At 70.3% G+C, this 55771-nt stretch carries 51 protein-coding genes, 5 pseudogenes and 4 riboswitches (1 of these 60 cut by a window edge); of the genes and pseudogenes, 9 read left to right on the top strand and 47 right to left on the bottom strand.

Annotated elements, in window-relative coordinates; all coding sequences use genetic code 11:
• Positions 1–102: 102 nt before the first annotated feature.
• The 9 genes and pseudogenes from ACIQ1J_RS32515 to ACIQ1J_RS32555 form a co-directional block, all read right to left on the bottom strand.
• Positions 103–323: pseudogene (locus ACIQ1J_RS32515) on the bottom strand (hypothetical protein); the annotation flags it as partial.
• A 121-nt stretch (positions 324–444) separates the two neighbouring features.
• Entirely contained in the window at positions 445–1230 is a 786-nt protein-coding gene (locus ACIQ1J_RS32520) for an ABC transporter ATP-binding protein (RefSeq protein ID WP_403562534.1), read from the bottom strand.
• Positions 1227–2342, bottom strand: a complete 1116-nt coding sequence (locus tag ACIQ1J_RS32525; RefSeq protein ID WP_403562536.1) for a FecCD family ABC transporter permease — start codon at positions 2340–2342, stop codon at positions 1227–1229. The genes ACIQ1J_RS32520 and ACIQ1J_RS32525 overlap by 4 nt, the downstream gene beginning before the upstream one ends.
• Positions 2339–3364, bottom strand: a complete 1026-nt coding sequence (locus ACIQ1J_RS32530) for an ABC transporter substrate-binding protein (protein WP_403562538.1) — start codon at positions 3362–3364, stop codon at positions 2339–2341. Before ACIQ1J_RS32530 ends, ACIQ1J_RS32525 begins: the two co-directional genes overlap by 4 nt.
• Positions 3365–3412: 48 nt before the next feature.
• Positions 3413–3534: riboswitch (cobalamin riboswitch) on the bottom strand.
• A 90-nt stretch (positions 3535–3624) separates the two neighbouring features.
• The gene (locus tag ACIQ1J_RS32535; RefSeq protein ID WP_403562540.1) at positions 3625–4374 is read right to left on the bottom strand and encodes a class I SAM-dependent methyltransferase; all 750 of its coding nucleotides are present in this window, start codon (positions 4372–4374) and stop codon (positions 3625–3627) included.
• Entirely contained in the window at positions 4343–5611 is a 1269-nt protein-coding gene (locus ACIQ1J_RS32540; protein WP_403562542.1) for an MDR family MFS transporter, read from the bottom strand. Before ACIQ1J_RS32540 ends, ACIQ1J_RS32535 begins: the two co-directional genes overlap by 32 nt.
• Positions 5604–6857, bottom strand: a complete 1254-nt coding sequence (locus ACIQ1J_RS32545) for an ATP-grasp domain-containing protein (RefSeq protein ID WP_403562544.1) — start codon at positions 6855–6857, stop codon at positions 5604–5606. Before ACIQ1J_RS32545 ends, ACIQ1J_RS32540 begins: the two co-directional genes overlap by 8 nt.
• Positions 6854–7876: a cysteine synthase family protein gene (locus ACIQ1J_RS32550; RefSeq protein WP_403562546.1), complete on the bottom strand. Its 1023-nt coding sequence runs from the start codon at positions 7874–7876 to the stop codon at positions 6854–6856. Before ACIQ1J_RS32550 ends, ACIQ1J_RS32545 begins: the two co-directional genes overlap by 4 nt.
• Entirely contained in the window at positions 7873–8862 is a 990-nt protein-coding gene (locus ACIQ1J_RS32555; protein WP_403562548.1) for a hypothetical protein, read from the bottom strand. The genes ACIQ1J_RS32550 and ACIQ1J_RS32555 overlap by 4 nt, the downstream gene beginning before the upstream one ends.
• Positions 8863–8996: 134 nt before the next feature.
• Positions 8997–9166: riboswitch (cobalamin riboswitch) on the bottom strand.
• A gap of 254 nt (positions 9167–9420) precedes the next feature.
• On the opposite strand from ACIQ1J_RS32555, the gene ACIQ1J_RS32560 reads away from it, so the two are divergent.
• Together ACIQ1J_RS32560 and ACIQ1J_RS32565 are read left to right on the top strand one after the other, a co-directional pair.
• Entirely contained in the window at positions 9421–10407 is a 987-nt protein-coding gene (locus tag ACIQ1J_RS32560; protein ID WP_403562550.1) for a ferric reductase-like transmembrane domain-containing protein, read from the top strand.
• 42 nt (positions 10408–10449) lie between these two features.
• Positions 10450–10929: a (2Fe-2S)-binding protein gene (locus ACIQ1J_RS32565; RefSeq protein ID WP_403562552.1), complete on the top strand. Its 480-nt coding sequence runs from the start codon at positions 10450–10452 to the stop codon at positions 10927–10929.
• A gap of 58 nt (positions 10930–10987) precedes the next feature.
• Positions 10988–11140, bottom strand: a riboswitch (cobalamin riboswitch).
• A gap of 87 nt (positions 11141–11227) precedes the next feature.
• Here the strand turns inward: ACIQ1J_RS32565 and ACIQ1J_RS32570 are convergent.
• The 5 genes from ACIQ1J_RS32570 to ACIQ1J_RS32590 all read right to left on the bottom strand — a co-directional run bounded on the left by ACIQ1J_RS32570 (position 11228) and on the right by ACIQ1J_RS32590 (position 15802).
• Positions 11228–12088 carry an ABC transporter ATP-binding protein gene (locus ACIQ1J_RS32570; RefSeq protein ID WP_403562554.1) on the bottom strand — a complete coding sequence of 287 codons (861 nt, stop codon included), beginning with the start codon at positions 12086–12088 and terminating at the stop codon, positions 11228–11230.
• Positions 12085–13095, bottom strand: a complete 1011-nt coding sequence (locus ACIQ1J_RS32575) for a FecCD family ABC transporter permease (protein WP_403562682.1) — start codon at positions 13093–13095, stop codon at positions 12085–12087. Before ACIQ1J_RS32575 ends, ACIQ1J_RS32570 begins: the two co-directional genes overlap by 4 nt.
• Positions 13096–13145: 50 nt before the next feature.
• Entirely contained in the window at positions 13146–14180 is a 1035-nt protein-coding gene (locus ACIQ1J_RS32580) for an ABC transporter substrate-binding protein (protein WP_403562556.1), read from the bottom strand.
• Between the two features lie 42 nt (positions 14181–14222).
• Positions 14223–14411: riboswitch (cobalamin riboswitch) on the bottom strand.
• Between the two features lie 305 nt (positions 14412–14716).
• Positions 14717–15274 carry a dihydrofolate reductase family protein gene (locus tag ACIQ1J_RS32585; protein ID WP_403562558.1) on the bottom strand — a complete coding sequence of 186 codons (558 nt, stop codon included), beginning with the start codon at positions 15272–15274 and terminating at the stop codon, positions 14717–14719.
• Between the two features lie 9 nt (positions 15275–15283).
• Complete coding sequence (locus ACIQ1J_RS32590; protein ID WP_403562560.1) at positions 15284–15802, bottom strand: pyridoxamine 5'-phosphate oxidase family protein; 519 nt, start codon at positions 15800–15802, stop codon at positions 15284–15286.
• A gap of 223 nt (positions 15803–16025) precedes the next feature.
• Here ACIQ1J_RS32590 and ACIQ1J_RS32595 point away from each other — a divergent pair, with 223 nt between their 5' ends.
• Complete coding sequence (locus ACIQ1J_RS32595) at positions 16026–16727, top strand: class I SAM-dependent methyltransferase (protein WP_403562562.1); 702 nt, start codon at positions 16026–16028, stop codon at positions 16725–16727.
• Positions 16728–16742: 15 nt separating this feature from the next.
• Here the strand turns inward: ACIQ1J_RS32595 and ACIQ1J_RS32600 are convergent.
• The 12 genes and pseudogenes from ACIQ1J_RS32600 to ACIQ1J_RS32655 all read right to left on the bottom strand — a co-directional run bounded on the left by ACIQ1J_RS32600 (position 16743) and on the right by ACIQ1J_RS32655 (position 27930).
• Positions 16743–17986 (bottom strand): annotated as a pseudogene (locus ACIQ1J_RS32600) (IS256 family transposase).
• Positions 17987–18123: 137 nt separating this feature from the next.
• Positions 18124–18774: a CoA transferase subunit B gene (locus tag ACIQ1J_RS32605; RefSeq protein ID WP_403562564.1), complete on the bottom strand. Its 651-nt coding sequence runs from the start codon at positions 18772–18774 to the stop codon at positions 18124–18126.
• Positions 18771–19526, bottom strand: coding sequence for a CoA transferase subunit A (locus ACIQ1J_RS32610; RefSeq protein WP_403562566.1), 756 nt, complete (start codon positions 19524–19526; stop codon positions 18771–18773). The genes ACIQ1J_RS32605 and ACIQ1J_RS32610 overlap by 4 nt, the downstream gene beginning before the upstream one ends.
• Complete coding sequence (locus ACIQ1J_RS32615; RefSeq protein WP_403562567.1) at positions 19523–19885, bottom strand: SDR family NAD(P)-dependent oxidoreductase; 363 nt, start codon at positions 19883–19885, stop codon at positions 19523–19525. Before ACIQ1J_RS32615 ends, ACIQ1J_RS32610 begins: the two co-directional genes overlap by 4 nt.
• The gene (locus ACIQ1J_RS32620; RefSeq protein WP_403562569.1) at positions 19882–20634 is read right to left on the bottom strand and encodes an SDR family NAD(P)-dependent oxidoreductase; all 753 of its coding nucleotides are present in this window, start codon (positions 20632–20634) and stop codon (positions 19882–19884) included. The genes ACIQ1J_RS32615 and ACIQ1J_RS32620 overlap by 4 nt, the downstream gene beginning before the upstream one ends.
• Positions 20631–21602, bottom strand: coding sequence for a fumarylacetoacetate hydrolase family protein (locus ACIQ1J_RS32625; RefSeq protein WP_403562571.1), 972 nt, complete (start codon positions 21600–21602; stop codon positions 20631–20633). The genes ACIQ1J_RS32620 and ACIQ1J_RS32625 overlap by 4 nt, the downstream gene beginning before the upstream one ends.
• Positions 21603–21625: 23 nt before the next feature.
• Entirely contained in the window at positions 21626–22693 is a 1068-nt protein-coding gene (locus tag ACIQ1J_RS32630; RefSeq protein WP_403562573.1) for an MBL fold metallo-hydrolase, read from the bottom strand.
• A 135-nt stretch (positions 22694–22828) separates the two neighbouring features.
• Complete coding sequence (locus tag ACIQ1J_RS32635; RefSeq protein WP_403562575.1) at positions 22829–23761, bottom strand: VOC family protein; 933 nt, start codon at positions 23759–23761, stop codon at positions 22829–22831.
• 5 nt (positions 23762–23766) lie between these two features.
• A complete protein-coding gene (locus ACIQ1J_RS32640) occupies positions 23767–24765 on the bottom strand; it encodes an amidohydrolase family protein (RefSeq protein WP_403562684.1) in 999 nt (332 codons plus the stop codon).
• 50 nt (positions 24766–24815) lie between these two features.
• The gene (locus tag ACIQ1J_RS32645) at positions 24816–25946 is read right to left on the bottom strand and encodes an FAD-dependent oxidoreductase (protein ID WP_403562577.1); all 1131 of its coding nucleotides are present in this window, start codon (positions 25944–25946) and stop codon (positions 24816–24818) included.
• 23 nt (positions 25947–25969) lie between these two features.
• Complete coding sequence (locus ACIQ1J_RS32650; RefSeq protein WP_403562579.1) at positions 25970–26932, bottom strand: cyclase family protein; 963 nt, start codon at positions 26930–26932, stop codon at positions 25970–25972.
• Positions 26929–27930 (bottom strand): fumarylacetoacetate hydrolase family protein, encoded by a 1002-nt coding sequence (locus tag ACIQ1J_RS32655; protein ID WP_403562686.1) that lies wholly within the window; start codon positions 27928–27930, stop codon positions 26929–26931. Before ACIQ1J_RS32655 ends, ACIQ1J_RS32650 begins: the two co-directional genes overlap by 4 nt.
• Positions 27931–28057: 127 nt before the next feature.
• Between ACIQ1J_RS32655 and ACIQ1J_RS32660 the strand changes: the two genes are divergently transcribed.
• The 3 genes and pseudogenes from ACIQ1J_RS32660 (at position 28058) to ACIQ1J_RS32670 (ending at position 30027) form a co-directional block, all read left to right on the top strand.
• Positions 28058–28993 carry a LysR family transcriptional regulator gene (locus ACIQ1J_RS32660; RefSeq protein WP_403562581.1) on the top strand — a complete coding sequence of 312 codons (936 nt, stop codon included), beginning with the start codon at positions 28058–28060 and terminating at the stop codon, positions 28991–28993.
• Positions 28994–29366: 373 nt separating this feature from the next.
• A pseudogene (locus ACIQ1J_RS32665) lies at positions 29367–29483 on the top strand (transposase); the annotation flags it as partial.
• A 52-nt stretch (positions 29484–29535) separates the two neighbouring features.
• A complete protein-coding gene (locus ACIQ1J_RS32670; protein WP_403562583.1) occupies positions 29536–30027 on the top strand; it encodes a transposase in 492 nt (163 codons plus the stop codon).
• 30 nt (positions 30028–30057) lie between these two features.
• Here the strand turns inward: ACIQ1J_RS32670 and ACIQ1J_RS32675 are convergent, their stop codons facing one another.
• The 8 genes from ACIQ1J_RS32675 to ACIQ1J_RS32710 form a co-directional block, all read right to left on the bottom strand.
• Positions 30058–31440 carry an MFS transporter gene (locus tag ACIQ1J_RS32675; RefSeq protein ID WP_403562585.1) on the bottom strand — a complete coding sequence of 461 codons (1383 nt, stop codon included), beginning with the start codon at positions 31438–31440 and terminating at the stop codon, positions 30058–30060.
• Between the two features lie 165 nt (positions 31441–31605).
• On the bottom strand, positions 31606–32421 hold the full coding sequence (locus ACIQ1J_RS32680) for an IclR family transcriptional regulator (protein ID WP_403562588.1): 816 nt from the start codon (positions 32419–32421) through the stop codon (positions 31606–31608).
• A 46-nt stretch (positions 32422–32467) separates the two neighbouring features.
• Positions 32468–32917, bottom strand: a complete 450-nt coding sequence (locus ACIQ1J_RS32685; protein WP_403562590.1) for a MarR family winged helix-turn-helix transcriptional regulator — start codon at positions 32915–32917, stop codon at positions 32468–32470.
• 97 nt (positions 32918–33014) lie between these two features.
• Positions 33015–33881, bottom strand: a complete 867-nt coding sequence (locus ACIQ1J_RS32690; protein WP_403562592.1) for a fumarylacetoacetate hydrolase family protein — start codon at positions 33879–33881, stop codon at positions 33015–33017.
• Between the two features lie 30 nt (positions 33882–33911).
• Positions 33912–34952 (bottom strand): cupin domain-containing protein, encoded by a 1041-nt coding sequence (locus ACIQ1J_RS32695; RefSeq protein WP_403562594.1) that lies wholly within the window; start codon positions 34950–34952, stop codon positions 33912–33914.
• A gap of 23 nt (positions 34953–34975) precedes the next feature.
• Positions 34976–36190 (bottom strand): FAD-dependent monooxygenase, encoded by a 1215-nt coding sequence (locus tag ACIQ1J_RS32700; RefSeq protein ID WP_403562596.1) that lies wholly within the window; start codon positions 36188–36190, stop codon positions 34976–34978.
• 550 nt (positions 36191–36740) lie between these two features.
• The gene (locus ACIQ1J_RS32705; protein ID WP_403562598.1) at positions 36741–37736 is read right to left on the bottom strand and encodes a LacI family DNA-binding transcriptional regulator; all 996 of its coding nucleotides are present in this window, start codon (positions 37734–37736) and stop codon (positions 36741–36743) included.
• A 117-nt stretch (positions 37737–37853) separates the two neighbouring features.
• On the bottom strand, positions 37854–38903 hold the full coding sequence (locus tag ACIQ1J_RS32710; protein ID WP_403562600.1) for a LacI family DNA-binding transcriptional regulator: 1050 nt from the start codon (positions 38901–38903) through the stop codon (positions 37854–37856).
• A gap of 260 nt (positions 38904–39163) precedes the next feature.
• Between ACIQ1J_RS32710 and ACIQ1J_RS32715 the strand changes: the two genes are divergently transcribed.
• The 3 genes and pseudogenes from ACIQ1J_RS32715 (at position 39164) to ACIQ1J_RS32725 (ending at position 40898) form a co-directional block, all read left to right on the top strand.
• Positions 39164–39481 carry a hypothetical protein gene (locus tag ACIQ1J_RS32715; RefSeq protein ID WP_403562602.1) on the top strand — a complete coding sequence of 106 codons (318 nt, stop codon included), beginning with the start codon at positions 39164–39166 and terminating at the stop codon, positions 39479–39481.
• A pseudogene (locus tag ACIQ1J_RS32720) lies at positions 39459–39614 on the top strand (transposase); the annotation flags it as partial. The gene ACIQ1J_RS32715 and the pseudogene ACIQ1J_RS32720, both read left to right, overlap by 23 nt.
• A 108-nt stretch (positions 39615–39722) precedes the next feature.
• Positions 39723–40898 (top strand): transposase, encoded by a 1176-nt coding sequence (locus ACIQ1J_RS32725; protein ID WP_403562604.1) that lies wholly within the window; start codon positions 39723–39725, stop codon positions 40896–40898.
• Here the strand turns inward: ACIQ1J_RS32725 and ACIQ1J_RS32730 are convergent.
• From ACIQ1J_RS32730 to ACIQ1J_RS32790, 13 genes and pseudogenes are all read right to left on the bottom strand, one after another.
• Positions 40886–42241 carry an alpha/beta hydrolase family protein gene (locus tag ACIQ1J_RS32730; protein ID WP_403562606.1) on the bottom strand — a complete coding sequence of 452 codons (1356 nt, stop codon included), beginning with the start codon at positions 42239–42241 and terminating at the stop codon, positions 40886–40888. The genes ACIQ1J_RS32725 and ACIQ1J_RS32730 overlap by 13 nt on opposite strands.
• 109 nt (positions 42242–42350) lie before the next feature.
• The gene (locus tag ACIQ1J_RS32735) at positions 42351–42653 is read right to left on the bottom strand and encodes a DUF6351 family protein (protein WP_403562608.1); all 303 of its coding nucleotides are present in this window, start codon (positions 42651–42653) and stop codon (positions 42351–42353) included.
• 336 nt (positions 42654–42989) lie between these two features.
• Positions 42990–43946 carry an alpha/beta hydrolase fold domain-containing protein gene (locus tag ACIQ1J_RS32740; protein WP_403562610.1) on the bottom strand — a complete coding sequence of 319 codons (957 nt, stop codon included), beginning with the start codon at positions 43944–43946 and terminating at the stop codon, positions 42990–42992.
• A gap of 198 nt (positions 43947–44144) precedes the next feature.
• Complete coding sequence (locus ACIQ1J_RS32745; RefSeq protein ID WP_403562612.1) at positions 44145–44411, bottom strand: AMP-binding protein; 267 nt, start codon at positions 44409–44411, stop codon at positions 44145–44147.
• A gap of 53 nt (positions 44412–44464) precedes the next feature.
• Positions 44465–44743: pseudogene (locus tag ACIQ1J_RS32750) on the bottom strand (AMP-binding protein); the annotation flags it as partial.
• Positions 44744–45189: 446 nt separating this feature from the next.
• Positions 45190–46344: a tannase/feruloyl esterase family alpha/beta hydrolase gene (locus ACIQ1J_RS32755; RefSeq protein WP_403562614.1), complete on the bottom strand. Its 1155-nt coding sequence runs from the start codon at positions 46342–46344 to the stop codon at positions 45190–45192.
• 398 nt (positions 46345–46742) lie between these two features.
• On the bottom strand, positions 46743–47846 hold the full coding sequence (locus ACIQ1J_RS32760) for an alpha/beta hydrolase family esterase (protein WP_403562616.1): 1104 nt from the start codon (positions 47844–47846) through the stop codon (positions 46743–46745).
• 214 nt (positions 47847–48060) lie between these two features.
• On the bottom strand, positions 48061–49206 hold the full coding sequence (locus tag ACIQ1J_RS32765) for a serine hydrolase domain-containing protein (protein ID WP_403562688.1): 1146 nt from the start codon (positions 49204–49206) through the stop codon (positions 48061–48063).
• A gap of 113 nt (positions 49207–49319) precedes the next feature.
• On the bottom strand, positions 49320–50423 hold the full coding sequence (locus ACIQ1J_RS32770; protein ID WP_403562618.1) for a Gfo/Idh/MocA family protein: 1104 nt from the start codon (positions 50421–50423) through the stop codon (positions 49320–49322).
• A complete protein-coding gene (locus ACIQ1J_RS32775; RefSeq protein ID WP_403562620.1) occupies positions 50420–51229 on the bottom strand; it encodes a sugar phosphate isomerase/epimerase family protein in 810 nt (269 codons plus the stop codon). Before ACIQ1J_RS32775 ends, ACIQ1J_RS32770 begins: the two co-directional genes overlap by 4 nt.
• A gap of 35 nt (positions 51230–51264) precedes the next feature.
• Positions 51265–53763, bottom strand: coding sequence for a family 78 glycoside hydrolase catalytic domain (locus ACIQ1J_RS32780; protein WP_403562622.1), 2499 nt, complete (start codon positions 53761–53763; stop codon positions 51265–51267).
• Positions 53764–53961: 198 nt separating this feature from the next.
• On the bottom strand, positions 53962–55518 hold the full coding sequence (locus ACIQ1J_RS32785; protein ID WP_403562624.1) for an ABC transporter substrate-binding protein: 1557 nt from the start codon (positions 55516–55518) through the stop codon (positions 53962–53964).
• Positions 55519–55595: 77 nt separating this feature from the next.
• A protein-coding gene (locus ACIQ1J_RS32790) for an ATP-binding cassette domain-containing protein (RefSeq protein WP_403562626.1) crosses the window boundary here: on the bottom strand, positions 55596–55771 show its 3' end. Its footprint extends 673 nt past the window's final position; the window shows 176 of its 849 coding nt (coding positions 674–849); the start codon falls outside the window, past its right edge; it ends in the stop codon at positions 55596–55598.

Below are 55771 nucleotides of genomic sequence, written 5' to 3' on the forward strand. Positions count from 1 at the left end.
ATCGACCGGACCACCTACAAAGCCACCATCAACATCAACATGCTCACGAGCACCCCTTGACGCCTCCAGCCCCGCCCTAACTGAACGGCGTTGGGTCTAGAGCGGCAGACCGTGCTCGGCCGGCCTGGACTTGGCGATCTTCTTGGTCTCCCGGCGCTCGGGCAGGGGAACGTCCTGGGCCGGCCGCCTTCGTACCCCGGGTCGCGGGAGTCGGAGCCGTCGGCATTGAAGTCGCGGATCACCTCCCGGGCCCGGTCCGCGCCGGAGAACGTCACCTCGGTGATCTCCGCCACGGGCAGGCTCTGCGCGGACAGCAGCACCATCTGCGCCCGCCGCCAGGTCACCACCGAACCGCTGCCCCGGCGGATGATCCGCGGCCGTACCGGGCGAACGTTGCTTGGTACGGCACTAGGTCGCGCGGATGGGCATGGGCAGTCGGGGCCTTCAGCTGCGTGGCTCTTCGGGGAGGAACGTCACCTGCGGGGCGCCCGTGCGCGGATGGGTGGAGACTTCCGCCGCCACTCCGTAGACCTCGGCCAGAAGCCGCGGGGTGAGGACCTCGGCGGGCGGTCCGGAGGCGGTGACCTCACCGTCGTTGAGGACGTAGAGGCGGTCGCAGTAGTAGGCGGCCAGGTTGAGGTCGTGCAGGGCGAGCAGCACGGTGGCGGGCAGGCGGTGCAAGGCGCCGAGCACGGACAGCTGGTGGCGGATGTCGAGGTGGTTGGTGGGTTCGTCGAGGACGAGGAGGGTGGGCTGCTGGGCGAGGGCGCGCGCGATGAGGACGCGCTGACGCTCGCCGCCGGAGAGCCGGTCGAAAGAGCGGCCGGCCAGGTGGACGGCGTCGACCGCCAGGAGTGCGGAGTCGATGATCTCGGCGTCCTGGGGAGTGTCACCGGCGAGGAGCCGTTTGTGCGGGGTGCGGCCCATGGCGACGACCTCGCGCACGGCGAGATCGAAGTCGGCTGCCGAGTCCTGGACCACCGCCGCCACGGTACGGGCCAGTTGCCGCACCGGCAGCGACCAGGCGTCGCCGCCGTCGACGCGGACCTGACCGGTGTCGGGGCGCAGGACCCGGTAGACGGTGCGCAGGAGGCTGGACTTCCCGCTGCCGTTGGGGCCCACGAGCCCGATGGTCTCGCCCGGGCGGGCGGTCAGGGAGACGTCGCGCACCAGGTGGCGGGCCCCGGCGGTGAGCGTGACGCCGTCGACGTCCAGTGCGGTCGCAGTCATGCCACTCCTCGGTCGGTGCCGCGCCGGGCATCGCGGCGCATCAGCCACAGGAAGAACGGCCCGCCGCACAGCGCCGTGAGGACACCGACGGGTATCTCCATCGGTGCGGCGATCGTCCGTGCGGCGATGTCGGCCCAGACGAGGAAGACCGCTCCGCCGAGTGCCGCCGTCGGCAGGACCCGGCGGTGGTCGCCGCCGACGAACAGGCGCACGATGTGGGGCATCATCAGGCCGACGAAGCCGATCGGTCCGGCCGCCGCGACCAGCACTCCAGTGACGAGGGAGAGCACGACGAACAGCCGGGCGCGGAAGCGGGCCACGTCCAGCCCCATGGTGGTCGCCGCTTCCTCGCCTGCCAGCAGCAGGTTCAGGTTGCGGGCCTGCGCCATGAGGACGCCGACACCGAGCAGCAGGGCCGTGCTCGGCAGCCACAGCGTGCCCCAGTTGACCCCGCCCAGGCCGCCGAGGGTCCAGGCGAGGACCGCGCGGGCCTCGTTGCCCCGGTCGGTGGTGAGCAGCAGCAGATCGAGGACCGCCGTGAGCACCGCCGCGATCGCCACCCCGGACAGCACCAGCCGCGACGAGGTGATGCGCCCGCCGGTGCGGGCGGTGGCGTACACGAGCAGGAGCGCGCACAGGGCGCCCACGAAGGCCGCCACCGACAGGGAGAGAGGCCCGAAGACGGTGACGCCGAACACGATCACCGAGACGGCGCCGAGCGACGCCCCGGAGGAGACGCCGAGCAGGTAAGGCTCCGCGAGAGGGTTCCGCACCAGGGCCTGCAGCGCGGTGCCGATCACCGCCAGGCCGGCGCCGGTGACCACACCGAGCAGCACCCGCGGCGCCCGCACGTCCACCACGATGGTTTCCCGGGCCCTTGACCAGTCCGGATCCTGCCAGCCGGCGCCCAGCGCGTGCGTCACGATGCCCCACACCTGACCCGGCGGCACATGCACGGAGCCGATCGCGAGGCCCGCCGTGGCGGAGACGACGAGCAACCCGGTGAGCACCAGCAGCGTGACGGCCAGCCGCGTACGGCCCGTTCCCGAGCCGGTGGCCTTCGGCCGTCGCACCGTCTGTTCGGCGGGCCCGCCGGTGGTGGCCTGGGTCACCGGAAGCTCTCCGGGTGCAGCCCGCGGGCCAGGTCCTCGACCGCGTAGGCCGAGCGGATGCCGACCAGGGTGGCGGTCAGCGGCAGGACGACGAAACGCTTGTTCCTGACGGCGGGTACGTCGGAGAGCGCGGGCTGGGAGAGCAGGAACTCCTTCTTCTCCTCGACGCTTCCGGCACCGGCGTAGTCGTAGATGGCGATGACTTCCGGCTTGCGGTCGACGACCTGCTCCCAGGAGACGTCACCGAAGACGTCGTCGAGGTCGGTGAAGACGTTGTCGCCGCCGGCCAGCCGGAGCAGTTCGGTGCCCAGGCTCTTGCCGCCCGCGGTGAAGGCGCTCTTGTCGCCGCTGTCGTAGACGAAGACTGGCACCTCGGGCTCGCCCTCGACCTTGCCGGCGGCCTTGCCGGCGCGGCCTTCGAGGTCGGCGACCAGTTCGTCGGCCCGGTCCGGGACACCGAAGAGCGTGCCGATGGTGCGGATCTCGTCGTAGGTGTCCTTCATCGTCACCCGCTTCTCGCCGCAGTACTCGCGGTTGAGGTGGGTGTCGATGCCGGCGTCGGCGAACGCCTTGCGGGAGCGGCCCTCCTTCTCGTCGAAGGCGCTGCCGTAGCCGCCGTAGACGAGGTCGGGTTCGGCGTCCAGGACGGTCTCGAAGGACGGCTCTCTTTCCGCCAGTTCGGGGACGGACTCGTAGTCCTTCTTCAGCTCGGGCAGGACGGCGGAGTCGGGGAAGGCCGTTCCGACCAGGCGGTCCTTCAGGCCGAGGGCGAGCATGAGCTCGGCCGGGTGCTGGTGGATGGTGACCACCCGTGACGGCGGCCTGTCGTACGTCGTCCGCACACCGCAGTTGTCGATGGTGACCGGGAAGCCCGCGGGCACGGACGCGCCGGTCTTCGCGTCCCCACCGCTCTCGTCGGACGAACCGCAGCCGGCGGTCAGCAGTACTGATGTGAGAGACACGGCAGCGGCCGTGGCACGAAGGAACCCGCGCGTGCGGGCAGGGGTGAACAGCTGGGACACGTGAAGCCTCCTGGAGTCCGCGCTCCTTGGGACGGGCCCGCGACGGACCAGTGTCCTGACTCCCGGATCGACGTTCCCTCCGCCTTCCCGCGCCGTGCGCAGTGGCATGTCGGAGGGGTGCTCCCCGGTCACAGTGGCGGGACCGTGCCGGATTCGCACCGGCTTCCTGTCTCCCGTCGCGGCGATGACCAGGTGATCCTACGTTCCTCCGAACCGGCGGCGAAAGGGCGTGCGGACCCGGCCGCACGCCCGCGTCTTCGTCACGCTTCGCGGACCGCTCGCAGCACGAGCCGCTCGGCGTTCTCGTCGTAGGGGCGTCCGTCGAACCCGCCGAAGACCTCCACGCGGGCGAAGCCCGCCTCCTCGGCCATCCGCCGCAGCTCCACCGCGCTGTAGACGAACCACGTCAAGGTGGCACGCGTCACCCGATCACCCCGGACCAGTACCCACTCGCTGCGCAGCCGCGCCCACTCGTCCAGCACGGAGTCGGTCTGCACCATCAGGTCGCCGCCCCGCCGCACCACTTTTGGCGGGGTGACCCTGCGGGCCAGAAGCTCCTTTCCGGCGAGGTCCAGGACGAGCGTGCCGCCGGGGGCCAGGCAGGTGTGCATGGTGCGCAGTACGCGCGCGTTGTCGGCGGGGTCCTCGAAGTACCCGAAGGAGGTGAACATGTTGAGGACGACGTCGAAGCCGCCCGGTGCCTCGTACTCGCGTGCGTCGGCCCGGACGTACGTCACGTCGGCACCGGCGTCGGCCGTCCGCTTGCGTGCCCGGTCCAGCATGGCCGGGCTCAGGTCGACTCCGGTCACACGGTGCCCGCGGCGGGCGAGGGGCACGGTGAAGACGCCCGGCCCGCAGCACAGGTCCAGCACGCGTGATCCGTCGGGGAGGGCGAGCAGGGGAGAGGTGCCGAGCAGCTCCTCGGCCTGCTCGTAGCGCTGCTCGGAGAAGAGGAAGTCGTGGAACTCGGTCCAGAAGTCATCGTCCTGGAATCCGCCCGTCCGTGTCATCGCGCGTCAGTGCTCCTTCATGGTCGCCGTCGGGGAGAGGGCGCCGCGCCGTGCGGCGGCGCAGCGTGAGCAGCAGCGGAGGAAGCAGCAGACACTGGGCGGCTGCCAGCAGCCAGAACCAGCCGGTGTGTCCGGCCCGTTCGCCGAGGCCGTACACCTGTCCGCCCAGCACGCCGCTCGCGCAGGCGCCCAGGCCCGCGGCGAGCCGCTGCTGGCCGAAGACCACGGCGTCGGAGCGGGGGCTGCGGCGCAGTGCCTCCAGGTCGTTCTTGAGGAACAGCACGATGTCGCCGAGGGTGATCAGCGCGCCGCCCGCCAGCAGTGCCGTCCGGGTGCCGGCCGCCAGCACGGCCAGTCCCGCCGCCAGGCCCGTGAACCCGACCGTGAGGGCGAGGGCGTACGGCATGCGCCGGATCAGGCCGGACGCGAGCGGCTGTACGACGATGACCAGCGTGAAGCAGAGCAGCAGCACCACGCTGTAGAACGCGCTGGAGGCGCGCTCGACGGCGTACACCGCCAGGAAGTGCTGGAAGTGGAAGTAGAGGTAGAAGGCCAGCGCGTTGGCGGCGAACGGCAGGAGTGCGACGCCGGCGAGAAGACCCGTGCGGGCCGTTTCCTCCGATGTGGTGGGGTGCGTCCGGTCGGTTCCGGGCAGCCGTGCATGTCCCGCTGTGACCGCGAGGAACAGCGCCGTGACGGCCGCGAACAGCCAGCCGGGCGAGGACAGGACGAACGGTCCGGCGATGAGCGGGCCGACCGCCATCCCGGCGTTGAGTGCCGCGTTGCCCGCCGACAGGAACGCCGGACGGCGCTCGTCGTCGACGTCGTGCACGAGGTACGCCTTGTTGGCGGGCAGGTAGAGCGCGGCACCGCAGCACGTCAGGACCAGCGCCCAGACCGCGAGGGGCGGCCAGCGCAGGGCCAGCAGGAGGCCGGCGAAACCGGCGGTGCGTACGACGAGCGCCCACAGCATCGTGCGGCGCAGCCCGATCCGGTCCGCGAGGGCACCGCCGACGATGCCGCCGGAGAACTGCACGAGCGATGCCACCGCCAGGACGACGCCGACCGTGCCGAGCCCCATCCCGAGCCGTTCGTGGAGGAACACCGACATGAACGGCAGCACCATGAAGCTGCCGAGCGGGATGAGGAACGAGGTGAGCAGGAGGAACCGCAGCGGGCCGGTGAGCGGGAACAGTGAGGACCGCGGGCCCGGTCCCCGAGTGGTGCGCTCACCCACCGGGCGCCTCCCGGCCGGTCGGCTCGGGGAACGGACCAGTCAGTACACGCAGGGCGCCTGCTGCGGCCACCGCGCGGTGGGTGGCGAGTTCGGCGGTCTCGGCCTCGGCGTACACGATGCCCGCGTAGCCACGGCTGTCACCCAGGTGCTCGATGGGCTCGCCGACCCGCTTGACCGGGTACCAGGCGGGTGTTCCCGGCATGTCGGTGAGCCGGTCGAGCCCCTTGACGCCGGTGAACACCCCGGGGGCGGCAGGGTAGCCGAGAACGAAGGCGACGGCCGGACCGCCGGGACAGTCCGCGTCCATGAGACCGGGGCGGCGACCGAGCGCGGCCTCGATCATCGCCTCGTACACGTTGACGCCGAGGGCCCGGCACAACCCCTCCCCGACCAGCGCGCCCCCGATGCGCGGATTGACCTCCACCACTTCCGGACCGTCGGCGGTCAGTACGAACTCCACGTGAGCGAACCGGTCGGTGTAGCCGATGGCGGCGAGCACCCGGTCGAGCCACGACTCGAGTGATGTCCGCTCCTGGCTCGGGAACGCCACGGGAAAGGCGGTGATCTCCTCCCGGAAGTGCGGCTCCGGTGACATGAGCCGGCTGGAGACGCCCAGCAGTGTTGTGCGACCGTCCCAGGTGAGCGTCTCAGCGCTGTACACCGGGCCGCTGAAATAGGGCTCGGCGAACAACCGCCCCTTCAGGTCCCGGCCGGACGACTCCGCCAGCGCCGCGTCGAGTTCGCCCTCGTCCCGGACCAGCCACACGTTCTGGCTCCCGGTGCCCGCCGTGTCCTTGAGCACGAGCGGCAGCCCCGCCTCCTTCAGCAGCAGCCCGCGCGCCTCGCGGTCCGGGTCGGCGCCTTCTACGGCCCGTGCGCGAGTGAGACCCGCGGCGTGCAGCCTGTTGCGTACCGCGGCCTTGTCCCGGGTCAGCCGCAGGGCGGCTGGATCGAGCCCCGGCAGGCCGAGGCGTTCGGCGAGGGCGGCGCCGGTCAGAGTCCAGGTGTCGGTGGAACTGATCAGACCGCGCAGCCCCGGGGTGCGTCGGAGCAGAGCGGCGACCCGCTCCACGTCGAAGGTGTCGGTCACGACGACGTCGAGGGCGTCGCTGGGCAGCAGGTCCAGTTCGTAGGCGTAGTAGGCGGGGTCCCGGGTGAGGAGCAGCAGGCGCTCGCCGAGCCGGTCGGCGGCGCGGACCAAGTGGCCGAGGCCGAAGGTCAGTGACTCCAGGCAGGCCACGGTCATGCGGCACTCTCCTTCCGGGCTTCCGGGAGGGGAGTGCGCTGCCACTTCATCCTCGACCAGGGCATGGTCATCTCCTCCGGACTGCGGGCCTCGTGGGGCTTGAGCGCGGCCGGATCCAGGGCCTCGGCGTGCCGGGCGAACACGCGCTCCACGTAGCGGTGTCCGGTGTCGGCCCCTATCACCAGGTGCAGTCGGTCGGGGTGGCGGCGGGCCTCGTACGTCGCCGTCAGGTAGCCGGCACCGGTGGACAGTCCGGCGAAGACCGCGTGCTCGCGCAGCAGGGCGACGGCGCCGGACATGGCGTGGGTGAAGTCCAGCCAGTGCACGGTGTCGTAGAGATGGTGGCGGACGTTGTCGAAGACGATCGAGGAGCCGATGCCGGCGATGATCGCTTCGGGATCGTGATGGTCCTGGCTGCCGAAGGTGACGCTGCCGAAGGGCTGGACGCCGGCCAGACGCACCGAGGGGTCCGTCCTGCGCAGGCGTTCCACGATGCCGCCGGTCGAGGCTCCGGAACCCACGCCGCCGACGACGGTCAGCGGTGCGGCCGGAAACTCCGCCGCGATCCGGTCGGCGACCTCTTGGTAGCCGAGGTAGTGGACGTCGTCGTGGTACTGGCGCATCCAGTGGTGGCCGGGGCGCTCGGCGAGGATCTCGCGCACCCGCCGCACCCGGAGTTCCTGGTCGAGTTTGAGGTTCCGCGACGGTCTGACCTGTTCCACGGTGGCGCCGAGGATCTCCAGTTGGGCGAGGGTGGTGGCGTCGACGGTGGTGGACGCGACGATGTGGCACCGCATGCCGTACCGGTGGCAGGCCAGTGCGAGGGCGTAGGCGTAGATGCCGCTGGAGCTGTCGATCAGGGTCTGCCCCGGACGGACGGTGCCCCGCTCCAGCAGATGGCGGACCGCGGCCAGGGCCGAGTAGATCTTCATCGACTCGAACCTCAGCAGGACCAGCCCGTCGGTGAGCCGGACGAGGTCCGGGACTTTCAGGGCGTCGGCGATGTGGGGGTGGATCACCCGTAGCCTCCTTGGGCGAAGGTGCACTGGTGGCCGATCGAGTGGAAGAACGCGGAGAGTTCGGACTTGACCCCGGCCTGTGGGCGCGAGGCGAAGAGATAGCCGGCCAGGCAGCCGGTGTGCGCGACGAAGACGCCGTCGGCCCCGAACCGCTCACGATGGGCCTGCAGACTGCCGAAGGTCGCCTTGGGCAAAACCTCCTGGGACAGGGCGGCACTGACCGTCGCGGCACGGGCGACGGCGGCCGGGTCACCCGAGTCGAAACCCTTCACCAGATCGGTCAGGCACCGCTGGTACTCGTCGCCGCGCCGCCGGTAGTGGTCCAGGAGCAGGGGAGTGACGGCGGCGGTGTCCACCGTGCCGGGTTCGATGACGAAGGCGGTGTGGAAGCCGATATCCGGGCCCAGCGGTCGCACCACCCGGTGCCGCCCGCTGAGGTACAGGGCGAACTCGTCGAGGAAGACACTGTCGGCGCGCTCGATGTCCGCCAGGACACCGAGGACCACGTCCACGTCGTACGGCAGGGAGAAAACGCGGAACAGACAGCGCAGCGTCGCCACGATGTCCGCCGTCGAACTGGCCATCCCCACGCCCACCGGCAGTTCGGAGTGGGTGCGCCACTCGCCCGGGGGCATGACGAGGCCGTAATGGTCCAGGAAGAGCCGGGCCGCTTCCCGTGATTTCTCCCCGAGCGGTGGCGTATGCGGTGGAGGACCGGCCGCTGTCCTCGGAGTGAAGTACACCCAGGAGTGACGGTCCACGGGAAAGGACACCACCGCGATCTCAGGCTCGGTGCCCGCCCGCAACGGGCCCTGGTACAGCTCGCCCAGAGTGCCGTGGCAGACACCGGACACGGTGCTGCGGGGCACGTCCCTCTCGTGCAGGACGCCCGTGACGGGTCCGAGGATCGTCTCTCGCGGCCCGTCGGACGACACGTCGACGACCCGGGGCCGGAAGGGCAGATCCGTAGCGGCTGGGTCCCGCACAACATCCTCCTTCGTACCGGGTCTTGAACACCGACAGGGAAGGAGGCGCGGCCACACGCACGACGTACGACCGCCCATACCGCCGACCCAGTCCACGAGGTCACGTGCACAGCCCGCGCGGGACGCGGGCGCAGTGGCAGGTCTTCGGACTCGCGGGCACGTCCGCCGAAAAGGGCGGACACCTACCGGCCGTCTCTTCCCCGGCCCTGACGCGGGCCCAGTGACATCGACGGCTTCCGTTCCCACTCACCGCTGCGGGACAGCCCCGGATTCGCACCGGGTTCCCTCTTGCGTCGCGCCACCAGGCGTCCGGGCGGACCGGAGGCACGAACCGACTGCGTGCCTCAGCGTAGGGGGGCTGGTACTCCTGCGACAGTGGGCCTTCGGCGGTTGTCTTGAATGTGAAGGGGAGGAAGAACCAGGTGTGCCCTCTGTGCAGTTGTCGTGACGGCTCTGGCTGAATATCACCTCTGAGGATCGCTGCCCCCTCAGCCAGACTTGTTGCCTCACGACACATGCGCACCGTTGCCGCGGTGCCCCGTGCCCGGGAGGCCCCTGATGACGTCAGAAGCGAGGCCGGACGAAGACGGGGCAGAAGCGCCGCCCGGGCGGATGCGGCCCCCCGGGGACCGCGTCGCTCTCCGCGGCGACCTGCGGTCCGCTCTGCCCGACGCCTCTGCGGCGGTGGTGGTCACGGCGCTCGTGTTCGCGTTCTTGTGGGCGCGCATGGAGTCGGGTTCTTCGGACACCGTCGCGGTCATGCCGTTCATGGACGATGCCGGCACCTACTGGATGTACCTGCTGAGTCAGGCGTTCGGGTGGTCGGGGCTGCTGTGGGCCTGGGGCACGGTCATGCTCGGGCTGCTGCTGTCGGGACCCCGGCCCGCCCGGCTGCCGGTCTCCCGGCAGGTACTGGAGCGCTGGCACCGCACCACGAGTCTGACGACGATGGCCCTGATGTTCGCGCACGCGCTGATGTTCGCGGCGGAACTCGTGCGATACGAGACGAAGGTGGACTGGGCCGAGCGGCTGTGGGTGGGCTTCGCCGACAGCTTCGTGCCCGGCTGGTACGACTCCGGTACCGGCCGGATCGCCATCCCGCTCGGTCAGGGTGCGCTGTACCTGGCGATCCCGCTGGGGCTGCTGTTCTACGTCCGGCACCGCATCGGAGCGAACACCTGGCGGCGGCTGCACCGTTTCGTGATCGTCGTCTACGTGCTGAGCGTGTGGCACACACTGCTGTACGGCACCAACGTCTGGTACGGGGAGTGGCCCCGCACCACACTGTGGCTGCTGCAAATGCCCGTCGCCGCACTGCTGTTGGCGCGCCTGCTGAGGCCGGCCCGGCGGGCTGAACGGCTGGGCCCGCCGAAGGGAGGCGTGGGCGCGGCCCGTCCGGCCTGGTGGGGGCGTGCGGTCGGACGCGTCGTCGCCGGAGCCGTCGTCGTGGGGCTGGTGATCGTGGTGGTGTCCGGACGTGACGGTGGGCGGGACCGTCCGTCCCATCCGCCCGCGACGGCCCCCCACTCACAAGAGACGGACTGACGGCCGGCACCGGACGGTCGGCACGGCGTCCGGGGTGGGACGATGGCCGGTGACAAGGCGACGGCGGACGAGGAAGCCGGTGTGAATCCGGCGCGGTCCCGGGACTGCAGCGGGCCGAAGACGGACCGGCCCTCCGGGTGCCCCGCCCGGGCAGTCTGGTACGCCGACCGGCTCGATGGCGGCCCTGTCCGCGTCCCGTACGAGCAGGTGACGGATCATCTGTCGGCACTGGCCGACGGACTGCGCGTCAAAGTCGCCCCGAGTCCGCTGGACGGCCATGCGGCGTCGGCGCTCGCCGGGGCGGCCCACGCCCTGCACGTCCGTCCCGCCGAACGCGTACCGCTCGCCGACCTCACCACCGCGCCGCTGAGCACCGGACGCCTGGCGGGCACCGGTGTACTCACCCGCTCCGACCCCGCGTTCCGCCGTCGGAGCTGCTGCCTCTACTATCGTCCGCCGACCGGCTCGAAGTGCGGTGACTGCGGGCTGGCCGGAGGTGTGCCGCGCCGAGGCCCGCGGTGAGGTACCCGCTGCCTGCGCCCGGCCGACGGGAGGCTGGGGCACAGGCCACACCTTGGGCAGGTCTTCGGACTCGCGAGCACGCCCTCCTTGCCGGAGGACACCTACTGGCCGTCGCTTCCCAGACCCGTACGTCGGACCCAGTGCGTATGACGGCGGTCGTTCCCGCTCACCGCTGCGGGGCGGTCCCGGATTCCCACCGGGTTCCCTCTTACGACGCATCCCGCCTGGCGGACGGGGCGAACCAGCTGCACGGGCCACCCTACCGGCCGGATCTCCGGTGTCGGCCTTGGGGCCGCCGTCAGTTCGCGGCCACCGTGCCCAGGAAGCGGATGTGGGGCCGGTCGCCGGGACCGGAGCGGGTGACCTCGGCGCGCACGCCGTACACGTCGGCCATCAGGGACTCGGTGAGCGTGTCGCCCGGGAGGCCGGCGGCGACCACCCGGCCGTCCCGCAGGACGACGACCTGGTCGCAGTACATGGCCGCCAGGTTCAGGTCGTGCAGGGCGACGATGCTGGTGACGGGGAGTTCGGCGATCAGGTTCAGCAGGTCGAGCTGATGCTGGATGTCGAGGTGGTTGGTGGGTTCGTCCAGGAGCAGCTCGCGGGGTTCCTGGGCCAGGGCGCGGGCGATCTGCACGCGCTGGCGCTCGCCGCCGGAGAGCGTGTGCCACGGCTGGTCCACGCGGTCGGTGAGGCCGGTGCGCTCCAGTGCCGTGCGTACGGCTTCCTCGTCCGCCTCGGTGGCGGGGGTCCAGGCGCGTCGGTGCGGGATGCGGCCGAGGCGTACGACGTCGAGAACGGTCAGCTCGACGAGGGTGTCGGCGTGCTGCTCGACGACGGCGACGCGGGCGGCCACGGCGCGGCGGCCCCAGTGACCGAGTGGACGCCCGTCGAGGGTGACGACGCCGGAGGCCGGCGAGAGGACGCCGGACAGCAGCCGCAGCAGTGTCGACTTCCCCGAGCCGTTGGGGCCCAGCAGGCCGGTCACGGAGCCGGGCCGGGGGGTGAGGCTGACGCCGTCGAGGATCAGCCGCCCGTCGAGGGTGCGGCTCACGCGGTCGGCGACGAGGGTGGGCGGGCCGGCGGGCGACTTCACGGCGGGACCTGGTACGGCGGGCCGCCGGGCATCTTGGTCCCGCCGCTGCGCGCGGGCCGTCATCGCATCCTCCTCGTGCGGTAGAGGACCAGGACGAACGCCGGGACACCTACGAGTGAGGTCACCACGCCCACCGGCACCTCCTGAGGATCGAGGACGGTACGGGCCAGCGTGTCGGCCCACACCAGGAACACCGCCCCGGCTAGCGCGGTGACCGGCAGCAGCCGCGCGTGCCCCGGGCCGACCAGGGCGCGGGCGGCGTGCGGCAGGACCAGGCCGACGAAGCCGATGGCACCGGCCGAGCTGACCAGTGCGGCGGTCAGCAGCGCGGTGACGCACAGCAGCACCAGCCGGGTCCGGGCGACCGAGACCCCGAGCGAGGCCGCGGCGTCCTGACCGAAGGCGAAGGCGTCCAGGGTGCGCGCGTAGCCCAGGCACAGCACGAGGGCGAGCGCCAGGACAGCCGCGCAGAGCCCCACCTCGGTCCAGTCCGCCCCGCTGAGCGACCCGAGCAGCCAGAACAGCACGCTCCGGGTGGTCTCCGCGTCGGACGCCGTCGTCACCACGAACGAGGTCAGGGCGGAGAACAACTGCATCGCGGCCACTCCGGACAGGACCACCCGGTCCGTCGTCCCGCCAAGTGTGTGGCTGAGCAGCAGCACCAGCGCGAACGAGCCGACCGCGCCCACGAACGCGCCACCGGAGACGGACAGGACACCGCCCCCGGCGCCGAGCACGATCACGGCGACGGCGCCGGTCGACGCCCCGGAGGAGACGCCCAGGACGAAGGGGTCGGCGAGGGGGTTGCGCAGCAGGGACTGCATCACCGCGCCGCACACCGCCAGGCCGGCCCCGCACACCGCGGCGAGCAGGGTGCGCGGCAGCCGCAGGTTCCAGACGATGCCCTCGCGGATCGCAGTGAGATCCGAAGTGCCCCAGCCCAGACGGGAGGCGACCACCGACCAGACGTCACCCACCCCGATGTCCGCGGGACCGATGGTGATGGCCACAGCGACGGACGCGGCGAGCACCGCCAGCCCTCCGCCCAGGCCGGCCACGACGCGCAGCATCCGGACGGCGCCCCGCGCCGGGCGGACGCCGGAGGCCCGCAGGATCGTGGTCATCCGCTGAGCCCGTACGCGCGCAGTGCCGAGGCCACCTTCTCCACGCCCTCGACGGTACGGATCGTCGGGTTCATGGCCTGCCCGCTGAGCAGCACGTATCGCTTCTCCTTCACCGCCTTCATGTTCTTCGTCGCCGGATTCGACTCCAGGAACGCGATCTTCTTCACGGCCGACTCGGCGGTCTGTGACTTGCGGGTGAGATCGCCGATGACGAGCACGTCTGGGTCGCGGTCGGCGACGGTCTCCCAGTTGATCTGAGGCCATTCCTGCGTGCTGTCGTCGAAGACGTTCTTCGCGCCGAGCGCGTCGGTGACGATGCCGGGCGCGCCGCAGCAGCCCGCCATGTAAGGAGATTCCTGGTTCGCGAACCAGTACAGAACAGTGGTGTTCTCGGCGCGGATCCCGGATGCGGCCTTCGTTACCCGGCTCTTCAGCCGGTCGACCAGTTGCTCGCCACGCTCCTCCACGCCGAAGACCCGGGCCAGCTCCCGTACTTCGCGGTAGACCGTCTCCATGGCCAGAGGCTTCGTCCGTGAGCCGTCGCCGTCCCCGTTATTGTCCTTGCCCTCGCAGTCTGCGGGCGACAGATACGTGGGTACGCCGAGCTCCTCGAACTTCTCGCGGGGAGCCACACCGCCCTTGCTCAGGGTGGATGCGAAGGACGACGCCACGAAGTCCGGTTCGGCGTCCAGGACCCGCTCGAACGACGGCTGGTTGTCGGCGAGCCGGGGCACCTTGGCGTTGGCCTTCTCCAGTCCCTTCATGACGGGGTCGGTCCAGGTGGCGGTTCCCGCCATTCGGTCGGCGAGGCCGAGGGAGAGCAGGATCTCGGTGGTGCCCTGGTTCAGGGACACGGCCCGCTTCGGCGGAGCCTCGACCGTCACCTTCTGCCCGCAGTTGTCGAACGTGGCGACTCCGGCATCGGAGTCGCCGGACTTCGCGGACGGACCGGGGCCGGAACCGCAGGCGGTGAGCAGCAGGGAGCCGGTCAGGAGGAGGACGGAACAACGGGCGGGACGTGACAGGTGCACGGGTGCGGCTTCCTAGGCGTCAGGACCCATACGCGGGGTCCGTGCGGACGATCGGTTGCCAGCAGGTCTTCGGACTCGGGATCATCCCGGCGGAACGCCTTCCCGGACCCGGCCGTGACCGTCGTCCAGTGGCTTGCTGCCCCGCCCGTCACCCTCACCGCTGCGCGTCAGTTCCGGCATCTCACCGGATTCCCTGACTCGTGCACGCGTACAGACACGCTCACGAGTTCGACTGGCGTCCGGAAGCTACCACAGCCTTACGCACGCGGCCCGACATGCCCGTCGGCGAACCGCTCCGGGTCTGACGGAGGCTCTGCTGTGCCCTGACTGACCTCGGCCTCCTCGTACGGACGCGATCCAACGGCGACACACGCGGGTCTACATCAGTGGCGTCGGCCGCCCGGGTGATCAACGCTGCCCCGGCGTAGTGGACGATCACCAGGCCCAAGTCTCCCGATGCGAAAGCTCTGCGGCCGGTCGGTGCGCGTCTGCGCCCGCACAGTCGGAGCCGGTGCATGCAAGCGACCGGGCGCGGTTCAGCGGGTCCGGTAGCGCGTGTACATCAGTCCGCTGTCGAAGGCACGTTCCTCGACCAGCTCGAGTCCGAGGCGCACGCCGTCGGGAAAGAACCGCTTGCCGCCGCCGACCACGCTCGTGGTGATGAACAGGTGGTACTCGTCCACCAGGCCGGCCGCGATCGCCTGGGCCGCGAGGTTCGGGCCGTCCACGGTCAGGTCGTGATCGGCCTCGGCCTTGAGCTTGCGCACCGCGTCCGGGTCGAAGGTTCGCTCGATCCTGGTCTTCGCGCTGGACACCGACTTCAACGTCGTGGAGTACACGACCTTTTCCGCGGCCTGCCAGTCGCGGGCGCACTGCAGGATGTGCGGCGGCAGGTCGGCCTCGGTGTGCGCGGTCTCCCAGAAGACCATCGTCTCGTACATCCGCCGGCCGTAGAGGTACGTGCCGACGGGGCGGAAGAGGTCGTTGATGAAGGTGTGCACCTCCGGATCCTCCGCCCCAGCGCCCAGGTTTCCGTCCGCCGCCTCGGCGCAGCCGTCGAGCGAGGTGACCATCGAGTAGGTGAGCTTTGCCATGGGTCTCCTTCAGGTGGTGTGGGTGGTGTGCTCGGGGTCGGGTGGAAACACCTCGAGCCGGGCATCGGTGGCGTTGTCGAAACGGGCGTCCCCTCCACGGACGAGCACGAAATGCCTGGAGACCGCGGCCTGACAGACCAGCAACGGCCCAGTCGGTCCGAGGTCCTCCGGCACTAGCTGGTGACCCGTCGGCAGACGGGTGTTGAGCGAGGCGAGGTCAGCCGCGCGGGCGTCGTCGGCAGCCGGCCCCGCAGCTGCCTCCAGGTAGATCGCTTCCGCCCCGCCGACAGGCGCGGCCGTGTCGAAGACGGTGATCGCCACCTCCGGACGTGCTGCGATGTTCCGTGAATGCCGGCTGGCCGGCGAGGACACCCACAGAACCCGGTGTTGCCCGTCGGCGGCGAAGAACACCGGGCTGGCCCATGGCCGACCCTCGCCGTCCGCGGTGCCGAGGACGAGGTAGCGATGCTGAGCCAGCAGCCGCGGTACCGTTTTCCACATCGTCAGTCCTCCGGTTCGTTGTGACATCAGGGCAATCCTGGAGCGACGGCGATCTCGCCACCAACGGCGGTTTTGCCAACAGCCGTTCAGCCAGGGTGAACAATGGGGGGATGGAACGGCGGGACATCGAGGTGTTCCTGGCTTTGGCTCAGGAACGAGCAATTGTCAAGACCTGTGGATGACTGCTCACTGGGTCTAGTGATCAAAAATTGTGTCGCCTGTGGGTGGTGAGTGACCGTAGCGTCCACCTATGGATTGGAGCACCTGGCATGACCAGTACGACGCGGCCGACTCGTGGATGGCACGGCGACTGCGGACAGTTCAGGCGCAGGCCCACGCTGCCTTGTCTGATGCCCCGGCTGGTGGGTTGAAGGTAATCAGCCTTTGTGCTGGGGAAGGCCGCGATCTTCTGGACGTTCTGGCCGAACATCCCCGCCGCGACGATGCGCGGGCGAGGCTTGTCGAGCTGGACCCGCGCAACACGGCGGTCGCTCTGGAAAGGGCTGGCCGGGCAGACCTGAACCAGGTTGAGGTCGTGACCGGCGACGCCTCCCTCATTGACCATTACGAGGACATGACTCCTGCAGATCTTGTCCTGATCTGTGGCGTTTTCGGCAACATTACCGACGCCGATATCCAGCACACCATCGCGGCCTGCAACCAGCTGTGCAAGACCGGCGGCACCGTCATCTGGACCCGACATCGCGCCGCGCCTGACCGGGTACCGCTGATCTGCGAATGGTTCGAAGCGCAACGCTTCGAACTGCGGTGGCTGTCAGCACCGGACGCAGGCTTCGGGGTCGGTGTGCACCGGTTCGTCGGCATACCTCAACCCCTACGCCGCAGCACTCGCCTGTTCGAATTCGTGGGCTACGACGTGCTCCGTCAGGCCGTGGCAGCGGAATCCCTCGGCCGTAACGACCCCACGCCGGACGACCAACGCGGGTTGTAATCGGATGAGGGATGCTCAGGCCGCGTCGGCCTCGGGCCGTTCGCCCAGAACGCCGTTCTCGAACCTCGCGTCGGCGCGGAGCAGGGGCGCCAGGTGGGCTCCGGTGATCGCCCGCCAGCGGGTCTGGGCGGACTCGACGAGCTTGAACACCATCGCGAGCGCGGCGGCGGGGCTGCCGGCGCCGCGGGTGACCCGGGTCCGGAGCTTGACCGTGGAGAACGTCGACTCGATCGGATTCGTGGTCCGCAGGTGGACCAAGTGCTCGGCCGGAAAGTCGTAGAAGGCCAGCAACTCCTCGCGATCGTCGATGATCTTCGCGACGGCCTTCGGCCACTTGGTGCCGTACGTCTTCGAGAATGCCTCGATCGCCTTCTCGGCGTGGGCGCGGTCCTCGGCGTTGTAGATTTCCTGCATCGCCTTCGTGGCGCCCGGCTGCGCGGACTTCGGAAGTGCGTTTGTCACATTTCTGGCCTGGTGAACCCAGCAGCGCTGATGGCGGGCGGCGGGGAACACCTCGGCCAGGGCCTTCCACAGCCCCATCGCGCCGTCTCCGACGACCAGTTCGGGGTCGCGCATACCGCGGCGGCGGCAGTCGCGCAGCAGGTCGGCCCACGATTCGGTGGACTCGCGCAGCACCTCGTCCAGCGCGATGAGCTCCTTGGTGCCGTCCAGGCGGACGCCGAGCAGGACCAGCACGCACGAGTGCGCCTGGCCGAGCCGGACCTTGGGGTACACGCCGTCGGCCCACACGTAGACGAAGTCGCGGTCGGACAGGTCCCGCTTACAGAAGGCGGCGGGTCGTCGTGCCACTGCTTCGTCATTCGGGTCACGGTCGCCGGCGACAGCCCGGCCGTCGAGCCGAGGAACTGCTCCAGGGCGGGCACGAAGTCCCCGGACGACAGGCCGTGCAGGTAGAGCAAGGGCAGTACCTCGGAGATCTTCGGCGACTTGCGGCACCATGGCGGCAGGATCTTCGAGGAGAACCGCTTGCGCTCGCCTGTGGCCTCGTCGACCCGTCGGTCGTTTACCCGCGGGGGCCTTCACCTCGACCGGACCGGCTGCGGTGACCACGGTGCGGGGCCGGTGGTAGCCGTTGCGGACCACCAGGCGACGCCCCTGCTCGTCGGCCGCGGCCGCCAAGTCGGCTATGTACTGGTTGACTTCGGCCTCCAGCGCGGCGGCTGGCATCCGCCGGGCGCCGTCGCGCACGAGATCTCGTCGATCAGGGAGGGGGACTCGGCGGAACCGTCGGCGTTCATTACGCTGAGCACGGGCGTGCCTTCCCGACCCGCGCTGCGAACGCGGGCCTACTCGGTGACCATCACAGGATCATTCGGGAAGGTACGCCTTCCGCGCCGAGCCCGACGCCGATCCACAAGTCCGGAGCATTGCTCCGTCAGCATGCGGCGGAGACACTGTCCACTCGCAGAGCGGTGCCGGTGCGGTCGGTGATGTCCTCGACGGTGACGCCGGGGGCGGTTTCGACCAGGGCGAGGCCGTCGGGGGTGACGTCGAGGACGCCGAGGTCGGTGATGATCCGGTGGACGCACTGCTCGCCGGTGAGGGGGAGCGCGCACTCGTCGACGATCTTGGGGGTGCCGTCCTTGGCGGTGTGTTCCGTGAGGACGATGACGCGGCGGGCACCGTGGACGAGGTCCATGGCACCGCCCATGCCCTTGACCATCTTGCCGGGGATCATCCAGTTGGCGAGGTCGCCGCGGGCGGATACCTGCATGGCGCCGAGGACAGCGGTGTCGATGTGGCCGCCTCGGATCATGCCGAAGGAGAGCGCGGAGTCGAAGAAGGAGGCGCCGGGCAGGACGGTGACCGTTTCCTTGCCGGCGTTGATCAGGTCGGGGTCGACTTCGTCCTCGGTGGGGTAGGGGCCGGTGCCGAGGATGCCGTTCTCGGAGTGCAGGACGACGTGGACGCCGGGCGGGAGGTGTCCGGGGATCAGGGTGGGCAGTCCGATGCCCAGATTGACGTAGGAGCCGTCGGTGAGTTCGGCGGCGGCGCGGGCGGCCATCTGGTCGCGGGTCCAGCTCATGGGCGTACGGTCCTCTTCTCCACGGGCTTGTCGGCGGCCTGTTCGGCGGTGAGCGCCACGATCCGCTGGACGTAGATGCCGGGCAGGTGGATCTCGTCGGGGTGGAGTTCGCCCGGTTCGACGAGTTCCTCGACCTCGGCGACGGTGACGCGGCCGGCCATGGCGGCCAGGGGGTTGAAGTTGGCGGCGGCCCGGCGGAAGACGAGGTTGCCGTGGTGGTCGCCGCGCCAGGCCCGTACGAGGGCGAAGTCGGTGGTGATGCCGTGCTCCAAAACGTACGGGCGGCCGGCGAAGCCGCGCGTCTCCCTGGGCGGGGAGGCGACGGCCACGGTGCCGTCGGGCGCGTACCGCCACGGCAGCCCGCCGTTCGCGACCTGAGTGCCGACGCCCGCCGGGGTGTAGAAGGCGGGGATGCCGGCGCCGCCCGCGCGCAGCCGTTCGGCGAGCGTCCCCTGCGGGGTCAGCTCGACCCCCAGTTCCCCGCTGAGGTACTGGCGGGCGAACTCCTTGTTCTCGCCGACGTAGGAGCCGGTGACGCGGGCGATGCGGCCGGCGGAGAGCAGGACGCCGAGACCCCGTCCGTCCACGCCGCAGTTGTTCGAGACGACCTCCAGGCCGGTCGTGCCCCGCTCGTACAGGGCGCGGATCAGGACTTCGGGTACGCCGCTGAGGCCGAAGCCGCCGACGGCGAGCGAGGCGCCGTCGGGGATGTCGGCGACTGCCTCGGCGGCGCCGGCGCGGACCTTGTTCACGTGCGGATTGCCTTTCGGTTCGAGGCGCCGGGCGGGACGGTGGACCAGCCGCCGTCCACGACGAGGTTGGCGCCGGTGATGTAGGCGGCCTCGTCGGAGGCCAGGAAGACGGCCGCGTTGACGACGTCGTCGCAATGGCCCAGCCGCCCGCGCGGGATGTGACCGGAGATGTCGTTCATCGGGTGGTCGTCGGCGAGCAGGTTGTCGCGCGAGCCCTCGGTGTCGATCATCCCGTGGCTCACGCAGTTCACGCGGACGCCGTGCGGTGCGCCCTCGGCGGCGAACCGCAGCGCGGCGGCCCGGCCCTGGCCGCGCGCGGTCCCCGAGATCAGCGCCACCTTGCCTTCCAGCCGCTTCACGGCGCCCCCTCCCGCAGGGCGTCGGAGACGGACTTGACGCCGCCGTGCGCGGTCATGCCGCCGTCCACCGGGATCTCCGCGCCACTGATGAACGACGCGTCGTCGGACAGCAGGAACACGACCAGCGGCGCCACCTCGCCGACGGTGCCGGTGCGGCCGAGCGGTGTCTCGCGGAGGTTGGCCTCGCGGAAGGCGGGCGCGGCGGAGGCGGTCATCTCCGTCTCGATGTGGCCGGGGTGGATCGTGTTGACGCGGATGCCACGCGGGCCCAGTTCCAGGGCGGCGGTCTTCGACAGGCCGCGCAGTGCCCACTTGCTGGTCGTGTAGGCGACCGGGTAGTGCGCGGTGAGGGCCGCCGAGGAGCCGACGTTGACGACGGAAGAGCCGGGCGGCATGAGCGGGGCAAGGTGCTGGATGCCGAGGAGCGGGCCGGTGACGTTGACCGCGTGGACGCGGGCCATGTCCTCGGGGCGTACGTCGCCGAGGCGGGCCCGCCAGGTGATGCCGGCGTTGTTGACCAGACCGTGCACCTGCCCGTACGACTCCCGCAGCTCGGCGGCGAGTTCCGCCCAGTCCTGCTCGTCGGTGACGTCGAGCCGCCGGCAGCCGGGTGCCTCGGTCACGTCGGTGGCGATGACGCGGGCGCCCTCGCGGGTGAGGGCCTCGGCCTCGGCGGCGCCCTGTCCGCGTGCGGCGCCGGTGACGACGACGACCTTGCCGAGCAGCCTCTTGGGGTGCAGGTCGCTCACGGCCGCTCCCGGGAGCGGCGCCGGCCTGTGGGGAGGGGGACGGGCTCGACGCCGGGGACGACGGTGTTGGTGAGGGTGCCGAGGCCCTCGACGGTGAGGGTGACGGTGTCGCCGGGCTTCAGGGGCGGCGGGGTCCGCTCACCGCGCCGGCCCCAGAGTTCGGCGAGGCAGCCGCCGTTGCCGCAGGTGCCCGAGCCGAGGACGTCACCCGGTACGACGCGGGTGCCGCGGGAGGCGTAGGCGGTCATCTCCTCGAAGGTCCAGCTCATGTTGGACAGCAGGTCCTCGCCGACCTTCTCGCCGTTGACCTCGGCGGTCAGGGCCAGGCGCAGGAAGCCTTCGGCGTCCCGGTACGGCTCCAGCTCGTCCGCGGTGACCAGGTACGGGCCGAGGCTGGTGGCGGTGTCCTTGCCCTTGCACGGACCGAGGCCCACCTTCATCTCCGCGCCCTGGAGGTCCCGCGCGGACCAGTCGTTGAAGACGGTGTAGCCGACGATGTGGTCGCGGGCCTGTCCGGCGGTGAGGTCGCGGCCCTCCCGGCCGACCACGGCGCCCACTTCGAGTTCGAAGTCGAGCACGGCCGAACCGGGGGGTACGGGGACGCCGTCCCCGGGGCCGTAGAGCGCGTGCGGATTGGTGAAGTAGAAGGTCGGGGCCGCGTACCACTGCTCGGGGACGCCACCGGTGCCCTCCACGGACCGGCGCACCCCTTCCACGTGCTCCTCGAAGGTCACGAAGTCCCGCACGGACGCGGGCTGCAGCGGAGGCAGCAACCGGACCTGGGAGACGTCCGGGCCCGGGGGGACGTCCAGGGCGGCGGCGCCGGCGGCGAGCAACCCGGGGAGCCCGTCGGTCCGCTGGATCAGTGCGGTGAGCGAGGTGACGCCCGGCAGGGGGAAGAGGGTGCCGTCCTCTTCCACGACCGCCACCCGGTGGTGGTGTCGGTGTTCGTATGCGGCGAAACGCATGGTGCGGCTCCAGCGGAGTGTGATCAGGAGAGTGGGATGCGCATGAGGTCGTGGCCCACGCTGACGCGGCCCCGGTAGCCGGCCGCCCGGGCGGAGGCGCGGGCCGCCGCGCCCCACTCGCGGTCGGGGAACTGGGCCGGGTCGGCCGGTGCGAGGTGACTGAGGAGCACCCGGCGCGCCCCCGCGGCGGCGGCGATGGCGCCCACCTCGGCGACGTCGGTGTGCACCTCGCGCATGTGGTCGACGAGGGGAGCGGGCATGCCCTGCCCCTCGAACCACGCGGCGTCGACAGCCTCGTGGACCAGCAGGTCGCAGCCGCGGGCCAGCGCGATCAGGTCGTCACTGCGGCTGGTGTCGCCGGAGAAGACGACGGAACCGTCCGCGGTGTCGAACCGGTAGGCGTACGAGGGGGACATGTTGCCGTGCGGGACCCGGGTCGCCGTCACCTTCACGGTGGCGGTGTCCAGGACGGTCACCACCGTGCCGGGCCGTGCCGACAGCTCGGTCACGTCGAGCATGGACACGGGGTCGATGCCGAAGCCCCCGGCGACGAAGGCGTTGGTGGAGGCGGCGAAGGTGGCGTTCGCACGCCGGGTGGTCTCGACGATGCCCGGCGCGGGCTGCTCGGGGGTGACGGGACCCGAGGTGACCGCGTCGCTCGGTCCAGGACCCCACACCCGCACCGTGCCGCCGAACCCCGGCTGGGGCGGCATGACGCCGGCGCACAGCAGCGGGAAGTCGAAGTAGTCGACGATGTGGTCGGCGTGCAGGTGGGTGAGGAAGATCCCCTTGAGTGACGGCATCGACAGTCCCGCCCGCAGGTACTGGGTCACCGCGCCCCGGCCGCAGTCCACCAGGTAGGTGTCGGTGCCGACGGTCACGGCGGAGGCGATGCCCATGCGCTCGCCGTACGGCGGGGGGCCGCCCGCCGTGCCCAGCAGGTGCACGACCGTGCCCTTTCCCGGCCGGGACTTGTCCCGCGGCTCGGTGCGGGGCGCGGCGGCGGCCTGTGGGGTGACGGCGAGAGCGGTGGCGGCCGCGCCGCCGGCCAGCAGGCCGCGACGGGACAGCGGGGTCGTGCGAGGGGGCATCGGGGCGGTTCCTTCGATCGTCGTTGATGCGGGAGCCGTGGGGGGTGAGGAAGGGGGGCGAGCGGGGCCGGGGACGCGGCGGCGCGAATCAGGGCGTGGACACCGCTGCCGCGTCCCCGGCGTACGGGGAGCGGATCAGACCGGAGGGGCGACGAACACGCCGCGGTCGGGGTCGTTGAAGGACTCCTTGGCGACGAGTTCGTTCATGGGGTTGGCGGTGCCCCACTGGTCGGTGACCTCGGGCTGGGAGAAGTCGTAGACGTGCGGGTGCCAGGTGTCCTCGTCCAGGTTCTCCAGCTCGGTGGTGTACTCGACGGTGTTGCCGTGCGGGTCGAGGAAGTAGGTGAAGGTGTTGTCCCCGGCCATGTGCCGTCCCGGGCCCCACACCTTCTTGAAGCCCGCGCGGATGACGCGCCCGGAGCCGCGCATGTACTCGTCGATGCCGCGCATCTCGAAGGAGACGTGGTGCAGGGCGGTGTGCGGGCCCTGGGCGATGGCCATGGAGTGGTGCCGGCTGCTGATCCGCATGAAGTGCATGACCTCGCCCATGTGCGGCGAGCTGAGCGTGTCGGAGAGGGCGAAGCCGAGGTGGCGCTCGTACCACTCGCGGGTGCGGTTCAGATCGGGGGAGTTGAGGACGACGTGGGAGAGCTTGACCGGGATGGACTCCTTCTCCTCGATCTTGCGGTGCTGCCGGACCTCGACGTCGGCGGAGACCTCGATGGTGCGGCCGTCGACGTCGAAGAAGCGGAAGCCGTAACCGCCGCCGGGGGTGTCGACCTTGCCCGGCCGGGAGATCAGCTGCACGCCGCCCGCGAGCAGTCGCTCGGCGAGGGTGTCGACGTCCGCGGGGGACGCGGCGCCGTAGGAGACGAGGTCGAGGCGCTTCTCGTCGGCCTTGCGGAGCCGGACGACGTACTGCTCGGGGGAGCCCTCGGCGGCCAGGAAGGAGATGCCGGAGTCCTCGGCGACCTTGGTCAGGCCCCAGACGCCGGCGTAGAAGTCGAGCTGCTTGTCGTAGTCGGGCACGGCGAGGTCGACGTGCCGCAGGTGGGTGAGCAGGCGCATGATGATCAGTCCTTCCGGAGGAGGGCGGCGGCGTTGCCGCCCCGGACGGCGTGGAAGTCGGCGTCGGACAGGCGTGCGGCGCGCAGGCCGCCGACCGGGTCCTCGGTGCCCATGTCGAAGGGGAAGTCGGACCCGAGGAGCACCCGGTCCGCCCCGGCGGCCCGGACCAACTCCCGTAGTACGTGGGGGTCGTGGACGAGGGAGTCGAAGTACAGCCGCTTGAGGTAACTGCTGGGCGGGTGCGCGCAGCCGGCGCCCGCGTCGGAGCGGGCGGACCAGGCGTGGTCGGAGCGGCCGATGTGGGTGGGCAGGTAACCGCCGCCGTGCGCGGCGATCAGTCTCAGCCCCGGGTGGCGGTCGAGCACCCCCGAGAAGATCAGGTGGGACAGCGCGACGGCGTTCTCGGTGGGCTGGCCGACCGTGTTGGACAGGTACCACCGGTCCAGCCGCTCGTCCAGGGTGCAGCCGAAGGGGTGCAGGAAGACGAGCGCGCCGGTTTCCCCGGCCCGGCTCCAGAAGGGCTCGTAGGCAGGGTCGGACAGCTCCCGGCCGGGGGCGTGACTGGAGATCTCCACCCCGGCCAGGCCCTGTTCCAGGGCCTGGTCCAGGGCCCGGACCGCCTGCTCCGGGTGCTGGAGCGGGGCCAGGCCGAGTCCGCGCAGTCGCTCGGGGGCGGCCGAACAGTGCGCGGCCGTGGCCTCGTTGGCGAGCCGGTACAGCTTCTCGGCCGTGTCCTCGTCCGCCCAGTAGTGGTAATGCGAGGGCGAGGGGCTGACCAGCTGCACGTCGACGCCCTGGGCGTCCATCGCGGCCAGGCGCACGGCGGGGTCGGTCAGCCGCGGGATGCGCTCGCGCACCATGGGACCGCTGACGGCGAGGGCGGCGGGGCCGTTGCGGCGGGCGTCCAGCTCCCTGGCATCGGCGTGGCCGGGCAGACCGGCGACGAGCGCATCGACCTCGGGCAGCAGGACGTGGGCGTGCACGTCCACGGTGGGCGCGTTCACGGCGGTGGCGTTCACGAGAGCCGTGTTTTCGGCGGGCGCGTTCACGGCGTTCACGGCAGCTCCCTGAGCATGGCCATGGTGCCGGCCATCAGGCCGGGCACGTCGGCGTCGCGCACTCCGTCGAGCTGCCACTGCCCGATCTGGACGGACGCCTCCACGACCGGACGGACGCGGGCGATCCGCCGCTCGTAGTACGCCTGGAACAGGACGTCGTCCCACTCGTCGGTCCCGGTCAGCATCTGCGCGAGCACCCAGGCGTCCTCGAGGGACAGGGCGGCGCCCTGCGCCAGGGTCGGCGGGCAGCAGTGCGCGGCGTCGCCGACCAGCACCACCCGGCCGCGGTGCCAGGAGACCTCGACCAGCATCCGGTCGAACCAGGTGTAGTTGACCTTCGCCGGGTCGGTGATGTGCTCGGTGATCTCCGGCCAGTGGCCGCCGTAGGCGGAGGCCAGGCGACGCATCTCGTCGGCGTACGACTCCGGCGGGATCGACGCGCGGTCGCGGTTGGCCTCGACGACGTACGCGTACAGGGTGGTCTCGCTGGTGGGGCAGTAGCCGGCGATGTAGGCGGGGCCGCCGTAGGCGAGGTCGGTGCGGGTCACGCCGGCCGGGCGGGGGGCGGCGACGCGCCAGATGGCCATGCCGGTGGGTTCGGGCTTCGCCGTGATGCCGATCGCGGCGCGGGTGGTGGAGCCGAGGCCGTCGGCGGCGACCACGAGATCGTACCGGTGCTCGGAGCCGTCGCTGAAGCGCACGGAGACACCGTCCGCGCCCTGGTCCAGGATCTCGGCGGTGGTGCCGAGACGGACGGTGGCGCCGCCGGCGCGCACGGCGTCGATGAGGATCTGCTGGAGCCGGGGGCGCTGCATGCCGACGGTGGCGGGCAGGTCGTTACCGCCGGTGCGCAGGTCGTCCTGGGCGTGCAGGACGGTGCCGTCGGGAGCGGTGATGCCGACGGAGCCGAAGCCGAAGCCGGATGCCTCCACCTGCTCCCAGACACCGAGTTCGCGCAGGACGCGCAGGGCGTTGCCCTGGAGGGTGATGCCGGAGCCGGCGGTGGCGTTCCAGTCGTCCTTGGCCTCGACCAGGTCCACGGTGAGGCCGGCGCGGCGCAGCAGGATCGTCACGGCGTTGCCGGCCGCACCTCCACCGATCACCAGGACCGTACGGGCTGTGCTCATGGGGAACTCCCTCGTTCCGCTGGTTACTTGACGGCGATCGGGTTGACGGGTGAGCCGACGGCCCCGGTGATGGGCAGCGGCGCCGCGGTGAGCCAGAACGCGTACTCCCCGTCGGCCGCGCAGTCCTCGGCGAGGGCGTCCAGGTCCCACATCTCGCCGATCAGCAGGCCGATGTGCGGGATGGCGACCTGGTGCAGCGGCTGGAAGGCGTGCTCGAACTCGTTCGGGCGGACCTCGAAGCCCCACGTGTCGGTGGCGATCGCGGCGATCTCGCTGCCGTGCAGCCAGCCGGCCGTGGTGAACGACAGGCCGGGGGCTGCCCCTCCGGCGTAGTCGCCCCAGCCGTCGCGGCGTACCCGGGCGAGCTGGCCGGTGCGGACGAGGACGATGTCACCGCGGCCCACGGCCACGCCTTGGGCCTCGGCGGTCGCGGCCAGGTGCTCCTCGGTGATCGCGAAGCCGTCCGGCAGTTCCCCGTTCACGCCGACGACCCGGCCGGCGTCCAGGAGGACTCCGCGTCCGGCGACGTGCGGGGCCATGTGCTCGATGCCGGTGACCAGGTCGCCGTCGGAGGTGACGACCTGCTCCGCCGGGCGCCCGTTCCACGCCTTGCCGTGGTCGAAGATGTGGCCGAGCCCGTCCCACTGGGTGGAGCACTGCAACGGCATCGCGATCACGTCGTCGGCGCCGCCGATGCCGTGCGGCAGGCCCTGGTTGCCGAGGGCCGCGTCGGTGCCGGTGTCGAGCATGGTGTGCACCGGGTTGGTGCGCCGCCGCCAGCCCTTCTGCGGGCCGTTGATGTCGAACCGCTGCGAGAGGGAGAAGCTGACGCCCCGCCGGATCAGTGCGGCACCTTCGCGGCGCTTGGCCTCGTCGAGGAAGTTGAGCGTGCCGAGCACGTCGTCCGCGCCCCAGCGGCCCCAGTTCGAGCACACCTTCGCGGTCCGGGCGATCGACCCCTCGGGGTCGGCGCGGTCCAGCGTCATCGGGCCTCCTCCGCCACGCAACGGGTGCGCTGGGCGCCGAGTCCGGTGATGGCGGCGTCCATGACGTCGCCGTCGCGCAGCAGCCGGCCCCAGTGCATGCCGTTGCCGGCGGGGGAGCCGGTGAGGACCAGGTCGCCGGGGAGCAGCCGGGCGGTCTGCGAGGCGTAGGAGACCATCCGCGCCACGTCGAAGATCATGTCCTTGGTCGACTCGTCCTGCATCGTCTCGCCGTTGAGCTTCAGCGTCAGACGCAGGTCGCCCGTGTCCCCGACCGAGGCGGCGGGCACGATCCAGGGTCCGAGCGGCGTGAAGCCCGGGGCGTTCTTGCTGCGCAGCCAGTCGGTGCCGATCTGCGGCATGTCCCGGCGGAAGACGGTGGCCCGGTCGGTCAGGTCGTTGGCGATCGTGTAGCCCGCGACGTGGTCCAGGGCTTCCTCGACGGACACCTGGTAGGCCGGGCGGCCGATCACCGCGGCCAGCTCCAGCTCCCAGTCGGGCTTCTCGGCCCACGCGGGCAGCGCGACGTCGTCGTACGGGCCGGTGATCGCGCTGGGCAGGCCGATGAACACGTACGGCAGGTCCTCGGCCGCCCGCCGGTCCATGATCTCCGCGGCCTCCGCGCGCCGCTCCGCCTCCGGCCGCTCGTCACCCGGCGCGCGGTGCGCGACGTGCAGGTCGATGACATGCTGCCGGTAGTTGGCGCCGGACTGGAACACCTGGCGCGGCTCGACCGGTGCGTGCACCCGGAAGTCCGTCAGCGGCGCGCGTCGTGGCGCGCTGTCGGCGGTCAGCGCCGTCAACCGGGGCAGTGCCGCCTCCCAGTCGTTCAGGAGGTCCCGCACGCTCAAGTCGGCGTCGTCCAGGGCGTCTCGCAGGTCGATCACCTGGGCGTCGGGTGTGACGAGAGCGGGGAAAGCGGCCCCCTCGAGGGCCGAAAGGGTGGCGAGGGCGAAGGGTCCGGCGAAGAGGGCGGACGCGGCTTCAGGTTTCACAGAGATGTCCTCCTGATTGCGATGGCACTAATCTGGACTCGCCACCAGCGATCAGGGAAATAGATTCCATGGATGACAGTCATCCATGAGTCAAATTTCCGCAGGTCATCGCCGAACAACCAGAAAAGTCGCCGTGAATCTCAGTCGCCTGGACCTCAACCTCGTCGTCGCTCTGCGCGCCCTGCTGGAAGAGCGGAACGTCACCCGCGCCGGACAGCGCGTCGGCCTCAGCCAGCCGGCGATGAGCGCGGCGCTCTCGCGTCTGCGCCGCCACTTCGACGACGACCTGCTGGCGCGGGTCGGCGGCCACTACGAGCTGACCGCTCTCGGACAGGTCCTGCTCGACCGCGTGTCCACCGCCTACGACCTGCTGGAACGGCTCTTCGCCAGCCAGGCGGACTTCGACCCGGCCAAGGAGAGCCGTGAGTTCAAGCTCGTGGCGTCCGACTACGCGGTCGCCGTCTTCGGCGCCGAACTCGCCCGGGTCGTGCATCAGGAGGCCCCCGGCATCCGGCTGCGGTTCGCCCAGACGCCGACCACCGTGGTGGAGGCCACGGACACCCTGCTGAGCACCACCGACGGCCTGCTCATGCCGCACGGCGTCATCAGCGACTTCCCCGCCACCGACCTCTACCAGGACCGGTGGGTCTTCCTCGTCGCGGAGGACCACCCGAGCGTCGACGGCCGGCTGACCCGGGAAGACCTGGCCCGGCTGCCCTGGGTCACCTACCAGCGCACCTACGACGCCCCGGCCGTGCGCCAGCTCGGCATGCTGGGTATCGAGCCCCGCGTCGAGGTCTCCGTCGACAGCTTCCAGATCATGCCGCTGCTGGTCAGCGGAACCCGGCGCATCGCCCTCATCCAGGCCCGCCTCGCCCGGCTCCTCGCGCCGCTCGCCGCCGTGCGCGTGGTGGAACCACCGTACGAGGCAGTGCCGTTGCAGGAGGCGATGTGGTGGCACCCCGTGCACACGCACGACGCGGCCCACATCTGGCTGCGCGAGACCGCCGCCCGGGTCGGCAGGCGGATGGCCGACGAGCCCGGGGATGAGCGAGGCCCCCGCCCGTGAACGGACGACCTATCCACGTTGTGGATGGAATCCATACGTAACGTGAATGGCGGTGGGGGTGGGGGTGGGGGTGGGGGTGGGCAGGGCCGCACGGCAGGACGCATGCTCGGACCGGGCCCGTCGGTGCGTTCTCGCTCGACGTCTCTCTCCGACAGCCGGAGATGATCACCCTCTCCGCGGTCGACCTCCCGTACCGTCGGCCGGAGTTTCGCCGTGCTCGATTTCCATGCCGTACCCGTCATCAGTGCCGTACACGTTCCCCACGGCCCCGAGCCCGACCCGGTCAGCGCGCGGGAGCCGCCAGCGTCGACCGGCGTACGACCAGTTCGGGTTGCAGCACGACGTGGCGGTGAGCCATCGTCGACGATCCACAGAGGTCCGGGCCCACCTGTCCGAGGTCTGTGGCGCCGAGGTGTCGCGCCAGACGATCTCCACGATCACGGACAAGGTCCTCGAGGGCATGGCTGAGTGGCAGAACCGGCCTCTGGACGCGGCTTGAGTTCTATCGGTGGTTGCGAACGTTCCGGAAGGAGCACGTTCGCATGCCGAGGTACGCCCCCAACAAGATGTCGACCGCAGTGAAGAAGCGGTACTTCGAGCTGCTCAGAGAGGGCTACAAGGGTGCTGCTGCCGCCCGGGCAGTCGGGGTCTCCGCCAGCTGCGGGTCGAACTGGTTCATAGAAGCTGGGAGCATGATCGTCCCTGGCCCCGGCCCGATATCGCCGCGTTTCCTGACCCAGAACGACCGCATCGCCATCGCCGACGGGCTGCACGCCAAGCAGAGTGTCAAGGAGATCGCCGCGTCGATCGGGAAGAGCTTTCAGACCGTCTACCGCGAGACCAACCGCAACGCGAAGCCGGACGGCAGCTACCACCCGTGGTGGGCCCACAACCAGTCCCTGCTCCGCCGCCATCGCCCCAAGGAGGAGAAGATCCGCGGCAGCGAGCCGCTGCGGACGTTGGTGCGTGAGAAGCTCACGGAGAAGTGGTCACCGCAGCAGATTGAAGTTCCCCCCGCGAACTGGGCAGCGTAAACACCCGCTGCCCAGTTCGCGGGGGGAACTTCAAGGCGTCGGCTCTGCGGCAAGCGCGGCTCGTCCTGTCGGCCGCCCGACGCGCATGGCCAGCAGGAGCAACCCGGCCGCGCAGAACACAACGCCCGTCGTGACGTACAGGGCCAGCGGTGTCCAGCCCGAGTCCAGCAGCCAGCCCGCCGCGGTGGGCGCGATGATGGCGCCCACGCGGCCGACACTGATCGCCGCTCCCACGCCTGTGGCCCGCAGCGGCGTCGGGTAGACGCTCGGTGTCAGAGCGTAGAGGCCGGCGATGCAGCCGTTGACCGCCACTCCGATGACCGCGCCGATGCAGAAGGCCAGGACGAGCGTGTCGGTGGAGGCCGCGAAGGCCACGACGAGTGCGGCGGACACGAAGAGGTACGTACGCAGGACGCTGGCGAGCGCGTACCGCGCGGCCAGTGCGCCCAGGAGCGCGGTGCCGAAGATGCCGCCCAGGTTGAGCAGCGTTCCGCCGGTCAGGCTCTGCGTCGCGGACATACCGGCCTTCACCAGCAGGGTCGGCGTCCAGCTCGTGACGAAGTAGAAGGCAGCCATGACGAGGAAGAAGGCGCCCCACAGCACCAGGGTGGGGCGGCGCAGGTCCGGTGCCAGGAGGCGGCGGAACCCGCCCGCGGAGGTGAGCTTCGTCGCCGCTCTGTCCGGGAGTGCGGACAACTCCGGCTGCCCCATGCGGCGGGCCAGTGAGTTGACGCGCTCCAGGGCGTTGGCGGGTCTCCTGCTGAGGAGGAAGTCGAGCGATTCCGGCAGGAGACGGAAGGCGAGGGGGATGACGGCCAGGGTGGCGAGTCCGCCGGCCAGGAACACCGAACGCCACCCGTAGCGGTCGATGAGGGCGACTGAGGAGATGCCGCCGATGGTCGCGCCCACGGCGTACCCGGTGGAGTTGAGGCTGACGGCCAGACCGCGCCAGCGGCGGGAGGCGAACTCGCCGGCGATGACGTTGCTGCCGGCGAGGACGGCGCCGATACCGACGCCGGTGAGGAGACGGAATGCCCCCAGCTGCTGCCAGTTCTGGCTGGCCGAGGACAGCAGCATGCCCGCGGCGGCGACGGTCAGGCCGATCAGGATGACTGGCCGCCGGCCGATCCGGTCGGCCCAGGGGGCGACGAGCAGGGCACCCAAGGCCATTCCTGCCAGCCCGCTGCTCAGCAGGAGCCCGAGGGTACCGGAGTCGAGGTGCCACTCGCCGGAGACGGTCTTGCCGGTGAAGGACATGACCAGCACGTCGAATCCGTCAAGGGTGTTGAGAAGCACGCATATGGCGATCGCGCCCCACTGGAAGCGGCTCATGGGCCCGTTGTCCAGGGCCTGCTGAAGGCGGGCGGTCACCGGATGGCCCGCGGTGCGGTGGGGTGTTGAGGACTTCTCCATGGCAGCACTCCGTTGTCGACTGCGGTGGAGCCGAACGGGCTCGTGGGCGCCGGGGGGCGGAGCCTCGGGTTCGGCAGGGGGAGCAGCCATGGTGCGAGCGATGGTCCCGCGCGGCCAGGTGGTTTTCCGGATGCCGGGAAACCAATTGTTACGGGTGGGCGCCCCTCAGGAGTCGGGCGTGTGAAGTGCCCGGGAGATGGCGCGACCGGTCGAGCGGACGAGGTCGGCGAGCGCTCCCACGGGCGTGGACCCGTGCCGGACGACGACGGAGACGGCCGCGGTCACCTCGCCGCCGGTGGTGGTGACGGGCGCGGCAACCGAAAGGGTGTCGGTGGACAGTTGCCGGTCGCTGACCGCGTATCCGCAAGCGCGTGCCTGGGCGAGGACCGCCCTGAGCCGGCCGCTGTCGGTGAGGGTGAAGGGGGTGTGCCGGGGGATGTCCCGCACGAGAGCGTCGTCCTGTACGGCCGCCGGTGCGTGGGCGAGCAGCACCAGTCCCGCCGCTGTCGTCGTGATGCCCAGCCGTCCTCCCACTCGTGTCAGAGTGGGCACGGCACCGCTGGGGGCGATGCGCTCGACGAAGACGATCTCGCTCGCGTCGCGGACGGCGAGTTGCACGTTCTCGCGGACAAGGGAGGAGAGGTCTTCCAGGTGGGGCAGGGCGCGCTCGCGCAGCCCTTGACTGCGCGGGGCCAACGACGCCACCTCCCACAGCCGTAGCCCGATGCGGTAGCGGCCCTGCGCGTCGCGCTCCAGAGCCCCCCATGCGAGCAGGTCGCCCAGCATGCGGTGCACGGTGGACACGGGCAGACCTGATCGCCGGGCCAGCTCGCTCAGGGACAGGTGGGGACGTTGTGCGCTGAAGGCACCGAGGATCCGCAGGGCGCGGCCGACGACGGGCCCCGTCCCCGTGGCAGGCGAAGACCCGGCTTCCTGGGGAGTCGCCGAGGAAGGCGCGATGCGCAGGGCTTGGTGAGTCAAGGCGTGAGTCCTTCCTCGCTCCGGGATGGCCCGTTTCGCACGCGACTCACGGGCCGCCGCGGAGTGACTCGTCGTCCAACGAAGCGATCTTGCGGAGGATGCCGACGGCCAGCTTCCGCTCGTCGCCGGGCAGAGCTTCGAGAAGTTGTTCGTTGATGTCCTCGGCCGGGCCGATCAGGGAGTCGAGCAGTTCGGCCCCCTTGTCGGTGAGGCTCAGCAGGGTCCGTCGGCGGTCCTCCTCGTCGCGTACCTGACTGACGTAGTGCTGCTCGGTCAGTCGGCGGACGATGTGGTTGACCGTCGAGCGGTCCAGCGAGGTGAAGCGCGCGAGGGTGCGCTGGTCGATGCCGGGGTCGCGACTGAGGGCGTTGAGGACGGCGAACTGCTGGGAGGTGATCTCCCGGGACACGTGTCGGTACCACAGAGCGGTGTGCACCTGTTCCGCGCGCCGGATCAGGTGCCCGACGTAGTTGTGCAGTTCCAGTGCGTGCGCCACAGTGTTCCGTCCGTCTGTCGCCGAGGTGGTGCCGGCCGGGGAGACGGCCGGTGTGGGGAGTCTACGAGTGCCGGCACCACCTGGCGGCGACAGCGGGTCAGTGGCCGCGGCGGCCGGGGCGCTGGTCGTAGGGGGTGGCACGGGATCCGTCGACGCCGACCTCCAGTCGGCCGACCTTCTCGATGTCCAGGACCACGCGGTCACCGTGGCTGAGCGGTCCCACTCCGGCCGGGGTGCCGGTCGCGATCACGTCGCCCGGGTGCAGGGTCATGACGGAGGAGGTGTAGGCGATCAGTTCGCGGACGCCGAAGATGAGGTCCGCGGTGTTGGTGCGCTGCCGGGTGGTGTCGCCGACGTCGCAGCGCAGGTCGAGGGCGTCCGGGTCCGGGATCTCGTCGGCGGTCACGATCCACGGGCCGAGGGGGGTGAAGGTGTCGAAGGACTTGCGGGTGGAGCGGTCCTCGCCGGATCGCACCGTGATGTCCAGGACGCAGGTGTAGCCGAACACGTGGTCCAGGGCCTCGTCCGCGCTCACGTGCGAGGCGGTGCGGCCGATGACGACGCCCAGTTCACCTTCCTGGTCGGTGCGCTTGTCGGAGTAGGGGAGGAGAATGTCCTCGGCCGGACCGATGACGGAGGAGTTCGCCTTGAGGAAGACACCGAGATCCGCGACCGAGGTGGTGTACTCCATCTCGGCCTTGTGGTCGAGGTAGTTGACCGGCGCGCCGACGATCTTCCCCGGACGGGGGAGGGGCGCCTCCAGGGCCGCTTCGGCCAGCGGGAACCGGGGCCGGCCGGCGAGGTCGAACTGAAAGGTCTCCCCGTCGCTGGTCGTCTCGATGTAGCGCTGGAGCGCGCCGACGGGGCCGGCGGTGTCGGCTCCGGCGACCTGGCCGGTCACGTCGACGAGGTCGTCGCCGTCGACGAGTCCGAGGCGTCCCTTGTTGAACAGGGCCAGACGCATGATGGCCTCCTTGTAGGTGTCGGGTGCGGATCAGGCGCCGGGGTCGGCGTCTTCGGTGCGGTAGAGGCCGAGGGAGCGCATGACCGGCTCGTCGCTGTAGGAGAACAGGACGGCGTCCGCGGAGGCCGAGGTGTTGACGTGGCGGTAGGAGGCCCAGCCGGGGACGGCGAAGGTGTCGTGCTCGGACCACTCCAGCCGTTCGCCGTCGACGATCGTGGCGCCCTCGCCTCGGACGACGTTGAAGATGGTCGAGGCCGTGTGGCGGCGACCGGCCCCTTGGAAGCCGGGGCGCAGCCGCTGGACGCGGCAGCCGATGGTGGGCATGACCGGGCCGCCGGTCCAGGGGTTGGTGTACTCCAGGACGACACCGTCGACGTCGCTGCCGTCGGCCGTGCCGGCGATGGCGTCCAGGGCGCGCTCCGTCTCCTGCCAGGTGTAGCGGGTGACCGGGGAGTTGGGTCCGTCCTGGGTGAGCCAGGCGGGTGTGAGCCGGCCGTGCAGGAACTGGCGGCTGCCGGCGTCGTCCGGCTTGGTCACGGGCTGGAGTCGCTGCGGGTACTGCTCGTAGAAGCCGGCTTCCAGCGCGTTGACCAGGGGGTAGTCGAGGGCGTCGAGCCAGATCATCGGCGCGTCGCCCTCGTGGGTGTGATCGTGCCAGTGCCAGCCCGGGGTGAGCAGGAGGTCGCCTGGGGCCATGAAGACCCGCTCGCCGTTGACGGTGGTCCAGGCTCCGTCGCCCTCGATGATGAAGCGGAAGGCGTTGGAGGTGTGGCGGTGGGCCTGAGCGGTCTCGCCGGGCAGGATGATCTGCAGGCCCGCGTAAAGGGTGTTGACCGTGGCCGGAGGGTCGGTGAGGCCGGGGTTGACGAGCATGAGGACCCGTCGTTCGGCCTCCTCCAGGGACAGGGTCTGGGAGAAGTGCAAGAGATGGGGGCGGAGTTCGCGCCAGCTCCAGCGGTAGGGGACGGCCCGGCTCTTGGGCTGGGCGGGGAACAGGTTGCCGTAGAAGCGCCACAGCGGGGCGGCTCCCAGACCCTCCAGGGCCTTGTACGCGAGTTCGTCGGTCGTCATGGTGTCCTCCTTCGCTAGCTGGGTCACAGGGCGGGAACAGGGGCGGATGCGGGGGTCCACACCCAGGAGATGTCGTCGAACGCCTCGGGGCCCCGTGACGCCAGGAGCATGTTGCGCAGGGTGGCTCCCATGCCTTCCAGGTGGCAGATCTCGCCGAAGCGGCGGGCGTTGGTCTGGACGCGGGCGGCTCGCTCGCGACGCCGGTCCGCGTACGCGGTGAAGGCTTGCGCGGGGTCCGCGTACTGGCCGAGAGCGTGGCCGAGCGCCACGGCGTCCTCCAGCGCCTGGCACGCGCCCTGAGCGAGGTACTGGAGCATGGGGTGGGCGGCGTCTCCGAGGAGCGCGATCCGGCCGTGCACCCAGTTGTCGATCGGGGCGCGGTCGAACAGCGGCCAGCGACGGTCGCGCGAGACGAGAGGCAGGGCGTCGCGCACGGCCTCGCAGGCGCCGCCGAAGCGCTCCTCCAACTCGGCCTCGGTGCCCCAGTCGTCGGACTCCGGCGTGTAGTGGTCGCTCTCGAAGACGGCGACCTGGTTGTACAGCTCACCACGGCGCACGGGGTACTGCACCAGGTGCATGCGCGGTCCGGCCCAGACCATCACCGCTTCCGAGGCGGCGTGCTGGGACATCCGGCCGCTCATCTTCTCGGTGGGCAGCGCCCCGCGGAACGCGACGTAGCGTGAGCAGACCGGCTCCCCGTCGCCCACCAGCGCCTGGCGCAGGCGGGAGTGCAGTCCGTCCGCCGCGACGACCGCGTCAGCGGTCAGCCTCGCGTGGTCCTCCGCGAAGTGCAGGTGGACCTCGGTGCCGTCCTGTTCGGCCTCGGCGACGGTGTGTCCCGTGCGCAGGGCGACGCCGGGGTGCTCCTGGCATGCGGCCAGCAACGCGGCGTGGAGGTCGGTGCGGTGGGTGACCAGGTAGGGGTGCGCGAAGCGGTCGGTGTAGGCCGCGCCGCGCAGGTCGAGGGCGGTGACCTCGTCGCCGGTGAGTGCGTCCATCATCACCAGGCGGGGCGGTGCCACTGCGGTGTGCCGGACGGCCGGCAGTACGCCGAGTTCGTCGAGGGCGAGGGAGGCGTTCGGGGCGAGCTGCAGGCCGGCCCCGATCTCGCCGAAACGGGCGGCTCGCTCCACGAGTGTCACGCGGTGGCCGGCACGGGCGGTCGCCAGCGCGGCGGCCAGTCCGCCGATGCCGCCGCCGACTACGGCGATGTGGAGTGGAGAGGGGGTGACGGGCATCTGGCCTCCATGAGTCAGCACGGGAGGGCACCGGGAGGCGGAGGCGGTCGGGTCCGCTTCCGCAATGATATGTACATCAATCATTGGTGTACGGATCATATTGCGAGGGTGTTTCCTCCGTGTCAATGGTCTGTGGAGGGTGAGGTTCCCCTGGCCTTGCCGCCCGGCTGCCCTGTGTCACCTGCCGGCGCACCACGCAGCCCACATCTGGCTGCGCGAGACAGTCGCCCGCGTCGGCAGACGGATGGCCGACGAGCCCGAGTGGTGAGTGGTGGGACGCCGCCCGTAGAACGCGGACGTCATCTGCGGGACGGATGGAAGCCATCCGCAACGTCGATCACGGCAGGGGTGGGCAGACCGCCCGACAGGACGCATGCTCGGACGGGGTACGTCGGCGCGTTCCCGCTCGACGTCCTTCCCCGGCCCCGGAACCCTTCGCCTCCGGGATCGATCTCCCCGTACCGTTGGCCGGAGTTCCGTCGTGCCCGTTTTTCCGTTCCGTGCCCGTCGTCGGCTCCGCACACGCCCCCATGGCCCCGAGTGGGCACGGTCAGCACGCGGGAGCCGCCATCGTCGACCGGCGTACGACCAGTTCGGGTTGCAGCACGACGTGGCGGTGCGTGTGCGCGATTCCGTGGGCCGTGTCCTCGATGAGCAGGCGGCCGGCCTGCCGTCCCATGGCGGATGCCGGTCGCCGTACCGAGGTGAGCGGCACCACGGCCGACGCGGCGAACTCGATGTCGTCGTACCCGACCACCGCGATGTCGTCCGGCACTCTGAGGCCGGCCTCGTACAGGGCCTGCAGGACACCGAGGGCGAGCAGGTCGTTGGCGCAGAAGACGGCGGTGGGCCGCTCGGGCAGGCCGAGGATGCGGTGCCCGGCGTCCTTGCCGGCCGTCACGGTGAGGGCGTCGCAGGGCAGTTCCCTGAGCGCGGTGGACGGCAGGCCGGCCTCGCTGATCGCGGCCAGCGCGCCTCGGCGACGGTCTCGTACCTGCTGGAGTCGGTCGGGTCCGCTGACGTAGGCGAGGGAGCGGTGGCCCCGCTCGACCAGGTGGCGCACCGCGGCCCGGCCGCCCGCCACGTCGTCGATCCCGACGGAGCATGCCGCGGGCTGGGGCGCGTACTGGTCGGCCACGACGAAGGGGACCGCATTGCGGCGGAAGGCCGCGACGGTGCGCCCGACTCCTTCGCCGGAGGTCAGCACGGCACCGCGGACCTGGTGCGAAGTGATCAGCGACAGGTGACGCGCCGCCTCTGCCGGATCGTGGGCGCCCGTGCACACCATGACGCCGAGGTCCGCCTCCCGGGCGGCCTGCTCGACTCCGGAGGCGAGCGCGGTGAAGAACGGGTTGGCCATGTCGAGCACCATGACGGCGATCACCCGGGAGGCCCATCCGCGCAACTGCCGGGCGCCCTCGGCCCGGATGTAACCGAGGGATTCGATCACTTCCAGGACGCGCGAGCGCGTTTCCTCGGACACGATCTCGGGTCGGTTGAGGACGTTGGAGACGGTGCCGAGCGAGACGCCCGCCTCCCGGGCCACGTCCTTGATGCCGACCCGGGGACGCGGGCGGCCGACAGGTCCGGCGACCGTCGTTGCACCGCCGGAACCACGTGCGCGGTGAGCTGGGGGAGCGGCAGTCGGTCGCCCGGCCACGGCCTAGCGTCCCTGCGGCGCGCCGGTGGTGGAGCGCACCACCAGGCGGGGGGTCATCGTGGTCTGCATTGGTCTGTCCCTTCGGTTCTCGACGCGCTCGACGAGCATCCGGGCAGCGGCGGAGCCCATGGTGTGTCCCGCCTGGTCCACGCTGGTCAGTTGCACGGGCGCCAGGGCGGCGAGCGCGGTGTTGTTGTAGCCGACGAGCGACACGTCGTGCGGGATGCGCAGGCCCAGTTCGTGCGCGGCGCGGTAGACGCCCAGTGCCGCGACGTCCGCACCGGTCATCACAGCGGTCGGCGGACGGTCGGCAGTCAGCAGTGTCATGCCCGCCTTGAAGCCGCCGTCGTCGGAGTAGGCGGTGTGCTGGACCCGCGCGAACCGGTCGAGGCCGTGGCGCTCCATCGCGCGCAGATAGCCCTCGCTCAGCACGGCTTCCGGTGTGCGCTTCCACTTGTTGGCCCGGGTTCCCGGGGCCGAGACGAGGGCGATGTCGCGGTGACCGAGCGACACGAGGTGATCCACCACCAGGCCGGCGCCGAGATCATCGGCGTCCACGACCGAGTCGTAGGTGTCCGAGGCGTCGTGGTGTCCGATGACCACGGTCGGCGTCGATGCGGCCGTGGCCAGCACCTCCGCGCGCGGGGTTCCCGGAGCGATGAGGATCAGCCCGTCCATCTGCCGGTCGACCAGGGAACGGATGGTCCTGGCCTGTTCCTCGGGCTCGAAGCCGGCCGCGCCGATCAGCACCGTGTAGTCGGTGTGGCGCAGTTCGTCCCGGATGCCGTCGAGGATGTCGGCGAAAAACGCGTTGCGCACGTTGTCCAGCAGTACGCCAATGGTGTAGGTCCGGCCGCGCATACCCCGTGCCGCGGCGTGCGGACGGTACCCCAGTTCGGCGATGGCCGCCTGGACCTTCTCCCGCATGGACTCGCTCACGCCGTAGGCATTGCGCATCACCTTGGAGACCGCGGCCGTGGACACGCCGGCGTGTCGGGCGACGTCCGTGATGGTCACGCGCTTGCTCGGCCTGGCTGCGGAAGCCCCGTCCATGGTCCACATCCCGAATCGTCTAAGGGTAGGTGTAACGGTCTACACGCTACATCCTGGTGGCAGTCAAGTCTCGCATGGATCACCTCTGTGTTACCCGCTTGTGTCTTGACGATGGCGGAACAGCGGTGCAAGGTGTTGCCCACTCGCGGCGGATAACGTTTTACAAAATTCGCCGCGTCGCTGCCCCGCCGTGCTGCCGGGCCCGCTCTTCGCCCCTGGCGCTCCTTCCCGCACTTCCTCATGATCCTTGGGAGTCTCCCGTGCCCCTTCGTACCTCCCGCGCCCGTCGTGCGCGACTGAGCCTGCTCACCGCCGGCGCCGCCTCGCTCGCACTGCTCGCCACAGCATGCGGCGGCAGCGGGAGCGGCGGCTCCTCCTCCGCACCCAAGAACTTCGACTACCTGAGCGTCACCGAGAACACCACCGTGAAGACGGCACTGACCACCATGTCCAAGGGCCCCTGCAAGGCCGCGAACGACGCGCTGCCGCTGAAGGTGGAGACCGTTCCGCAGGCCAGCCTGGACCAGAAGCTCCAGTTGCTGGCCCCACCGGCCGCTGCACCTTTACGACGGCCGTGAGGGCGAGGACCCGGCCGACTGGCTCCGGGGTCACCCCGGGGTGAAGGTGATCTGCCGGGACCGCTCCAGCGGTTACGCAGAAGGTGCTCGGGTCGGGGCACCACAGGCCCAGCAGGTCGCCGACCGATATCACTTGTGGGCCAACCTCGGTCAGGCAGTCGAGAAGAGTGTGAACGCTCATCGCTCCCGCCTGGGCGAACCCGCTCCGAACGAGGCCGCCGAGCCGTTGGAGGTGGAGCCCGTGGTGGTCCAGTCGCCGGACGAGCTGAAGATCATGACTCGCCTGCGGGAACAGCATGACGCCGCACACGAGCTGTGGGGGCAGGGCATGTCGAAGGCAGCGATCGGACGGAAGCTCGGCCTGCACCAGGCCACCGTCCGCAAGCTGGTCAATGCCCGCTCCGCTGATGACGTCGTCGCCAAAAGCCTGCAGCGGGCGCACATCGTCGACCCGTACGTCGGCCATCTGCACCGGCGCTGGAACGAAGGCGTCAGAAACGCCACCCAACTCTACCGAGAGATCCAGCAACTCGGTTATCCAGGCGGCGAGTTAGCTGTTCAGCGCCATCTGCGGCGCTACCGAACCGGACGCGGACACGCTCCTGCCGTCGGTCCCAAGCCTCCGTCGGTCCGCGACGCCACTTCTTGGATCACGACACACCCCGAACACCAGCGAGACGAGGACGCAGACAAGCTGCACCGTCTACGCGAGCGTGACGCTGAGCTGGGCCGGCTTACCGGCCACGTCAGGAAATTCGCCACGATGATGACCGGCCTTCACGGCGACCGTCTCGAGGACTGGATCGCCGACGCCGAGCAGGACACCCTGGTGCCACTGGCACCCTTCGCCCGCAACCTCCGGCGCGATCTCGACGCCGTCCGCAATGGCCTGACCCTGCCCTACAGCTCTGGCGCCGTCGAAGGCAACGTCAACCGGCTGAAGATGCTGAAGAGCCAGATGTTCGGGCCAACCTCGATCTCCTTCGCAAACGCGTCCTGCTCGCACGATGAACCGGGACCACCTCGACCACAAGATCGTCGACAGAACCATTCTGGTCCTGGCGTATTTGTTGGGTCGCAGGGCAACTGCGCTGCGACCCAACGACGTTCGCGCTCCTGGCGCCGCTCCTTCAGCGCCGGGATGTCGACCCCGGTCCTGCTGCCGTCACACATCGGCATCCGCGCCGTCCACTGGACGCTCTCTTACCGGGTCGGACGGTCATGGGCGAGCCAGTCGTGGTTGCCGTCGGGGGGGAGGCGAGGCGAACGGCCCTTGCGTGGTGGCCTGGGTGGGCTGCCCCTCGACGGTGTGCGCCGCCAAGGCGGACGTCAGTCCGGCGAGGGCCAAGCGGTCGCTATGACGGCCGTGACCGTGGCGCGCCTGCAGGGTGGAGTCGTCGAGTGTCAACCCCCGTGATGCGTATGCGCCTTGGGGCAGGTGGGAAAGAGTTTTCGCGACTCGCTGGTGGGTGTCGCGGGTGCCTCGGGGTCGGTGAAGCGGCAGCCGAACGTCAGGGACGCGACCTTCATCCGGTTGAGGATGTCGTCGCCGGCGGGGCGGGCCGCCTTGTCTCCACGAGTTTCGCGGCGCTCCACCCAGCTGGTGAGGTCCTTCCACGCCTTGCTCAGTTCGGCGTCGGAGAAGTCGCAGTGCATGGCGGACCGTATCCCACGGTTGACGAGCAGGTGGGACCGGTCGTTGGCGGCCACCCTCTTGGTGTAGGTCTGCTGCATGGACAGTGGCACGAGCAGGTCGTCGATCGTGTGCATGCTCATCACCGGCACGCCCGGCTTGCCCAGGACGCGGGCCATGTCGTTGAGCCCCATGCTGTTGCGCTCGTCCCAGCTGTCTGGGGTCACGCGCTCGACGATCGGGTTGATGTCCACCGGCGTGGTCGGCTTGTAACGCGTGGTGAGGTTCTGTTGCTGATAGCCGACACTCGTGGTCGGCGCAGTCTCCAGCATGGCATGCACGTAGATGCCCAGGGCCGCGTCCGCGCCTGGCCGTGGGCCGCCCGTCAGCTCGGTGAACATCTGCTGGTACTGCCGTCCGGCCACGGTCGTGGGGTTCTCGCCCGGCTTCAGGTCGGTGAGACCGAGTCGCTTCTCGATCAGCGGCAGCGCGTCCGTCCGGTAGTCGTCCCCGGCCGGATAGGCGTCGACGCCGGACAGGGCCTGGGCCGCGAGGTTCGCGTCGAGGAAGTAGTCGTAGAGGCGGCGGTCGGCGACCTGCCCGCACAGCGACAGCGCACCGCCGTAGTACCCCGGGTATTCCTCCAACGAGCGGGCGACCACGTGACCGCCCATGGAACCGCCGGTGATGTAGGTGCGCTTGGGCCGGTGACCGAGCAGTTCGGTGGCGGCGTACTCAGCGAGATCGCGGGAACTCGTGACCGCGGGGCCCACGTTGTAGCCAGTGGTGGGGAAGCTCGAAGCGGCCCAGGCGTAGCCCTGTTCGACGAACTGCTTGCGCAGTCCGCCGACCGGCGCCTCCGCTTTGAGGATCTTCGTGTCGCCCTGCAAGCCGTGGGCCCAGACGACCAGCTCGCCGTTCCACTTGGGCGGGACCTCCACGTAGTAGGCCGCATGACGGTACATGCCCTGGATGACCCGGGTGGGTTGACCATCGACCATGAGCGGGGCCAGCGGTGGGGTGCCGTCCGTGTAGCCGGGCAGCGGCTCGTTTCCGCCGGGATCGTCCGCGCCGGCCGGGCCGGCGGGCGACAACAGCAGGGTGACTGCCGTGCAGATCGCGAGCATGACAAACCTTCTGTTCTGTCGCACATCGGCCTCCATTGGCTGTGGTGGATCCCGGCTCGGCGCGCCGGGGTCAGGGGCGGCGCGCCAAGCCGGAGCGAGGGGGGCTAACTCACGCCGCCGTGAAATGCGAACGCGGAGCGGAGCCCAACGGGGCTCCGTCGGGGCGCTGTTCGTAGGGCAGCCAGGGGATGGGCGGCCGGGCGCCGACGCTCTCCAGGCTGTGGTCGCACGCACCGTCGGGGAAGGTCGCGCGCAGGCGGTCCCACTGCGCGTGCGTGAGCTGCCGTCCGTACGCGTCGCGATCGAGCAGCACGATCCGGCATTTCGTGACGTCGTCCGTGAACGGCGCACCGGCGGCGAGGCTCGGGGTCGCCAGGGGCAGCGACGCGGCGGTGCCCGGAGCGGGCAGCATCCGCCAGTGCATGCTCGTGCTCGCCGACGGATGCATCGACCTCGATGTCGTCCCGGCTGCGCGACGGCACGAACGGGGAAGGGGCATCTCTCCTCCGTGCCTGTGGTTGTGGACGGGGGGCGGGTGGGCGTTACAGAGAAGCGCCGTGTTCTTTACATCAAGTTAAGCTAGGACGCAGCTTTACGCCGCGTCAAGATGTCGGCCCGTGCTTTCGTTTCAGTCGTAGGGCTGGTCGGCAAAGCCGTGGCCGCTCCACTTCTCGACCGGGCCCCAGTCCTTCACCCGCAGCTCCCGTAACCGGCCTTCTGGTGGTTGTGCAGCGCACAGCGCGGCCCGTCAGCGCTTGCGCAGGCGGGCCGCCATCCGGTCGAGCGTGGCGTGCGCGGTGTCGAGGCCCACGAGGTTGAGGTGCCCGTGCAACGCCCCTCGCGAGAGCGCCTGTTCCACGTCCACCCCGGCTGAGCGGAGCTGGTCGGTGAAGAGTTCGCCGCTGCTGCGCAGGTGGTCGAACTCGTCGTTGTCGATGTAGGTAGGCGGGAAGCCGCTCAGGTCCTTCGCCAGGCCCGGGAAGGCGTACGGCGGCGCCGCCTCGATCGGTACGTCCCCCAGGTAGGGCCCGACCACCTGGTCCAAGTACTCGGCGAGCAGGGCGAAGGGGGCCGGGAGTTCGGCGAGGGCGGCGGCGAGTTCGTCCGAGGGCGCAGGCAGCAGGGCGTGCACCAGCGGATAGATCAGCAGCGCCTGCCAAGGGGTTTCGCCCTCGTCGCGCAGGCGCAGCGCGGCTCCGGCAGCGAGGTTGCCGCCGGCGCTGGCCCCGCCGACGGCGATGCGGGCCGGGTCGACGCCGAGGTCCGCGGCATTGTCGCGCACCCAGCGGTAGGCGGCGACGGCATCGTCGTGCGGGGCCGGGAAGTGCACCTCCGCACCGCACAGGCGGTAGTCGACGGAGGCCACGACGGCATCCGCGCGCCCGGCGACACCGCGGGCCGTCTCGTGCGCCTCAGGCATGTCGAGGTCACCGCCGACCCAGGCGCCGCCGTGCATCCAGACGAGGCAGGGGCGCGGGGACAAAGCAGGCTCGGCCGGGCGGTAGAGCCGCACTGGGATCGGCGTCTTTGGCCCAGGGACCTCCCGATCATCGATCGCCAACCCCCAGTCCTCGTACGGCCCGTACGGTTCGGCGAGCAGCTCGAAGTGGCGGGCGGTGAGGTCTTCAACCGGCTTGCCGGGCACCTTCCGTATGCGCTCGGCGAGTTGGGGATGGAACGTGTGCTGCGGATGCGTCTTCGTCATGGATGGCTCCTCTTGTCAGGGGTGGGCTGCGCGGCGGCCGGCGTGGGAGGGTGTCACTGCGGGTACGGGCGGTGGCCTCGGGACCAGTGCCGCCTCCGGTCTCCGCGCGTGCCGCCGCGGTCAGTGCGTGGACGCCTTCCTCGCCGAGCCCGAGGATGGGGTCGGTGAACCGGGCGAAGGGGATCTGCCCGGCCATCGTCAGCGCCATGGGGCAGAGCTCAGTGCGACGCTCGCGCCGACGCCGATGGCCGGTGCGAAGCAGTAGTACTGGGCGTTGGCATGGAACAGGGGCAGGGTGACGTGCCAGCGGTGGTGCGGTCGCAGCCGCGCCGCCTCCGCCATCGCGGTGGCGACGTGGGCGTAGTTGGCCTGTGTGAGGACCACGCCCTTGGGTTCCGAGGTGGTGCCGGAGGTGAACATGACCGCGAGGCGGACATCGGGCTGCGCCCGCTCGCCCTTCTCCACGCGCTCCGTGCAGAACAGGGGGCCTCCGCGCTGTTCACGTCCCGGGCGTCCTCCGCCATCACCAGAACTGCCGGGACCCTGGTGCTCACACCCTCGTGGTAAACGGCTTCGCGGGCGGATGCACATACCCCGACCGCCGGCCGCACCCGGCGCACCTGCTGGGCGATGTCGCGCGGGGAGGAGGCCGGATCGACCGGCACCAGACAGGCGCCCAGACGCGACGCTGCCAGCCAAAGGGCCACGAAGGCGGGGCAGTTGCGCAGGGCGACGTGCACCGCCGAGCCGGGGCCGACCCCGGCGGCCCGCAAGGCACCGGCCGTACGGGCCACTACGGCGTCGAACTCCCCTTAGGTCCAGTCGGCCACCTCTCCCGACTCTGCACGGAAGATGAGGAACGGAGAGTCGGAGTGCCGACGCACGGCCGAGTCCCAAGTGTGTTGGAAGGCAGCGGAATTCATATGCGCGACTCCTTGTGTCTCCTTGGCGCAGGCGACCGCGACGACGGCGCCGACCGAGGCCGCAGCGAGATAGAGGGTGATCGGGGTCGAGCTGTCGAAGCGCTCCAGGAGCGACGGCAACAATCGGCGCGAGCTAGCCGGCGGCGATCGAGGCGACCTGGTAGTTGAGGGAGATCCGGCGTATCGGATACGGGTGGGGAACATCTCTGCCATGTATGCGGGCTGCCCCGCGTACATCAGCGCGTGCACGAGCGGACCGATCACCGCACGCAGGTGAAGCTCTCGGCCCGGTCGGGGTCGCCAAGACCGTGGTACCGGGGCTATTCCGGGTACTCGCGCAGCGGCCGGGTGCGCCCCGAGGCAGCCGGGTTGAGGTCGGTCACGACCGGCTCCTTCGGCGCGATGGCCTTCTCGGTCCAGCGCTGGAGGGCGGTCAGGGAGTCCCAGCCGCCCCAGTACGCGGCGGGACCACCGTGGCCCATGCCCGGGATGGTGTACATCCGCACGGCCTTCGACGTGGCGCGTGCTCCCATCGTCGCGCGGACCCGCTCGTAGTACTCGCCGGTCGCCGGCTTGAGCGGGTCGAAGGCCAGGCCGTCGAAGTCGGGGTCGCGCGTGACGAAGTACTTCGCCCACTGATCGAAGAAGTTGGCGGCAAAGGCAGCTGTGAAGTCCAGGGGTTGGTTCGGGTACCTGCTGCCGATGCCGAGCCCCGGCGTGCTCATGTCGGCTCCGGAGAGGAAGGGCATGCCGGGACAACTGCGCTCGCCGCTGTCCAGCTTGTACCCCCACTCGACGGCGGACGACATCTCCCGGAGCGCTGCGATCCGCGCGTCGGACAAGCAGTTCGGGCCGGTGTCGGCACCCTTCTCGCAGCGAAGGACCTTCGGGTCGAAGTCACAGCCGGCCCCGTCGGAGATCACGCCGTCGCGTACGCCGTCGTCGCCGTCGCAGCTCGCCATGACCCGGTCGTAGACCAGCCGCTGTTTCTCGGGGCTGGGGAAGGCGCCGGGCCGCCGCAGGATCTGGGTCATGTGGCCGAAGAACAGGTCGAGCGTGGCAGCGTTCCAGGCCGGGGCGCCGGCGATCGCGCCGTCGAAGTCACGGGGCCAGCGCTGCGCCACGGCCAGGGCCTCGCGGCCGCCGCTGGATGCTCCCTCGAAGTAGGAGCGGCTGGGCTGCGTGCCGTAGTGCTTGTTGATGATGAACATCGCGGCGTCGCGTGTCTTCTTGAGCGCGTCCGCGGCGAAGTTGCACAGTGCCTCGTCGTTGATCGCGAAGGCGCCCCCGTTGAGCAGGTCGCCTGGGTCCACCTGGTGGCCCGAGTCGCTGCCGAAGACGGCGAATCCGCGGGCGAGGGGGACGGCTCCGCCGAAGGGGACGTCCGAGGTGAGCGAGGGAATGGCTCCGTCGTAGCCTCCGCCGCCGAACATCATCGCTCTGCCGTTCCACTCGGCGGGAAGCGCGACGCGCATCTCGATGCCGGGGGCTTCGGCGTCGACGGGGAACAGTTCAGCGTCGACCTCGCAGTACGCGCCGATGGCTTCGGGCCTGTCCCCGAGGCGGGCACGGTCTTCGCTCCGGAGACGCGGCCGCCCGATGTCGGAAGGCCCAGGGCGTCCGCGGGGATGGGCAGTTCCGCGAGCTGTTCGCACAGGACCGGCTGCCCCGTCGTGGCCCCGCCGTCCCCGGGACCGACACCATCGCGGGCACCGCGACGGCAGCTGCTGTGAGTAGACGTACAAGAGTGGATCTCATGGCCTCCCCTCGGAATCAGGCAGGACGGTTCTGGGCGTCGGGCATGAGTGCGTCAGGCAACACCCTCGAGGGACACGGCAGCGTCAGCGGTAAGGAGCGCTGCCCCGCCGAAGCGTCACGTGCGGCATGCGACGTTGCCTCCGCTGAGGGTGAACTGCTTGAAGAAGCGCCACGAGGCGTCCGAAGCACTCGGCGCCTTGGGGTCGTTGAAAGTGCCCGCGTACTCCGGGTCCGTGGTTCCGCCGGGCCAGTAGTGCGACATGCCATCCACGATCCACCGCTCGGCGATCTGGCAGCCGTCCCGGCCGCGCGCCAGTTCGCTGGTCCACGCGTAGCCGTCAGGGACCTGGCCGGTCCTGGTCGAGGCCGGATCGTCCCGGAAGGTGTCGCCGTCCGCCCCCGGCTTCAGGAGGTTGTCGACGGCGAGCCACTCGAGATACGCGTGCCGCGCGCATCCGCCGAGTCCGTGCTGCTCGCCGAGCGGGTCGCTGGTCCCGCCGATCGAGAAGAAGGGCATCACGTGCGCCCGCGGCCCCATCTGTGCGACGGCCTGCGGCGCGTAGAGAGGGGCGGTGGCGTCGGGCAGGACCATGCAGGAAAGGAAGTCCATTCCGTAGCCGCCTCCAGCCGACACTCCGGCCGCCGCGTACAGGTGGGGGTAGGCGGCGGCCGTCGCGCTCGACTGGAAGGCTCCCGAGGACATGCCCATGAGGTAGACGCGGTCGGTGTTCACGTTGTAGGCGGAGCTGGTCTGCCGGGTGATGCCGGCGACGATGTCCGCGTCACCGCCACCGCCTCGCGTCGTGCTCGCTTGGTCGTTGGTGACCGCGCGCCAGCACTGCCCGCCGTTGTCGGGATACGCGACGAGGAAGCGCTCGCGGTCGGCGAGCGGGTTGAGCAGATTGGCGTGCATCTGCTGCTCTGCCGTGGTGCCGCACCCGTGCACCATCACGTACAGCGGGAGCTTGTCGGAGGGCTTCCAGCCCTTGGGGACGTAGACCAGGTAATCGTTGACGCCCGTGGCCGCTTCGTACGTGCGATGGTCTACGCGCCCTGCGCTGCCCGCAATGTCCCCTTGATCGGCGGCGAGGGCGGCAGAGGGGGTGGCGAGCATCAGGCAGATCGCCGCGGCTGTCGAGGCGAGTACGGTACGCAGGCGTATGCGGTCGGTCTGTCGGCCAAGGCGCGTGCGATCGTGCCTTCTGAACGAGGAACTCACGAGGCCCTCCTAACGGGGCGTCCGGCGCGCACGGTCCATGCGCGACGGGCGGTCAACGGCCTCTGCTGGAGAGGACAGTTGGACTGGCGGCCGGGGGCGTGCGCCGGTCGCGCTGGTGAGGGACACGGAAGGCAGGTCGCGGTCGGTGGCCGCGATGGCACCGCGGGTCGCTCTTCGCCCGCAGGTGGTCCGAGTTCCGGCGGATGTGGAAGCGTCAGGCCCACTGCGCCACCAACGACTCGATCTGTATGTGCCGTTCGTAATCGGCCAGGACGTCACGGTTGAGCCCGCTGGTGAGCAGGCAGAACGACAGGCCGGTTTCCGGGTCCGCCCAGGCGGACTGCCCTCCCGCGCCGCCGTGCCCGAAGCCGCGCGGGGACGTGCATCCGCCGAACGGCCGCATCGGTAGCGCGCCCTCGCGTGACGGAATCCGCAACACCGCGCCGTCGTCCGGTCCGGTGATGACCAGGCCGATGCTTCGGTTGGCGCTCGCGCCTACCCGGTTCGCATCGGGGAAGGTGTTGCGGATGTGGCCGGTGGCGTCGGCCAACACGTCCGGCCGCCACAGCTCCGTCGAGTTCCACAGGAGCTCCTGGTAGAAGAGCGCCACACTCGCCGCGTCCGAGAAGGCTCCCCCGCCCGGCGCACCCACCGCGATCATCTCCGGGTCATTGGCGAGCTCAAGGACCACCAACTCGTTGGCGTCCAGAGCCTCTTCGTCCACGCGATGTCCGGACACCGCTTCGAGTACCTGGACCGGGCGCTTGCCGGTTGCGGTGGCCGGCATGAGGTCGCCTTGCCGCTCCTTGGGCACGCCCAGTTCGAGACAATCCAAGCCCAGCGGGTCGAGCACGCGGGCGCGCAACGCAGCCCGGCAATCCCGTCCCGTCACCCTTTGGACCACTTCCGCCAGCACCCAGTGCGCCCCGAGGGGGTGGTACTCGTAACGGCTGCCGGGTGACCACTCCAGTCGCCAATCCGCCATCTGCGCGGATCGCCCCTCGCGGGAGTACACGGCCTCCCGCCCGATTGTGGCGCCCGGGAACCCGCAAGTGTGCAGCAGTACATGCTCGAGGCTGACGACGTCCTTGCCGTGCGCGCCGAATTCGGGCCACACCTCGGCCACCCGGGTCTCCAGGCTGAGCAGACCCTCCCCGATCAACTGCCACACCAGCGATGCCACGATCGGCTTGGTGGCCGAGAACAGGCAGAACCGATCGGACTCCCGCGCGTCCCCGAACGACTCGAACACCACTGTCTCGTTGTGCCGAGCCACGGCGAACTGCGCCGCGGGCCAGACGCCTTCGTCGACCGCAGCCTGGATCTGCGCACGCATCGCGGCCAAGGGCCGGCTCGTCATGCTCACTGTCGGATACTCCTTGTCAGTCGGGTGGCAAAGGTGAATGCCGCCGCCCTGCTCCACACGGACAGCACGGCTGAGCGGCAGCGGTACCGACCACTGCCGCTCCCCGGCTACACCGTTGCCTCACCCGGCGCCCAGTCCTCCGGAACCGGCCTTGAGACCGGTGCCGAGCTGGCGACGTCGACGAACGAGCCCGCGTCGATCGACTCGGAGACGGACACCATCGTGTCCAGAACGTGGTGGGCCAACTGTCCGGTGGCACGGTGCGGCGCACCGCCACGCAGGGAGCGCGCCATGTCGAGCACGCCCATGCCGCGACCGTCCGCCGGGCCTGTCGCCGCGATGGTCGTCCACTCGCTGTCGCCCGTACGGCAGATCTTCAGCTCGCCCTCGAAGTTGTTCGGATCGGGCAGCGAGAGCGCCGCCTCGCTGCCGGTGATCTCGACGAAGCCGACCCTGGTGTGGGGGGAGTCGAAGCTGAAGGTGCTGTTCGCGGAGCCACCGGAGTCGAACCGCAGCAGAGCGCTCACATGCGTGGGCACCTCGACCTCGAACTCCTCGCCCGCTCGAGGGCCCGAGCCGATGGTGCGGGTGGCCTTGGCCGTGGAGCCGACCGCGGAGACCCGGGAGACGCTGCCGAAGATCTGCACCAGTGCGGTGAGGTAGTACGGGCCCATGTCGAACAGCGGCCCCGCGCCACGCTGGAACAGAAAGTACGGGTTGGGGTGCCATGCCTCCGGGCCCGGCGTCTGGAAGGTGGTCTGAGCCGTCAGCGGGGTTCCGATGTCCCCGCGCTCGATGATCCGGCGGGCCGTCTGCAGGCCGGCCCCGAGGAACGTGTCGGGCGCGCACCCGAGCCGGATACCGGCGTCGTCCGCTTCCTTGAGGAGCCGGAGCCCGCTCTCCCGGTCGAGCGAGAAGGGCTTCTCGCTCCACACGTGCTTGCCCGCCCGCACCGCCGCGGTCGCGATCTCGACGTGGGCCGCCGGTGTCGTAAGGTTGACGATGATCTCGACGTCCGGGTGGTCCAGGGCGAGTTCAGGTGTGCCGTGCTCCGGTATGCCGAACTCCTGCGCGCGGCTCTTCGCGACCTCAGGGACAAGATCGGTGACGGCGTGGACCCTCAGGTCCGGGAACGCCGTGAGATTCCTCAGGTACTGATCGCTGATCACGCCGGCGCCGATGACGGCCACCCCGACCGGTCCGCGGCTCATCGGGCACCGCCCTGGGTGCGGTCGGCGCCGGGGCCGGCCTCCAGGTAGCGCAGCGAGGCGGTGACGCCTTCGAAGATGTCCCCGGCGTAGTCGTCGAACTCGACGATGCCCACCTCGATGTGCTTGGCCGCTTCGATGATGCCCCACACGTCGACCACGCCCTGTCCCGCGGGGACTTGCAAGGAGATGTCCTTCGTGGCCGGACCGTCCTTGATGTGGATGGCGACCACGCGCTCGCCGAGGCGGTCCAGGAGCTTGGCGGGGTCCTGGCCGCCCACGGTGGCCCAGTAGGTGTCGACCTCGAGGGCGAGTTCGGGGTCGAGCAGGTCGGCGAAGACCTCCAGGGCGGTGACGCCCTTGATCTTCGAGGAGATCTCCCAGTCGTGGTTGTGGTACCCCACGCGGACTCCGTGATCAGCGCCCTTCTTCGCCGCGGCGTTCAGCTGGGCCGCGGTGTCACGGATCGCCTCGATGTCCTGCCAGCGCTCCGGCGGGACGAGGGGGTGGACCACGGTGCCGATGCCGAGGCGCCGTGCGGCCGCGAAGATCTTGTCCTGGTCGGGCAGGGCCTCCGCCGTGATGTCGGCGGCGATGTCGGCGGGGGCGCCGGTGGGGATCAGCATGGTGTGGCCGGTCGGAGCCGTGATGTCGTTCTCCGCGAGCACGGCGGCGAGGGCCTCCGTGTTGGTCTCGAAGGCACAGGGTTCGACTCGGCGGTAGCCGATCGCGGCGAGGCGCCGGATGGTTCCTGCGAAGTCTTCTTCGAGGGCGTTGCGAACGGTGTAGAGCTGGACTGAGTAGGTCATGGGAACGGAATCCTCGCTTCGTGTTTCTCTGCTGATCAGTTGTCGCACGCGATGGCCGCCGTGAGTTCGCGGCGCGTACGGTCGGTCACCCCGGGGAGCTCGTTCAGAAGAACGGACAGGGGCAGGGCTGTGGACTGGCCGAGGAGTTGCTCGACATCGATGTGGGGTGGCAGATAGTCCCGCAGAACCGCCGACACAGACGCGATGATCGCGTGGTCGGCGGCAAGGTGCTCGACGCGACTGTCGAGGGTGAGCTGTTCCGGTGCGGGAGCGGGCGTGTAGGTCCACTCGTAGCGACCGGCGTCGACGGCGTGCTCCGTCCGGTCCGGGTGCTCGGGCAACGCCACGACCGCCGTCGTGCCCTGCGGGATCGTGACACGCACGGTCATGGTGTCGTCCCCGCGTTGCCACTCGACGCTCACTCGCCCGTGGACGGTGTCGTGCGCGGTCCGTGCATGGGCCAGGCCGCCGCCGGGCCGGGGCGCGATCCGCATCGTTCGGTAGCCCGCGCTCGTCGCGCTGACGCCTCCGATCGCGGAGTGCATCCAGTGGGCGACGGAGCCGAGCGCGTAGTGGTTGAGGGACGTCATTCCGGACGGGTTCACCGTGCCGTCGGGCAGGATGGCGTCCCACCGCTCCCAGATGGTGGTGGCCCCGCGGACGACCGGATCGAGGAACGAGGGTGCCCGTGTCTGCAGCAGCAGGCGATAGGCGTCGTCCGAGTGCCCGGTCGCCGTCAGGGCGTGCGCCACATGCGGCGTGCCCGCGAAGCCCGTGGAGATGCGGTATCCGTCGCGCCGCACGATGTCGGCCAGGCGGGCGCCGGCGTGGGGCAGTTGGCTCTCGTCGAGCAGGCCGAAGCGGATCGCCAGGGCGTACGATGTCGCGCACTCGCCGGTGATTCGGCCGCTGCAGCTCACGTATTCGGCGCGGAAGCCCGCTCGGACTCGATCCGCGACCTCGGTGAAGTACGCGATGTCCTCCGCTCGGTCCAGCCCCTCTGCGGCGCGCGCCATTTCCCGTACGGTCTGGTGGAAGAAGGCCGTCGCGACGAGATACCGGTCAGCCTTGGACTGGCCGGGGCGGTCCATCGGAGCATCGGGGTCGAGCCAGTCCCCGAACTGAAACCCGCTGTTCCACAGGCCCGTGCGATCGAGCAGCGGCACCACGCTCCGGGTGAAGGTCGCCATCGATGCGTAACAGCGACGCAGAGTCTCCTCGTCGCCGTACTCCCAGTACAGCTGCCAGGGCAGCCGCACCGCGACGTCGCTCCACAAGGCCGCCGGTGTGTCGTGGCCGGGCTGGACATCAGGTACGACGTACGGGACGAACCCGAAGTCCTTCTGCTCAAGGGCGAGGTCGTCGAGCCACGACATCAGCACCCCGCGCACGTCGTACAGGTAGGTCGCCGTCGGGGCGAAGGCGTTGATGTCTCCCGTCCAGCCGAGTCGCTCGTCGCGCTGCGGACAGTCGGTGGGGATGCCGACGAAGTTGCCGCGCATCGACCAGACGACGTTCTCGTGCAGCCGGTTCAGCAGGGCATCCGACGTCTCGAACCATCCCGTACGGGTCATGTCACTGTGCACGACGACGGCCTGTACGTCGTCCGGCCGCAGGTCGCCGGGGAGTCCGTCGATCTCGGCGTATCGGAAGCCGTGGTAGGTGAACCGCGGCTCGAACTCCTCGGGTCCGTCGCCGGCGAGCACGTACCGGTCGGTCGCCTCGGCCGTGCGCAGTGTCGTGTAGTCCGGCACGCCGTCGACGAGCACCTCGGCGTGCCGCACGGAGACAGTGGTTCCGCGGGGCCCGTCCAGGCGGAGCCGGACCCAACCGGGAAGGTTCTGCCCGAAGTCCACGACCGTGGTTCCGGCCGGGGACTTCCAGATCTTCAGTGGCGGCAACGCCTCGACGCGTCGGATCGGCTCCGCGGTGGCCTCCGCCAGGGCGGCCAGGTCCCAGTCGACCCGTTCCGTCTCTTGCCAGGTGCGGTCGTCGAATCCGGGCTCGTTCCACCCGGCCGGTTCGAGCGTCGCGTCGATGGTGACCCCGTCGTAGAGGGAGTTGGCGCGTACGGAGCCCTGACCGCACCGGAACCTCTCGCCCGAGGCCACGTACTCCGTCCGGTCCGGGTAGCGCAGTTCGATCAGGGAGAGCAGGGCGGGACGATCGGCATAGATCCGGGGGCGCGTGATCTCCTCGAAGCCGAGGCGGCCGACGGCCCAGCCGTCGCCGACGATGGCGCCGAACGCGTTGGTGCCGGTGCGCACCGAGGCGGTGAGGTCGTGGCTGCGGACGAGGAGGCGGTGCCGGTAGGACGTCCAGCCCGGTGCCAGGACCTCGTCGCCGACCTCGGATCCGTTCAGATAGGTCTCGACGGCACCGAGGGCGGTGATGTGGAGGGTTGCGCTCAGGAGGTCCGGGCGAGCTTCGAACTCGGTCCGGAAGTACACCGCCGGATCGCCCGGCTCGCCCACGCGTCGTTCGGGCGAGCCGACGAACACCGCGCCGGCGGCTTCGAACTGTGCTGAGAGCATGTTGTCCATTTCTCGTTAGGAGACAGTTGGCCGCGCTCGGTTCGACGGAGTCTTGGTCGGTCGGGCGTGCGTACGGCCATGTAGCGGAGGTCTCGGGCTCACCCTCCCGAGGCCTCCTGGCGGCAGGCCGAGGTCGCCCGTCGGAGTGGTACACCGCCGGGCCGACGCCGAGCGCGACCGCTGTCGGACTGGCCGTTGTCAGGCCGGGGAGATTTCGGTGAGGTCGAGAAGCGGACGCCGCAGATCGACCTTCACGCCCTTCACCTTGGGCGAGGTGTAGTAGAAGACCGAGAAGCTGGTCACCGGCACGAGATAGGCCAGGTCGACGGCCCGCCGCGTTGCCTGATCGTAGAGCGAGCGCTGCTCGGCGCCCGTCGCGCTGCCGCCTTGCTTGACCAGTGACGCCACCGTCGGGTCGTCCCCGCCGTACATCAGGCCGGGGGTCGGACTGTAGAACTGCTTCGCGTAGAGGAAGAACGGGACGTAGCCGTACCCGTAGGACACCATGGAATGCTCCGCGCTCAGATACTCCCGTGAGTACTTGGCACCGTCGCTGGCGTTGATCGCACGCACCTTCACACCGATCTTGGCCCAGTCCGATATCACGGCTTGTGCGACGTCACTGGTGGGTGGGTTCACGGTCAGACTGAGCATGGTGGCGCTGAAGCCGTTCGGGTAACCTGCCTTCGCCAGCAGCGACTTCGCCTTCTCGGGGTCGTAGGCGTAGCGATCGGCTTCCGACTCGAGGTAGTCGGGCGTACCCGGTGTCCCTATCTGGTTGACCGGCTTGCCCGTGCCGTGCAGCAGCCCCTCGGCGATGGCCTTTCGGTCGACGGCGTAGTTCAGCGCCTGCCGGACGAGCTTGTTGCGCAGGGGCTTCGCCCCGGCGCCCTTCGCACGGCCGGTCAGTTGGATTCCGGTCTCCCCGACCAGGGTGGAGTACGTCTTGAGGTTGGCGCTCTTGGCGCTGTCCATTGTGTTGATGTCGCCCTGCGCCAAATCGGCGGCGCCGGTCTTGAGCAGGGAGAGCGCCGCGTTGGTGGAGCTGACGACCTTGATGACGATCTTGCCGTAGCGGATCGCGGACTTGTTGTAGTAGTTCGGGTTCGGTGTGTAGGTGTAGTGGTCCCCGGAGACGGTCGCCTTTTCGTCGAGCACGTACGGTCCTGCGCCGAAGGTCTGGTGCCCCAATGCCTTCTTGTCGGCGAGGCCCTTCGCACTGACCACCGAGCTGAGATGAGTGGTCGACGACAGGTTGTAGGGCATTTCCGGGTTGGGCCGCTCGAGCTTGAGGGTGACGGTGCGGTCGCCGGTCGCCTCGACGGTCACCTTGCCGAGGGCCGGTGCGTTCGGACTGGCGGGATCGGCGAAGGTGTACTTGAGCGAATTGACCACCGCGGCCGTCGTGACCGGTGTGCCGTCCGCGAACTTCACACCTTGCCGCAGGGTGAGTTGGAACTCACGGTTGCCCTTGCCGACGTACTTCCACGAAGTGGCCAGGCCGGGCTCGAACTTGCCTTCCGGGCCGCGGTGGATGAGCGAGTCGTACGCGAGGGGGGTGTACCAGTTCTCCCCTACAGTGATGCCCGCGCGCGCCGGGTTGAAGGTGCTGGGTGGCATGAGCGAGACGACGTTGAGCGTGCCTCCGGACTCGCCCGTCGGCGAGTCGGCGGTGCCGCTGCAGGCCGACGCGGTCAGTGCGGCGCACACCACACCGGTCAGCAACGTCGGGGTGCGGGTGAATCCTCTGTTCATGGAACTTCCTCCATGCAAGGCCATGCGTCCGGAACGGGTGTTGGTGCCGGCGGTCCGGATCGCGTATGACGAGGGTGTTATCGGGAGTCCTGTGCGGCGGTGAGCCGCTGGGCGGGTGCTCGATCGGGATCCGGGTCGGGCACCGCGGCGAGCAGCTGCCGGGTGTACGGGTCGGTGGGCGCGCTGTAGACGCGCTCTGCCGGGCCGGTCTCGACGATGCGGCCCTGGTGCATCACGGCCATGCGGTGGGACA

The organism is Streptomyces sp. NPDC097107, from assembly GCF_044762405.1.
Classification (GTDB): domain Bacteria; phylum Actinomycetota; class Actinomycetes; order Streptomycetales; family Streptomycetaceae; genus Streptomyces; species Streptomyces thinghirensis.

Excerpts from the sequence above, each read along its gene's own strand:
- ACIQ1J_RS32785 (WP_403562624.1), bottom strand. The coding sequence starts at position 55,518 with ATGAACAGAGGATTCACCCGCACCCCGACGTTGCTGACCGGTGTGGTG.
- ACIQ1J_RS32735 (WP_403562608.1), bottom strand. The coding sequence starts at position 42,653 with ATGCTGCCCGCTCCGGGCACCGCCGCGTCGCTGCCCCTGGCGACCCCG.
- ACIQ1J_RS32535 (WP_403562540.1), bottom strand. The coding sequence starts at position 4,374 with ATGACACGGACGGGCGGATTCCAGGACGATGACTTCTGGACCGAGTTC.
- ACIQ1J_RS32560 (WP_403562550.1), top strand. The coding sequence starts at position 9,421 with ATGACGTCAGAAGCGAGGCCGGACGAAGACGGGGCAGAAGCGCCGCCC.
- ACIQ1J_RS32625 (WP_403562571.1), bottom strand. The coding sequence starts at position 21,602 with ATGCGTTTCGCCGCATACGAACACCGACACCACCACCGGGTGGCGGTC.
- ACIQ1J_RS32565 (WP_403562552.1), top strand. The coding sequence starts at position 10,450 with ATGGCCGGTGACAAGGCGACGGCGGACGAGGAAGCCGGTGTGAATCCG.
- ACIQ1J_RS32635 (WP_403562575.1), bottom strand. The coding sequence starts at position 23,761 with ATGCGCCTGCTCACCCACCTGCGGCACGTCGACCTCGCCGTGCCCGAC.
- ACIQ1J_RS32730 (WP_403562606.1), bottom strand. The coding sequence starts at position 42,241 with ATGCTCGCGATCTGCACGGCAGTCACCCTGCTGTTGTCGCCCGCCGGC.
- ACIQ1J_RS32755 (WP_403562614.1), bottom strand. The coding sequence starts at position 46,344 with ATGCGCGTCGCGCTTCCCGCCGAGTGGAACGGCAGAGCGATGATGTTC.
- ACIQ1J_RS32670 (WP_403562583.1), top strand. The coding sequence starts at position 29,536 with ATGCCGAGGTACGCCCCCAACAAGATGTCGACCGCAGTGAAGAAGCGG.
- ACIQ1J_RS32710 (WP_403562600.1), bottom strand. The coding sequence starts at position 38,903 with ATGGACGGGGCTTCCGCAGCCAGGCCGAGCAAGCGCGTGACCATCACG.
- ACIQ1J_RS32595 (WP_403562562.1), top strand. The coding sequence starts at position 16,026 with ATGGATTGGAGCACCTGGCATGACCAGTACGACGCGGCCGACTCGTGG.
- ACIQ1J_RS32590 (WP_403562560.1), bottom strand. The coding sequence starts at position 15,802 with ATGTCACAACGAACCGGAGGACTGACGATGTGGAAAACGGTACCGCGG.
- ACIQ1J_RS32630 (WP_403562573.1), bottom strand. The coding sequence starts at position 22,693 with ATGCCCCCTCGCACGACCCCGCTGTCCCGTCGCGGCCTGCTGGCCGGC.
- ACIQ1J_RS32780 (WP_403562622.1), bottom strand. The coding sequence starts at position 53,763 with ATGCTCTCAGCACAGTTCGAAGCCGCCGGCGCGGTGTTCGTCGGCTCG.
- ACIQ1J_RS32645 (WP_403562577.1), bottom strand. The coding sequence starts at position 25,946 with ATGAGCACAGCCCGTACGGTCCTGGTGATCGGTGGAGGTGCGGCCGGC.
- ACIQ1J_RS32520 (WP_403562534.1), bottom strand. The coding sequence starts at position 1,230 with ATGACTGCGACCGCACTGGACGTCGACGGCGTCACGCTCACCGCCGGG.
- ACIQ1J_RS32605 (WP_403562564.1), bottom strand. The coding sequence starts at position 18,774 with ATGAGCTGGACCCGCGACCAGATGGCCGCCCGCGCCGCCGCCGAACTC.
- ACIQ1J_RS32690 (WP_403562592.1), bottom strand. The coding sequence starts at position 33,881 with ATGCGTCTGGCCCTGTTCAACAAGGGACGCCTCGGACTCGTCGACGGC.
- ACIQ1J_RS32575 (WP_403562682.1), bottom strand. The coding sequence starts at position 13,095 with ATGCTGCGCGTCGTGGCCGGCCTGGGCGGAGGGCTGGCGGTGCTCGCC.
- ACIQ1J_RS32650 (WP_403562579.1), bottom strand. The coding sequence starts at position 26,932 with ATGACGCTGGACCGCGCCGACCCCGAGGGGTCGATCGCCCGGACCGCG.
- ACIQ1J_RS32700 (WP_403562596.1), bottom strand. The coding sequence starts at position 36,190 with ATGCCCGTCACCCCCTCTCCACTCCACATCGCCGTAGTCGGCGGCGGC.
- ACIQ1J_RS32775 (WP_403562620.1), bottom strand. The coding sequence starts at position 51,229 with ATGACCTACTCAGTCCAGCTCTACACCGTTCGCAACGCCCTCGAAGAA.
- ACIQ1J_RS32545 (WP_403562544.1), bottom strand. The coding sequence starts at position 6,857 with ATGACCGTGGCCTGCCTGGAGTCACTGACCTTCGGCCTCGGCCACTTG.
- ACIQ1J_RS32585 (WP_403562558.1), bottom strand. The coding sequence starts at position 15,274 with ATGGCAAAGCTCACCTACTCGATGGTCACCTCGCTCGACGGCTGCGCC.
- ACIQ1J_RS32570 (WP_403562554.1), bottom strand. The coding sequence starts at position 12,088 with ATGACGGCCCGCGCGCAGCGGCGGGACCAAGATGCCCGGCGGCCCGCC.
- ACIQ1J_RS32765 (WP_403562688.1), bottom strand. The coding sequence starts at position 49,206 with ATGACGAGCCGGCCCTTGGCCGCGATGCGTGCGCAGATCCAGGCTGCG.
- ACIQ1J_RS32770 (WP_403562618.1), bottom strand. The coding sequence starts at position 50,423 with ATGAGCCGCGGACCGGTCGGGGTGGCCGTCATCGGCGCCGGCGTGATC.
- ACIQ1J_RS32740 (WP_403562610.1), bottom strand. The coding sequence starts at position 43,946 with ATGACGAAGACGCATCCGCAGCACACGTTCCATCCCCAACTCGCCGAG.
- ACIQ1J_RS32695 (WP_403562594.1), bottom strand. The coding sequence starts at position 34,952 with ATGACGACCGACGAACTCGCGTACAAGGCCCTGGAGGGTCTGGGAGCC.
- ACIQ1J_RS32675 (WP_403562585.1), bottom strand. The coding sequence starts at position 31,440 with ATGGAGAAGTCCTCAACACCCCACCGCACCGCGGGCCATCCGGTGACC.